Raw genomic sequence first — 56,877 nt, forward strand, 5'->3', positions numbered from 1 at the left:
GCTACATGTATGGCCGCGCGACGGCCGTCTCGAAAGGCGATTTCGCCACCTATGTATTTGCCGCCCGCGCGCTCGAAGCGCTGGGCATTCCACTCAAAGGCCAGCTCGAGCTGCACTTCACGTACGACGAGGAGTTCGGCGGCTTGCTGGGGCCGGGCTGGCTGCTGGAACAGCAACTGACGAAGCCCGATTTCGTCATTGCCGCCGGTTTCAGCTACGGCATCGTCACGGCGCACAACGCCTGCCTGCAACTGGAAATCACCGTGCACGGCAAGGCTGGCCATGGTTCCATGCCGGAGACGGGCCATGACGCGCTGCAGGCGGCCAACAAGATACTCAACGCCATCTACGGCCAGTTGCCGGAGCTGAAAAAGATCAAATCCAAAGTGGCCGGCATCGACTCGCCCACCATGCTGGTGGGGCGCATCGACGGCGGCACGAATACCAATGTGGTGCCGGGCAAGGTCGTCATGAAGATGGACCGCCGCATGATTCCCGAAGAAGATCCTGTGGCGGTGGAAGCGCAGGTGCGCGCGCTGATCGAAGACGCCGTGCGGGGCGAGCCTGGCATCCGCATCGAGATCCGCCGCCTGCTGCTGTCGCACGCGCTGCGGCCCTTGCCCGGTTCCGAACAACTGGTCGACAGCCTGCAAAAGAATGCGCAAGCCATCCTCGGCGAGACGATTCCCGCCGTCGGCACGCCCCTGTATGCGGACGCGCGCCTGTATGGCGAGCGGGGCATCCCCGCCGTGCTGTATGGCGCCGGGCCGCGCACGGTGCCCGAATCGAACGCGAAGAAGGCTGACGAGCGCCTGGCGCTCGATGATTTGCGCAAGGCCAGCAAGATCGTCGCCCTGACCCTGCTGGACTTCCTGGGCCAGAAATAAGGCAGCGCGCTTTGGCTTACAATGGGGCGACCACACATTCTGTGAAGAAGTGCCCCCATTGATTGAAGAGCCAAATTGAATACCCGTTTTCTCGAAGCGTTTGTCTGGGCAGCGCGGCTGGGCAGTTTTCGCACGGCCGCCGACAAGCTGCACATCACGCAGGCGGCCATCTCCAACCGCATCGCTTCGCTGGAGCAGGATTTCGGTACGCGCCTGTTCGACCGCGACGCGCGTGAAATCCGCCTGACCTTTGCCGGGCGCAACCTGCTCGTGTATGCCGAACGCATGCTGGAACTGTGCCGCGACATGTATGCGGCCAATTCCTCGCCCGCGCAGATCACGGGCGAAGTGCGCATCGGCGTCATCGAAACCATCGTGCATACGTGGCTGATCCCGTTCCTGCAGCGCGTGCAGGAGCGCTATCCGGGCATCGAGATTCAACTGACGTCCGAATCGACGCGCCGCCTGCACGAACAGCTGCAGCAGGGCGAACTCGATATCGCGCTGCAGACGGACATGCTGACGGGCGACCATATCCGCAGCACGGGCAGCGGCGCCATCGCCATGGGCTGGGCCGGCAGGGCCGCCGACTGGCCCGATACGGGCGCGCCATTCACGGTGGCGCAACTGGCGCAGCACCCCATCATCACCATGAACCGCGGTTCGCAGCCGCATTCCGCCTTGAAGGCGCTGTGCCAGGACGAGGGTGTGCAGCTGGGAAGGGTCCACTGCGTCAGTTCGATCTCCGCCATCGTGCGCCTGGTCAAAGCGGGATTCGGCATCGCCGTGCTGCCGCTGGCGCCCCTGCGCGAGGAGATCGAACAGGGCCACATCGCCCTGATTCCCTGCACCAGCAGCCTGGCGCCGCAGCGCATCGTCATCAGCTACAGCGAAGACATCACGACGGAAGCGATCCAGCTGGTGGCCATGCTGGCGTGCGAGGAGGCGGCCAGGTTCACTTTGGCGCTGGGTGAGGAATATGGGGCAGGGTGATGTCGGCTTACGCTGGCGCTAAGCCGACCTACAATGCCGTGGTCGAGGTGAGTCGCGTAGGTCGGATGAGCGCCCAGGCGCGTAATCCGGCAACATTGTTGGTTCCACCCACAAGAAAAACTTATCAGTCGCGTTCAGAATAACCCGTTTGCCAAGTGACGGCGCGCCACCTATTCTGGGTTGGCACACCATCCATCACGCAGAACGGAACCATCATGACGACGTCCCCCACCTTGCCAGGCATCCTGTTTGTCTGGACCAGCGCCGACCCGGAACACGAGCTCGATTTCAACCGCTGGTACGACCGCGAGCACGTGGAAGAGCGCGTGCGCATTCCCGGCTTCGTCAGCGGCACGCGCTACCAGAGCGTGCGCGGTTCGCGCAAATACCTGGGCCTGTACCGCACCGATTCGCTGGGCGCCTTCCAGACCCCCGACTATTTCAAGGCATTCGGCCAGCAGACCCCATGGTCGGTGACGAATCTGCAGCGCATGGTCGATCCGATGCGCCGCGTCTGCGCCATCGAGGCGGAAACGGGCATGGGCACGGGCGCCTGGCTGGCCGTGCTGCGCCTGGGCGCGCCCGCCATCGGCCAGGATGCTGCAGCCGTGGCCAGCATGGCAGCGCTGGGCGCGCAGCTTTTGCAGATCGATGGCGTCATTGCCACGCGCTTGCTCACACCTGACGCGAATCTGTCCGGTCCCCTGCCGGCGGAGCAGAAGGAGGGCCGCGTGCTCGACCCGATCTTCCTGATCGACGCGTCCTCCGAAAGCGCCGCCTCGGCGGCGGCCGATGCCGCCAGCGCGGCACTGGGCCTGGACGCTGAGCAGGCAGCCATCCTGCAACTGTCCTGGCAGTTGCGCGAGGCCGACCTGCACGCTGCCTGACACGGCCGCGCGCATCTTGCCGGCACTGATAACACGAGACACGGGCCACGGCGCAGGGCGAAGCATCCTGCGCCGGGCCTGCAATAAAACTGACGAGAGAGGTAGGCAATGACCACATATACAACGGCAAACGCTGCGCATCCGGCGGCCCAGGCGCCGGGCGACAAGCCGAAAACGGGCCGCCTGGCCACGGCCAGCATGGTCGGCACGACCCTGGAATGGTATGACTTCACCGTCTACAACACCATGGCCGCGCTGATCTTCAATCACCTGTTCTTTCCCTCGTTCGATCCGCTGACGGGCACCATCCTGGCCTTTTCCACGTATGCCGTCGGCTATATCTCGCGTCCCATCGGCGGCGTGATCTTCGGCCACCTGGGCGACAAGCTGGGACGCCGCTGGGTGCTGGTGGTGACCCTGATGCTGATGGGCGTGACGACGGGCCTGATGGGCCTCTTGCCGACTTACGCGACGGCCGGCATCTGGAGTCCCATCCTGCTGGTGGCGCTGCGCTTCGTGCAGGGCATCGCTTTGGGCGGCGAATGGGCCGGCGCCGTGCTGATCTCCGTCGAACACGGGGCAGCGGACAAGCGGGGCCGCAACGCCTCGTGGACGCAGGTGGGACCGTCGTTCGGCACCTTGCTGGCGACCGGTTGCATCGGCCTGATCACCTACCTGCTGCCGCATGAAGCATTCATGGACTGGGGCTGGCGCATGCCGTTCATCGCCAGCCTGCTGCTGGTGGCCTTCGGCATGTGGATACGCAGCGGCATCGAGGAAACCCCGCTGTTCAAGGAACTCGACCAGCAGGATGCGAAGGTGGAAGCGCCGATCGGCGACGTGCTGCGCATCTACTGGCGCCGTCTGCTGATCGCCGGCGGCGTGCGCATCGGTTCGGACGTGCTGTATGCGCTGGTGGTGGTGTTCACGCTCACGTATGTGACGACCGTGCTGCACCTGTCGTCGACGCTGGCACTGACCGCCATCATGATCGGCACGGCTTGCAATGCGCTGGCGGTGCCCGTGTTTGGCGCGCTGTCGGACAAGATCGGCCGCCGTCCCGTGTATGCGCTGGGCGCCATCCTGGGTCTCGTGTGGGCGTTTGCCTTCTTTACCTTGCTCGATACTGCCAGCCCGGCTGCCATCGTCACGGCTGTCGTCGTGGGCCTGGTCATCCACGCCATCATGTACGGCCCGCAGGCCGCCTTCGTCATCGAGCAATTCCCCACCAAGGTGCGCTATGCGGGTTCCTCGCTGGCCTACACCCTGGCCGGCGTCATCGGCGGCGGCTTCGCCCCGCTCGTCATCGCCAGCCTGTACCGCTCGTACAACAGCAGCATGGCCGTCTCGCTGTATGTGGCGGCGGCCTTGCTGATCACCGGCGCCGCCGTTTTTGCTGCACGCGAAACGGGCCGCGGCCCCCTTGAGGAATAAAATCATGACGACATTGAGTTTTCAACTGGCCGGCCACGGCCCCGTCACCTTCGATATCGATCAGTTGATCATCGCCGGCTGGACGGGCCGCGACATGGCGATGGTGGAACACCATATCGCCGAACTGGAAGCCATCGGCGTGGCGCGCCCGAAAAGCGTGCCAACGTTTTACCGGGTTTCGGCAGCACTGCTCTCGAGCGACGCCGCCATCGAAGTGCCGGGCCTGGACTCGTCCGGCGAGGCGGAATTCGTGCTGTTCTCCACGGAATACGGCCTGCTGGTGGGGATCGGTTCCGACCATACGGACCGCAAGGTGGAAAGCTATGGCGTGACGGTGTCGAAGCAGATGTGCGGCAAGCCCGTGGGCGATACCTTGTGGCGCTATGCCGACGTGGCCGGCCACTGGGACAAGCTGCAGATGCGCTCCTGGCGCGAGCGCGCCGGCGTGCCGGCCCTGTACCAGGATGGTCCCGTGACACGCATGCTGTCGCCGGAAGATTTGATTTTGCGCTACACGGGGCAAGCGACCCTGCCAGTGGGCAGCGCCATGTTCTGCGGCACGCAGCCCATCATCGGTGAAATGGGCCACGGCGACGCCTTCGAGCTGGAGCTGTATGATCCAGCCTTGCAGCGCCGCTTGCAGCACCGCTATGCCGTGCAAACCCTGCCCGTGGAAGGATAAGAGAATGACCCAGTTGACCAAGACTATCCGCGAACTGGCGGCCGACCTGGCCGCCGGACGCATCACCAGCGTGGAACTGACGCAGCGCATGCTGGCGCGCGCCGAGGCGCACCGGGTGCAGGGCGGCCATGCGTATGTCAGCCTCGATGGCGAACAGGCCCTGGCCGAGGCGCGGGCCAGCGACGCGGCGCGCGCGGCCGGTATCGTTGCCTCGCCCCTGGCCGGCGTGCCCATCTCGATCAAGGACCTGTTCGACGTCGAGGGGCAAACCAGCAGCGCCGCTTCGCTGGCGCTGGCCGACGCCCCGCCCGCCGTGGCCGATGCGGGCGCCGTGGCGCGCCTGCGTCGGGCTGGCGCCGTCCTGCTGGGCCGCACCAACATGAGCGAATTCGCGTTTTCCGGCCTGGGCTTGAATCCCCATTACGGCACGCCGCGCAATCCGCTGGACCATGAACGTGTGGCGGGCGGCTCCACTGCGGGCGGCGCCGTCACGGTGGCGTTGGCAATGGCGGCCGGCGCGCTGGGCACGGACACGGGCGGCTCGATCCGCATCCCTTCCGCCTTTTGCGGTTTGACGGGTTTCAAGCCGACGGCCGCTTCCGTGTCGCTGGCGGGCACGGTGCCTTTGTCGCGCTCTCTCGACTCGGCAGGGCCCATTGCCCGCAGCGTCGATTGCTGCGCCATTCTGTACGCTGCGCTGTCGGGCCATGACATCGGCGTGCAGGCGCCAGCGCTGAGAGGCTTGCGCTTCGGCTTTACCCTTGACTATGTCGGTACGCACGTGGAGCCGCAGGTGCAGCGGGCTTTCGACGCCGCGCTGGACAAGCTGCGGCAAGCCGGCGCCCTGGTGGAACAGTTCGATTTCCCCGAGTTGCTGGAACTGCCGGAGATCAATGGCGGCGGCGGCCTGGTGGCGGCGGAAGCCTGGCATTGGCACCGCGCGCTGCTCGCGGAAAAAGGCGCGCAATACGACCAGCGCGTGGCGGCGCGCATTCGCCGCGGCCAGCAGCAGGGCGCGGCCGATTACATCGATTTGCTCGATGCGCGCGCGCGCCTGATCGCCATCGCCCGGCGGCGCCTGGCGCCATTCGACGCCTGGCTGATGCCCAGCGTGGCGATTCTGGCGCCGCAGCTTGCGCCCCTGGAAGCGGATGATGCCACTTTCTTTGCCACGAATGGCCTGGTGCTGCGCAACGCCAGCGTGATCAACTTTCTCGATGGCTGCGCGCTATCGCTGCCGTGCCATGCCGAGGGCGAACTGCCCGTGGGGCTGGGCATTTGCTGCCTGGCCGGCGCGGATGAAAGAGTGCTGCAAATTGGCCGTGCGGTCGAGATGTTGTTGGATGTGCAACAATAAATAGTGCTGAGGTGCAGGAAAATGCCAACTCTGTCATGATGGCTGGCATTGACATGGAATAGTCGCGCTTCGGGCGCTGGCAAACTTCACACTGTGCACCGATACGACCTGATTAGCTGTCATGACTGTGGCGTGCTGTACCGCAAACGTCCGCTGCGTCCCCGCGAAAAGGCGCGCTGCATCCGTTGCCGCTCGGTGCTATACCGGGGCGCTCACGCGCGGGGGGCATCGGCGGAATTGAGCAAGGTGGTGGCGCTGACCCTGGGCGCCGCCTTTGTCTTCCTGATCGCCCAGTTTTTTCCCATCGTCGAACTCGACGTCAATGGCCTGACGTCCAGCGCCACCTTGCTCGGTTCCATCCGCGTGCTGTGGTCCGAGCAGATGCATATCGTGGCGACGATGGTCTTCCTGTTTACCATACTCTTTCCCGCCATCGAACTCGGTTCGCTGCTGTATGTGGCGCTGGGCTTGCGCGGCGGCGTCAAGGTGCCCGGTTTTAACCGCGTGCTGCGTGCCGTGCAGACGGCGCGCGAATGGGGCATGACGGAAGTGCTGATGATCGGCATCCTGATCACCGTCGTCAAGATGACCAGCCTGGCCACGGTGCTGCCGCAACCGGGGCTGTTCGCGTTTGGCGCGCTGACCCTGATGCTGGCCATCGTCGTCTCGTTCGACCCCAAGGCCCTGTGGAACCTGGGCGACGACCTGACCCGGCAAGCGCTGCCCGGCATCCGCTACAAGGCCTTCGCGCCCGGCGAGAAGGTCGTGCCCTGCCATGCCTGCGGCCTGGTGGCGCCGCCCCTGGGCAAGGGCAAGCACATGGCGTGCGTGCGCTGTGGCACGGCCCTGCACGTGCGCAAACCGGACAGCATCAACCGCACCTGGGCCTTGCTGATCGCCGCCATGATCCTCTACATTCCCGCCAACCTGCTGCCCGTGATGGTGACGTATTCCCTGTTTGGCGCACAAAACGATACCATCATGAGCGGCGTTGTGCTGTTCTGGACCAGCGGCTCGAAAGGCCTGGCCATCATCATTTTCATCGCCAGCGTGGTCGTGCCCATGCTCAAGCTGGGCGTGCTGGCGCTGCTGGCGTTCACCGCGCAGCGGCGTTCGCGTTGGCGCCCGCGTCAGCGCACCATTTTGTATCGCATGGTCGAATTCATCGGCCGCTGGTCCATGCTCGACATCTTTGTCGTCACCCTGACGGTGGCGCTGGTGCGCTTCAAGTCGCTGGCCGTGATCACGGCCGGACCCGGCGCGCTGGCCTTTGGCGCCGTGGTGGTGCTGACCATGCTGGCGGCGATGCAGTTCGACCCGCGCCTGATCTGGGACCCCGTCGACGGGCAGGTGCCTGGCGAGGAAGAACCCGTGGTGGTGGCAAATACCGGAAACAATACAGTGATTGGAGAACAGCATGTCTGACAAAGAAGCGGGCGGCCTTGCCGAAACGGGTGGCCGTCCATTGCCGGAACCCGATGTGGAACAGGGCAGCCGCTGGCTGCCGTCGCTGGTATGGCTCATTCCGCTGCTGGCCGCCCTGATAGGCGCCGGCCTGGCCGCCAAGTCCATCCTTGACCAGGGGCCCACGGTGACGGTCAGCTTCAAGAGCGCCGAAGGCCTGGAGCCGGGCAAGACCAAGGTCAAATACAAGGATGTCGATATCGGCCAGGTGCGCGCCATCACCCTGGGCGACGACTTGAGCAATGTCCTCGTGACGATCGACATGAGCAAGGAGGCGCGCCGTTTCGCCACTGCCGATTCGCGCTTCTGGGTGGTGCGCCCGCAGATCGGCGCCAGCGGCGTGACGGGCCTGGGTACCTTGCTGTCGGGCGCCTACATCGGCGTCGACACGGGCAAGTCGGAAGCCAAAAAGGAGAATTTCATCGGCATGGAGAGTCCGCCCGCCGTGGCCGGTGACCAGAAGGGCAAGCTGTACACCCTGCACGCGGAAAGTCTCGGTTCCGTCGACGTGGGTTCGCCCCTGTTCTTCCACCGCCTGCGCGTGGGCAAGGTGGTCAGCTTTGCGCTGGACAAGGATGGCAACGGCATTACCATGTCGGTCTTCGTGAACGCGCCATACGACCAGTTCGTCGGCAAGAATGCGCGCTGGTGGCATGCCAGCGGCGTCGATGTGCGCTTGGATTCCAACGGCTTCAAGTTGAACACGCAGTCGCTGGCCGCCATGCTGGTGGGCGGCATCGCCTTCGAGGCGGAAAATGGCCGCAAGCCCGAGGAGCCGGCGCCGGCCAATACCAATTTCCGCTTGGCGGCCGACGAGGCCAGTGCCATGCGCGAGCCCGATGGCCAGGCCATTACCACCGTGTTCTATTTCGACCAGTCGCTGCGCGGCTTGCAGCCTGGCGCCACGGTGGATTTCCGCGGCATCGTACTGGGCGAGGTGCGTTCGGTCGGCATCGAGTTCGATCCCGTGAAGAAGAACTTCCGCATGCCGGTCACCGTCAATCTGTACCCGGCCCGCCTGGGCATGCGCTTCAAGGCCGCCGTCGACGATGAGGAAGGCTCGGCCGGCCACCAGCTGCTCGAACGCATGGTCAGCCGTGGCTTGCGCGCCCAGCTACGCACGGGCAACCTGCTCACCAGCCAGCTGTACATCGCGCTGGACTTCTTCCCGAAAGCGCCGAAGGTGGCGCTCGACCCGAACAAGTATCCGCTGGAAGTGCCGACCGTGCCCAATACCCTCGATGAACTGCAGACGCAGATCGCCAGCATTGCCCGCAAGCTCGATCAGGTGCCTTATGCTGAGATCGGCAATAACCTGAACGCCACCATCAAGCAGGCCAATACCCTGTTCAGGCAGCTCGATGGCCAGGTGGTGCCGGAAATGCGCGATACCCTGACGGCGGCGAAACAGACCTTCGGCACCGCGGAACAGGTGCTGCAAAAGGATTCGCCACTGCAGTCGGACGTGCGCCAGGCCTTGCAGCAACTGACGCAAACCCTGCAATCGCTGAACGCGCTGTCGGATTACCTGGAACGTCATCCCGAGTCCCTGATCCGCGGTAAAAAAGGAGATGAAAAAAAATGATGAAACCGATTTTTTCCGCGCTGCTGGCGGCCAGCCTGCTGGGCGCCTGCTCCACGCCCCAGCCCGAGCATTTCTATACGCTCAGCGGCGGCGCCGATGCGCAGCCGGCCAAACCCGTCAAATACTATGTCGAGGTGCTGGCCGTCAGCGTGCCGCAGCAGGTGAGCCGCAACCAGTTTGTCGTGACGGGGCCATCGGGGCGCATCGAACTGCTGGAGCAGCAGCGCTGGGCCGGGCCGCTGGCCGGCGAGATCGGCCAGGCCCTGTCGACGGCCGTGACGAACGACCTGGGCGCCATCGATGTATTCCGCACGCCGTATCCGGACAACCTGCCCGTGTACCGTATCAGCACCAATGTGCAGCGTTTCGAGTCCGTGATGGGCCAGTATGCGCTGATCGATGCCGTGTGGAGCGTACGCCAGCTGGCCAGCAGCAAGGTGGTCACTTGCCGCACGATAGCCAATGAAAAGGTGGGCGCCGGCTACGATGAACTGGTGCTCGGTCACCGCCGCGCCGTGAACCGTATCGCCGCCGATACGGCGAGCGTGGTGCGCGCTTTTGACAACGGCAACGCCGCCTGCCCGGCCTCCTGAGCCGCTTTCCGCTACCCAGTCCCGGCGGCCGCTGGTAAAATGCGGCCATGGGAATGACCTTGTTCACGCGCCGCTTTGCCGCCTGGATCGCCTGTTTCGCGATCCTGCTGGCGGCGCTCGCGCCGTCGATTTCCCAGGCTGTCGCCAACGCCAAGCAGGAGTCCGGCTCCGGCTGGGCGGAAATCTGTTCGGTGGCCGGCATCCGTTTCGTCCAGGTCGACAATGACGGTGCCGCCGATGAAAAATCCGGCGGCAAGGCCATGCAGATGGAGCATTGCGCCTTCTGTTCCACGCACGCGGGTTCCGTCGGCCTGCCGCCCGCCAGTACCGTGCTGCCGCTGCTTGTGGCCAGCGGCACGGCCATTTTCCCGGCCCTGTACTACCAGTCCCCGTCACCGCTGTTCATCTGGTCCACCGCGCAGTCGCGCGCGCCGCCCGCTCTCGTCTAGGTTTTTGCATTTTCAATGCTGGCGCTGCCCACCTTGCGGTGTGACGCGCCGCATCCGCACACTTATACGAGAATCACATGAACAAGAAATTATTGGTGCTGGCCGTCGCCATCACCCTCGCTTACCCCTGCGCGCAGGCGCAGCAACTTGACCAAACCGACCACGCCATCGACACCGTCGTCGTTTCCGGTTCGCGCGCGCAATCGTGGCTGTCCGAGACGCCGCAGGCCATCGGTGCCGTCAATGCCAAAATGCTGGAACGCGACAAGCCCAAGACCATGGGCGATATCCTCAACCGCATCGCCGGCGTGTACTGGAATGACCTGGGCAACGAGCAGCACAGCATGAGCATCCGCCAGCCCATCGGCACGAATGCCGTCTACCAGTACCTCGAAGACGGCATTCCCATCCGCCCGCTGGGCGTCTTCAACCATAACTCGCTCAACGAGATGAACATGGCGGGCGCCAGCGGCGTGGAAGTGGTGAAGGGCGCCGCCTCGTCGCTGTACGGCAGCAATGCCGTCGGCGGCGCCGTCAATTTCCTCACGGCCGGCGCCAGCGCGACACCCACGGCAAGCGTGGGCGTGCGGCGCGATAACGTGGGCGGCTACACCCGCTACGACACTTCCGCCAGCGATACCTGGGGGCCGCTGGGACTGCGCTTTTCCCATTACAGCTCGCGCCGTTCGCGCGATAACTGGCAGGAGTACAGCTATGGCGACAAGGATTCGTTCTCGCTGCGCGCCGACTATGCGCTCAGTTCCACCTCGCAGCTGCGCGCCACCATCGTCCACACGGATCTCGATGCGGCCATGACGGGCAGCCTGTTCGAAAACGATTACCGCAGCAATCCCGGCAAGAGTTTGAATACGTTTACCTACCGCAAGGACAAGACCACACGCATGAACCTGGCGTGGGAAGGCGCGACGACAGCCAATGGCACGAGCACCGTCACCGTGTTTACGCGCAAGAACGACCATGGGCAGATTCCCGCGTATTCCATAGGCAGTTGCGCGGGCATGCTGTGCAAGGGCGTCATCAACAACAACCACGTCGATTCGCTGGGACTGGACGTGAAACACCAGCAGGAATTCGCGTGGCTGCGTTCGCGCCTGATCGCCGGTGTGTACGTGGACAAGAGCGACAATCCTTTTGTCAGCGACAATCTGTCCATCGTGCGCGATGCCGCCACGGGCCGCTACCTGCGCTACTCCCTGGCCAATGCCAGCAATCCGCAGGGCGTGCGCGACTACCAGACGGATATCCTCAACACGGCCGTCTTCGCGCAATGGGAATTTTCTCCGCTGGTGGGCACGCGCGTGGTGCTGGGTGGCCGTTCGGACGCCATCCGCTACGACTACCATAACAAGCTGGCGCCCGGCGGCAGCGTCAATTACGGCGCGCCCGACGAGTCGCGCAGTTTTTCGCATGTGAGCCCGAAACTGGGCGCCACCTACGCCATCGGCCATGCGGGCAGTGCGTATGCAAACGTCAGCCAGGGCTTCACGCCGCCGGAAGTGAGCCAGTTGTATGGCAAGACGGGCATCGCCAACTTGCAGCCGTCCGTCTACAACAACTATGAACTGGGCCTGCGCTGGGCCTTTTTGCAGGGCCGTTTGAAACTCGATACGGCCCTGTACCGGCTCGATGGGCGCGACACGATCGTCAGCTACACGCTCTCGCCGGGCAACAGTGAAAACCGCAATGCGGGGCGCACGCGCAGCGAAGGGCTGGAGCTGGGCCTGAATTACGACAGCGGCCCGTTCGACGCGCGCTTCGCCACGGCCATCGCGCGCCACCGCTACCTGCGCTACCAGCTCTCCAGTACTCTCGATTACAGCGGCCGCGCCATGCCGCAGGCGCCGCGCGACATCACCTCGTTCGAGATCGGCTACAAGCCCGTGGCCGGCGCGCGTATCGCACTTGAAGCCGTGCACCAGGGCCGCTACTGGATGAACAATGCCAACACGGTAGAGTACAAGGGCCACGCCTTGCTGAACCTGCGTGCCAGCTATCAGGTCGCGCGCGGGCTGGAAGCGTGGGCGCAGGTGCGCAACCTGGCCGATAAACGCTATGCCGATTCGGCCAGCAGCAGCTATGCGGGAGTGGGCAGCTATGCGCCGAACAGCCAGAACCAGTACACGCCCGGTGCGCCGCGCAGCGTGATGCTGGGCCTGTCCTATACCTATAACGCACTGTGAGGATGGCCATGGATGATTTCACCTTTCTCATCGCGCGGCGCAAAAGCCTGTACTGGCGCATCCACTTCTGGGCCGCGCTGATCGCCTCGCCGTTTGCCCTGATGGCCACCCTGACGGGCATTTTGTACGTGTTCACGCCGCAGATCGAGGCAAGGCTGTACCAGCACCTGGACCATGTGGCGCCGCAAGCGTCCATGCTGCCGCTGGACGCCGCCGTGGAGGCTGCGGAGCGGGCTGCGCCTCGAGGCTGGGCGGTGCAGCACGTGGTGCCGCCGTTTCAATTGGACGATGCGGTGCAGGTGGCGTTCGCGCCGCCCGGCGGCGCGCAGGATGAACATGCGGGCCATGGCGGACATGCCGCGTCGCTCACGCCCGCCAGGCCGAAGTTCGGCCTGCCCGCGCAAGCCATCGTCGTGTATGTGAATCCCTATGACGCGCGCGTGATGGGCAGCCTGGCCAGCAGCGAGCGCTTCGGCAACTGGGCGAAAAAGCTGCATTCGCGTCTGCTGCAGAACGATGGCTGGCGCTGGATGATCGAGCTGGCGGCCAGCTGGCTGATGGTGATGCTGGTGACGGGCGTGGTGCTGTGGTGGCCGCGCGGCGCGCAATCGGGCTTGCCGAAGCGGGGCGTGCGGGGCCGCAATGGCTGGCGCCAGTGGCATGCTTTCCTGGGCGTGGCGCTCGGCATCGTCAGCGTCGTGATCCTGACGACGGGCCTGACGTGGAGCCAGCAGGCGGGCGGGCGCATCCGCGCGTTGCGCGACGTCAGCGGCCAGGCGCCGCCGCCCGTGCCACGTGATTTGCACTCGCGCGAGGAGGGCGCTCCGCTCGACTGGCAGGATGCGTGGCAGGTAGCGCGCAGCCACGCGCCCGCCATCGCCGTGCAGCTGACGGCGCCGGCCAGCCAGGATGATGTGTGGCGCGCCACCATGGCTGACCGCAGCCAGCCCACCTTGCGCTTCGACCTGCAATTCGATGCCTACAGCGGCAAGCCCCTGTATTACGCGGGATGGGAGGCGCAGACGGCGTTCGGCAAGGCCACCGCCATCGGCATTCCGTTCCACCGCGGCGAATTCGGCTGGTGGAACCAGGCCGTGCTGCTGCTATTCGGCGCCAGCGTGCTGTTCTCGCTGGTGTCGGGCTGGGTGATGTTTTTCAAACGGCGCTTGCCTGGCTCGCTGGGTTTACCCAGGCTGCTGCCGGGCGCCTGGACTTCGCCTTCCGCGCTGGCCTGGCTGGCGGCAGCCGCCATGTGCGCGCTGATGCCGCTGCTGCTCGTTTCCGGCGGCATGCTGTTGCTGCTGGAGCTGTTCCTGGCACGGGCTAGCCGCCGACGATGGGCTGCGCGATGATCCAGAGACTGAGCAAAGTGTAGGCGATCATCAGGGCCAGCATCGGATACTGGCTGCGCAGGGCCGCGCGGCGACTGGCGTACAGGCGCAGCGCGCAGACATGGGCCAGCCAGACGGCCGCCACGTGGCCTGCGACGATGGCGAACAGGGACACGTACCACACCACCTTGGCGTCGACGATGCCAAGGCGGATGAAGTACAGCTTCGTGCCGAACAGGTCCCAGTCAAGGCCCAGCGGGTCTGACGCCAGCGGAATCAGGTACTGGCCCGCCATCGCCAGGAAAGACAGGTAGTGGGCGAAATGGTAGGCGATGGCGATCGGCACCAGGGTCAGCACGAAGTGGCCGGCCACGCGCAGCAAGGGTATGGCCGGCTGGCCATCGCTGGCGCCGCAGCGGGCGATCAGCGCGCAAAACAGCAGGAACACCAGCAGGAACAGGGCCGGCATCAGCAGCAGGGCGGCCGTGGTGATCCATGCCAGCGCACCTGGCGCCACGGCGAGGACGGCGTCGACGATGTCGTACCACGTTTGCGTTTCCATCATGCCGTCGAAGCTGACGGAGGCCAGCATGAGAATCACCAGCACGAGGCAGGCAGGGCGCACGGGTTCCACTGCCAGCAAGCCCGCCGCATACGGGCGCACGTAGCAGGCGCCGTCGCGGAATGTCACGGGCGCGAAGCGCGCCAGCAGACCGAAGACGACGTTGAAAACTTCCGCATGGCGCAGCCAGGCGGCGCGGCCGAACAGCGCCATGCCTGCCCACGTGCAGGCAGAATACAGCAGCATGGTCCAGGCCAGGCTGGCCGGCTGCTCGCTGCCTTCCCAGTTCAGCTCCATCCAGATAAAGCCGAAGAACAGGGCCGCCGCCGGCCAGCTGTCGAGCCAGCGCGGCCACGCCAGCGGTGCGCGCCAGCGGGGGAACAGATGCTGTGCCGCGCGCGCCACGCTGTCGAGCGGATTGACCAGCGCCCACAAGTCGCCCAGCAGCGCCGACACGTAGGCCATGCCGACCCACCAGATGGCCCACACCATGGCGGGCGCGATATTTTTCACGGGGTTTTGCACGCCCACCAGTCCCGCCACAATCACCAGGATATACAACGCCAGCACCAGCAGGCGCAGTGCGAAAGCGATGGCGCGCGCGCCAGGAACCTGCCGCAGGACGAGGCGTGCATAGTCGCCCTGGCAGGTCGCTGTGCCATCCCGGCGCCACAGTGCCAGGAAGGCAAACGACAGCGCCACCGTCAGTCCCGCACCCAGCAAATATAGCCAGAGCGGCAAGGGCAGGTCGTAGCGCTGGCCAAAGCCGTGCGCATGGGCGATGCCTGGCGCGGCCAGCAGGACGAAAGCGATGGCGCGCCGCATCATCGCGGCAGCACTTCCAGGTACATCAGGGGCGCCTCGCGGTGATGCTTGTGCTGCTTGCCCTTGCCCTCCGTTTGCGCGCCATAGCCGTGCGCGGAAACAGGGAAGCGTCCCGGCACCGTGGCGTCGATGCGCATGGCTTTTGTCTCGCCCGGCTTGACCTCCAGCAGCTGATCGTAGCCATGCAAGTGGATACTGACTATTTCGTCGGTACTCCAATCCACGGTGATCCGGGTGTCCTGCCGGACCCGTATCGTCGGTGGCTTCGCGGCGATTTTGCGCTGCGCGATGGCCAGCGCCACATGCTGTTCCTGTTGCTGCGGTTTTGCCGCAGAGCCGCTCTGCGACTGGCTTTGCGCCGATATGCACAGCAGGAAAATGGCCAGGCCCAGGCTGGCAAGCGGAGGGTGGAATGAGTATTTTTTCATGCTTAAATTTTAGGAAATATTTCCAGCATTGGCCATCTGAAAAAAAACGCCAGTTTGAAAAAGTGCGGCCGTAGAATGATCGGCGCGGATCCGACGACACTTGGAAAAGGCGGGGAATATGATGAAAAAAGCGATGTTTGCATTGGCCGTGACATGCATGGCGGTGTTGCCTGCGTCGGCCGAAATCCTGGCCATGGTCAATTACGAGAGCAAGACGCCCGAGTCATTGAAATCGCTGAAAAGCCCTGTCGCGCCGCCGTCGCGCAAGGAGGGCATCGCCATCATCGATGTCGATCCCGAGTCGAAAAACTTCGGCAAGATCGTGCGCGACATCGCCCTGCCGCCGGACTTGGTGGCGCACCATATCTTCTACAACCACGACATGAGCAAGGCTTACATCACGGCGCTGGGCAAGACGCAGCTGCGCGTGATGGACATGCGCCACAAGGACTTTCCCATCAAGGTGATCGAGGTGCCGACTTGCCAGGTGGGCGAGGACATCGTCTTTTCGGATGACCACAAGCGCTGGTATCTGAGCTGCATGGGATCGCAGGCCATGCTGGAAGGCGACGCCGTGCACGACAAGCCGGGGCGCACCGTCATGCTGCCGGCGCCATATCCGCATGGCCTGGCCGTCCACGATGGCATCGACCGCACCCTGCTGACGAGCACCATCCGCCCCACGGACCTGGGCGACGCGGGTGAAGTGATCAGCGTGCTGGAAACGAGCACGGGCAAGGTGCTGGGCACGCACAAGCTGTCGAAAAAGCCGTCGCCGTCTGGCGAAGCGCCGGTGGAAGTGCTGTTCGTCCCGGGCAGCAAACCGCCTGTCGCCTACGTCGCCAATATGTACGGCGGCACCGTGTGGACCGCCACGTGGAATCCGGCAACCAGGGATTTCGACACGGCCCAGGTGCATGACTTTGCCGAACAAAAGGCGGGCGTGCCGCTGGAGCTGTATTTCAACAAGGGCGCGACGCGGCTGTACCTGACGACGGCCAAGCCGGGCCACCTGCATATCTTCGACCTGACGGGCGGCATCGGCAAGCCCCGGCTATTGAAATCGATCCCTGCCGCCGAAGGCGCGCATCACGTGGCGTTCACCAGGGATGGCCGCTATGCCTTCGTGCAGAACGCGCTGCTCAACCTGCCGGGCATGAGCGATGGCAGCATCACCGTCATCGACATGAAAAAGGAGGTGGTGGCGGGTAGTGTCGACACCCTGAAAAACAAGGGCCTCAATCCGAACAGCATCGTGCTGCTGCCGAAGTGGAATGACTTCATGGGGCATTGAAAGATGCATTCCGCTAGAATGAAAGGGCGCGGCCAGGCTCGTTGCCACAGGCCGCACCTTTGCAATGGCTGAACATGATATTCCTCGACTTTCCCGCCTTGTCCGCGCTGGCCACCGCTTCGGCCACGATTACCAAAAAATGCAGCTGCTGCGCCGTCCCGCTGGACGCCTGGCAGCGCCTGCCTACCTCGCTGGAGCTGGACCGCTTTGAAGAAATCGGCACCCTGCGCGAAGATCCGTACGAGGAACCGACGTTTGCCGAATACCACCCGCACGGCACGCGCTACGACAGCATCGATGCACCCATCGCCCCGCGCTACTATCCCGCGAACCTGAGCCAGGTGGCCCGCTGCCTGAACTGCGGCCGTTACTACCTGCGCTACAACGAGGCGGGCGGCTACTTCACGGAACTGCGCATCCGCGCGCTGCGCCCGGAATTGCTGGCCGACGCGGCGTAGTCACTGCTACAGGCTTTCCTTGACGTGCGCGATGCCGTGTTCATCGTAGATCGAGTACACGGCGGCGAGGATGTTTTCCAGTTCAGGCGAGCGGTCCATATGCCGCATGCTGAATAAAATCGGCGAGAACGCATGCTTGTCGTCCAGCTTGCGGTACACGACGTTCCGGTGATGCATGGCTTGTACGCTTTCCGGCACGATGGAAATGCCCTGGCCGGCCGCCACCAGTCCCATGGAAATCTGCAGCTCGCGCACTTCCGTGACGGGGCCGGGGGTGACATTGCCTTCGCTGAACATGGCCAGCACCTGGTCGGCAAAGCTGGGGCGGGGCGCTTTCGGATACACGAGCAGGGTTTCGTGGATCAGGTCAGTGAGGCGCAATCCGCCTTCCCCCTTGGCCAGCCGGTGGCCGGGCGGCAGGGCCACCACCAGCCGCTCCTCGCGCAGCAGGATGCGGCGGATGCTGGGGTCTTCGCTTTTCAGGCGCCCGAAACCCACGTCGATGCGGCCTTCCTTCAGGGCCTTGAGCTGCTGCACCGTCGTCATTTCATGCAGGGTCACGTCGACCTCGGGATGGCGCTCGCAAAAGCGGTGCACGATGTCTGGCAATTCCCCATACAGGGTAGAGGCGACAAAGCCGATCGACAGGGTGCGTTCCAGTTTGCCGACACGCTGCGTCATTGCCTGCAGGTCGCGCACCTGGTCGAGCAGGGGCCGCGCATGGGCGAGGAAAAACTCGCCCGCTTCCGTCAGGCGCAAGGGACGCGAACCCTTTTCGATCAGCGCCACGCCCAGGATTTCTTCCAGCTGCTGCATCTGCCGGCTCAGCGGCGGCTGCGCGATGTGCAAGCGCGCGGCGGCCCGCGTGAAGTTTCTTTCTTCCGCGACCGCAACGAAGTAGCGCAAGTGCCGTAATTCCATCTTCATACCTTTCAGGTATAGGTTTGATACCAACTCGGTGTTGGACGTGGGGAGATTCGGGGAATATGGTGTCACCACTCCACAGAATTATACGGAATAAATATGATTCAAAATATCGAGACCTACCTGGTCGATGTGCCAACCATTCGTCCGCACCGGATGTCTGTCGCCACCATGAATACGCAAACCCTGGTGCTGGTGCGGCTGCGCTGCGCTGACGGCATCACGGGCTGGGGCGAAGCGACCACCATCGGCGGCTTGAGCTACGGCGGCGAAAGCCCGGAAAGCATCAAGACGAATATCGATACCTATATCGCGCCGCTGCTGGTCGGCATGGAAGCGAGCGAAGTGGCCAAGGCCATGGCCAGGGTGCGCAAGGTCATACAGGGCAACCGCTTCGCCAAGTGCGCGATCGAGACGGCGCTGCTCGATGCGCAGGCGCGCCGCCTGAATGTGCCGCTGTCGGAATTGCTGGGCGGCCGCGTGCGCGATGCACTGCCTGTGGCCTGGGTGCTGGCCAGCGGCGACACCGCGCGCGATATCGCCGAAGGGGAAAAAATGCTGGACTTGCGCCGGCACCGCATCTTCAAGCTGAAGATCGGCATGCGCGACGTGATGGATGACGTGGCCCACGTGCTGGAGATCAAGCGGGCGCTGGGCGAACGGGCCAGCGTGCGCGTCGATGTCAACCAGGCATGGAGCGAGACGGACGCCGTGCGCGGCATCGCCGCACTGGAAGCGGGCGGCATCGACCTGATCGAGCAGCCGGTGAAAGCCGGCAACCGCGCCGCGCTGGCGCGCCTGACGCGGCGCTTCGATGTGGCCATTATGGCCGACGAAGCCTTGCACGGTCCCGCCGATGCGCTGGCGCTGGCCCAGGCCGATGCGGCCGACGTGTATGCGGTGAAAATCACCCAGTCGGGCGGCTTGCTGCCCGCGCTGGAAGTGGCCACCGTGGCGCGCCTGGCTGGCGTGGGACTGTACGGCGGCACCATGCTCGAAGGCGGCGTCGGCACCGCCGCCACGGCCCACGTGTGCTCCACGTTCGCGGAACTGGCCTGGGGCACGGAGCTGTTCGGGCCACTGCTGCTGACGCAGGAAGTCCTGCGCGAGCCGCTCGTGTACCGTGACTTCATGCTGCAAGTGCCGACGGGACCGGGCCTGGGTGTCGAGATCGATATGGACAAGCTACGCGCCATGCAGCGCGCCTGAGGACGCCTAACAAAACCTACTGCGCGTCGTGATTTACGGTCTGCGATGCTCACTGTACCTTCGTACAGTTGCGCTTCTCGACCGCAACTCTCTTCCGCTCGCTACGGTTTTGTTAGGCGTTGTAAGTGCCTATAAAAATCTTAAGGAGAAACCATGTTATTCCATGTACGCATGAACGTGAACCTGCCATTGAGCATGCCCGCCGAGCAGGCGGCGCAGCTCAAGCAGACGGAAAAGGCACTGGCGCAGCGCCTGCAGCACGAAGGCAAGTGGCGTCACCTGTGGCGCATTGCCGGCCAGTACGCCAACATCAGCGTCTTCGACGTGGACAGCGTGGAGGAGCTGCACAACTTGCTCACCTCCTTGCCGCTGTTTCCCTACATGCAGATCGACGTGATGCCGCTGTGCCGCCATCCCTCGTCGGTGCGCGACGACGATTCTTGAGGAGACATGCGATGACGGATACAGGCAACGACACTGCCGGGAAAATGTGCGAGGTGGACGGTATCGGCCTGCATTACCGCACGGATGGCGAGCGCGGCAAGCCCTGCCTCGTCCTGTCGAATTCCCTCGGCACGGACCTGTCCATGTGGAATGCGCAAGCGGCCGCGCTGGCAGGCGATTTTTTTGTCGTGCGCTACGACACGCGCGGCCATGGCCAGTCGGCCAGCGGCAGCGCGCCGTTCGGCATCGGGCGGCTGGGACTGGACGTGGTGGCACTGCTCGACCACCTCGATATCCCCAGCGCCGCCTTCTGCGGCATTTCCATGGGTGGCTTGACGGGCCAGTGGCTGGGCATTCACCAGCCGCAGCGCCTGACGAAGCTCGTGCTGGCAAATACGGCGGCGCGCATCGGCGGTGCCGCGCCGTGGCAGCTGCGGGCGGAGCAAGTGCGCCGCGACGGCATGGCCGCGGTGGCCGAGGGCGCCGCCGCGCGCTGGTTCACGCCGCAGTTCATCGCGCGCGAAGCGGACACGGTGGCGCGCCTGGTCGGCACCTTGCGCGATCAGGATGCCGGCGGCTACGCGGCCTGCTGCGACATGCTGGCCCAGGCGGACTTGCACGCCTGCGTCGGCACGATCGCCGTGCCCACCCTGATCATCGCCGGCGAGCACGATCCCGTGACCACCGTCGACGACGGGCGCTGGCTGCAGCAGCAGATCGCGGGCGCTCGCCTGGCAAGCCTGCCCGCCTCGCATATCTCGAACATCGAGGCGGCTGACTTGTTTACGGCGCAGTTGCGCACTTTTTTAGTGTGAGGCTTGCTGTACCGTATCGGTACGGCAGGAATGTGGTTTTCCTCTGAGCACCGCCGCCGGCTGGTCCGGCATGCGGCAGGGGAAGCTTTCTTGAAAAATAATAATAAGAAAAGCAGACTTGGAGTAGACGGATGGAAAACAGATTGATCATTATCGCGGCGGTCACGGTGGGCTATTTCGCCCTCATGTCGTACATTACGTATAGCGTGCGCAAGCATGCCAACAGCGCCGAGGGCATGACGGCGGGCGGGCGCAACTATCCCGCCTACCTGATCGGCGCGCTCTTGTTGTCGGAATTTATTGGCAGCTCCGTCAGCATCGGCACGGCCCAGAAGGGTTATGAACTGGGTATTTCCGCCGCCTGGAATCTGGTGGCGCTGTCGCTGGGCTTCTTGCTGCTGGCCATCGTGCTGGTGAAAAAATACAAGGAAAGCGGGCAGTCGACGATTTCCGGCATCCTGGCGCAAACCTACGGCGAACCCGTGCGCTATGCGGCGTCCATCCTCACCATCGTTGCGCTGAGCATCGTTGCCGTGGCCCTGTACGCGAGTGGCGGCGCCGTGCTGGCAGCCGTGCTGCATATCAACAAGACCGTGGCCATCTTGCTGGTGGGCGCCATTACCGTGATCTATGTCAGCCTGGGCGGCATGCGCTCGGTGGTGTACACCAATTTTGCCCACTCCATCGTCAAGTACCTGGGCGTGATCCTGGCGCTGGCGTATGCACTGGAAGCAACAGGCGGCATCGGCGCGCTGCAGGCGCAACTGCCGGCCAAGATGTTCAACTGGGTCGAGATCGGCTGGGGCCAGATCATCGCCTGGATGATCGGCGGCATCGGTTCCATCTTCGCCACGCAATACGTGATCCAGGCCCTGGTCAGCACGGACAATCCGGCCGTGGCCAAGCGCGCCTGTTACTACGTATCGTCGCTGATGATCCCGTTCGGCCTGATGGCGGCCCTGATCGGCATGTGCAGCGCCGTGCTGTATCCGGGCATGAAGTCGATCGACGCCTTCCCGACCCTGATCGCCCACATGCCGGCGTTTTCCGCCAGTATCATGATCGTCGGCCTGGCCGGCGCCCTGTTCGGCGGCATTTCCGCCACCACCCTGGCATCGGCCACCCTGGCCATGAAGGATTTTTATGATCCCTGGTACAACAAGGCGAAGAACGACGCGAAATCGCTGATGTTCCTGCGCATCGCCATCGTCGTGGCCGGCTTGCTGCCGCTGGTGCTGGCGCTGTATGCGGAAAAACTGCTGATGATCGCCTTCCTGGGCAAGGCCCTGCGCGCCACCCTGGCCGTGCTGGTGCTGATGGCCTTCTATGCGCCGAAGTTCGGCACGCCGCGCGGCGCCTTCGTTGGCGTGATCGTCTCCGTGATCGCCACCATCGGCTGGTTCCTGGCGGGCAATCCGTACGGTGTCGACAGTTCCTACCTGGCGCTGGCTGGCCCGCTGCTGACCATGGGCATCAGCCATCTGTTCAAGCCGGCGCAAGCGTTGGCGAAACCGGCATCGTCGTCGCGGCTGTAGCTTACCCCAACCCTCACACCAGTCCCGTCATGTAATAGATGGCAATGACGAGGAACACGGCCACCGTCTTGATGACGGTGATGCCGAAAATGTCGCGGTAGGACTGGCGGTGCGTGAGGCCCGTGACGGCCAGCAGGGTGATCACGGCGCCATTGTGCGGCAAGGTATCCATGCCGCCGCTGGCCATGGCCACCACGCGGTGCATGACTTCGAGCGGAATGTGCGCCTGCTGCGCGGCCTGGATAAAACTGTCCGACATGGCGGCCAGCGCGATGCTCATGCCGCCCGAAGCCGATCCCGTAATGCCGGCCAGGGTCGTCACGGAGACCGCTGCGTTGACGAGCGGATCGGGCACGCTGCGCAAGGTGTTGCTGACGGCAAGAAAACCGGGCAGGGCCGCGATGACGCCGCCAAAGCCATATTCGGATGCCGTATTCATGGCCGCCAGCAGGGCGCCGCCCACGGCCGCCTTGGTGCCTTCGGCAAAGGCGGCGCGGATACGCCCGAAGGCCGTCACGCACACGAGCAAGATGCCCAGCAATAAGGCACCTTCCACGGCCCAGATACCGGTCACGGACGCTATCGACGTCGACACGGGTGCATGCAAGCCGGGCAGGGCCTCGGCGGTGAGTACGTAACTGTCGCCATACCAGTGGGGAATCAGCTTGGTCAGCGCAAAGTTGGCCACGCCCACCAGCACCAAAGGCGCCACCGACAGCAGCGGATGGGGCAAGTCGCCACCGCCGGTCTTGGCCTGTTCCGCTTCCACTCCATAACCCTCGCCCGTCGCCATGACGGACCGGCGGCGCCATTCCAGGAAGGCCAGTCCCATGATCACCGTCAGCACGGCACCGATGGTGCCCAGCCATGGCGCGGCCCAGCCGGTCGTATTGAAAAAGGTGCTGGGGATGATGTTCTGGATTTGCGGCGTGCCGGGCAAGGTATCCATGGTGAAGGAAAATGCGCCCAGGGCGATGGCGCCCGGCATCAGCCGCTTGGGGATATTGCTCTGGCGGTACAGCTCGGCCGCGAACGGGTACACGGCAAATACCACCACGAACAGCGACACGCCGCCGTACGTCAGGGCCGCGCACACGGCAACGATGACGGCATTCGCGCGCGAACTGCCGATATAGCGGATGGCGGCCACGACGATCGACTGTGAAAAGCCGGACAGCTCGATCAGCTTGCCGAACACGGCACCGAGCAAAAAGACGGGGAAATACAGCTTGATAAAGCCCACCATCTTTTCCATGAAGATGCCGCTGAAGACAGCCGGCACGGCGGACGGATCGGTGAGCAGCACGGCACCCAGCGCGGCGACCGGCGCAAACAGGATCACGCTGTAGCCACGGTAGGCGGCCAGCATCAGGAAGGCCAGTGCGGCCAGAACTATCAGGAAAGACATCGGTCAGGCCCTTGCGCGAGAAGTGATCAAGATATTAATAATGCAGTTAATATCATACTTCCCGGCAACCTGCCAACGCGCAGGTCAAGGTGACGGTAGTTCACGTCAGCCTAGTGAGGAAAAAGCTGGTCGGGGTGAGAGGATTCGAACCTCCGGCCTCTGCGTCCCGAACGCAGCGCTCTACCAGGCTGAGCCACACCCCGCATACTGGTATTACAGCAGATGGCGGCACGGCTTTCAAGCGGCTGCATCAAGGTCTATTCTTTTCCTGCTGCGCCTTCCTGATGTCCGCTTCGCTCACTTTTTTCGCTGGCGCATTCGTCGCCGGCGAAGTCGGGGCCTTGCGGGTGGCGTTGGCTTGCGCCATGACGGCGGCGCAGTCCGTGTCGGGGGCCTTGTCGACACTGACCAGCGGCAGCAGGGCGGCCAGCGGCGTGACGACGGTAGCCAGTGCCACGGCGGCGCCGGCTTTCAACGCCAGCGGGCCTTTCTGCGGGCCCACGTCCGGGTTCTTGAACGTGCCTTTCGCATACAGCGGCGTGCGCAGGGTGATGATGCGGGCACCCTTGGTACGGGGGCGCACGTCGAGGTCCAGGGTTTCGCTTGCCAGGTTGACGTTGCCCGTGACATTCACGACGGCGCTGTCCGTGTCGAGCACGAAGCGGCGCACGTTGGCCTGGCCATTCGTGACGGCGAAGTCGCTGGCCAGGCAGTTCAGGTGGACTTGCTTGTCGCCAAAGATTTTCACGAAGACGGCGTTGGCCAGGTTCAGGCCAGCCAGTTCCAGCATGAACTGGCTGACGGAGCCTTCGCTGACGGTGGCCGCCAGCTCGCCATTCGCGCTGGCCAGCATGGCCGAGACGGAATTGCCGTGGCCCGTCAGCGCCGCATCGCCATACACTTCGCCGAAGCTCGCTTGCATCGATTGCAGCTTGGGAAACAGTTCGCGAATTTTGAGGTGGCGCGCCACCACCTTGGCTTGCGCGGCGATGGTCTTTTGACGGCCATCGAGCGTGATGTTCGAGGTGATGTCGCCGCCGGCCATGCCGAAGTTGAGCGGCGTCAGACTCAGCACCTTGTCTTTCATGTGGATGTTGGCGACGACATTGTTGAGCGGGATATCGTGCGTGCGCACCAGTTTCTTGCCCGTGAATTTCACGTCGGCGTCGAGCGCATTCCATTTGGCTGTATTGAACTGTTCCACGGGCAAGGCTTTGTTGTCGGGCTGCACAGGCGCCTTGCCGCGCGCCTGTTTCTGCGCATTGCTGTCGGCGCCGATGGTGGGACCCAGGTCTTCCAGGCGCAATTGTTGCGACGTCACTTCGCCGCGCAGCAAGGGACGCGGCTGGCGCGGCAAGTACTGCAGGGTACCGGCCAGGTCGCTCTGGCCCACCGTGCCCTTGAAGTCTTGATAGGTCCAGTTCCAGATGGCGCCGTCCTTCTTGCCCAGCAGGCGGCCTTTGGTGGCGTAGTCCGGGGTTTCCGGCAGCAGCACACCCGTCAGCGGATACAGGTCGGCCATGCTGGCGCCGGCCAGGCTCAGCTGCAAATCGATACCCGACAGCGAGCGCGGATCCGTCAAGGTGCCATCGATGCTGGCCTTGTTCTTGCCCAGCACGGCATGCGCCTGCACGGGATAGACTGTGTTGTTATCGGTCAAGGACAGCACGGCACCGGCCTTGCCGCCGCCCGTCACGGGCGCCTTGCGGTAGCTGCCGCCCAGGGTGAATTCGATGCCGTATTTCTGTACGGGCGCGCTGCCTGGCGCGTCGCCCGGCGTGGCGTCGGGTGCTGTCGAGCTGACCTTGGCGCGCAGGTCCAGCGCGATGCCCTCGTCGAGGTAGCGGATGGCGCCGTCGCCGAAGGCCATGCGCTGGATTTCCACGTCCCATGCCGAAGGGCCGTTATCCTTCAAGGTCCAGCTGTTGCTGCCGTCGGCGCGCCGCTGCAGGGCAATATTGGGAGAGTCGAGCGCCAGGTCCGTCAGCACCAGCCTGTGCTGCAGCAGGGGCAGCGGATGGATGGCCACGTCGATGCGTTTCGCACTGGCCAGTTGCGGGCCGGCCGTCGCCCAGTCCGGGTTGCTCATGCGCACGTCCTGCGCACTGATGATGGGACGCGGCACGTAGCGGCGCCAGCCCGGCTCCGTTTTCAGCCCTTGCTTCCATTGCACCTGCAAATCGCCGCCGATGACGAAAGTGCGGCCCGTGCTTTCCGACACCTTTTCGTTGATGTAGGGGCGGGCGCGGTTCCAGTCGAAGGTCAGCACGAAGATGACCACGATGGCGATCAGGGCCAGCAGGGCGGCCAGGCTCCAGCCGAAGATTTTCAGGGGTGTCGAGCGTGTCATGGGGATGCCAATCGCAGTGATTTTTTCATCAAGATAGACCGATTGATCATGACAGTCGGTACGCTGGGTTACGTACGCATCGTGATTACTGGCATTGATTCCATAATTCGAGTATTATTGAATTATGGAAAACAACAATACTATCGCAACGCAGGCTGCGCCGCTGACAAGCACGGCCGCCATCGCTGCCCTGGCTGCGCTGGCACAGGAATCGCGGCTGGCCGTGTTCCGCCTGCTGGTGCAAGCGGGGCCGCAAGGCATGGCCGCGACGAAAATCGCCGAAGCGCTGGCGATCGCCCCCTCGTCGCTGTCGTTTCACTTGAAGGAATTGGCGCACGCCAATCTGGTCACGGCAAGCAAGGCGGGTCGTTCCATCATCTATGCGGCCAACTATGCGGGCATGAATGGCTTGCTGGCCTTTTTGACCGAGAACTGCTGTGCTGGCGCCCCTTGTTGCGTCACTGAATCTCATTTACTCAAGGACATCACGACATGACGATCACGATCTATCACAACACGGCGTGCGGCACCTCGCGCAATACCCTGGCCATGATCCGCAACACGGGTGTCGAGCCCGTCATCATCGATTACGTCAAGCATCCGCCTTCGCGCGAGGAATTGCTCGACCTGATCGCCCGCGCCGGCCTGACCGTGCGCGCCGTCATGCGCGACAAGGGCGCCCTGTACGACGAGCTGGGCCTGGCCAATCCGGACTTGCCGGACGCGGCCCTGCTGGACGCCATGCAAGCCCATCCTATCTTGATCAACCGCCCCATCGTCGTCACGGAACTGGGTGTGCGCCTGTGCCGGCCGTCGGAAAAAGTGCTGGACATCCTGCCGCTGCCGCTGCCGCAGCAAGGGGCCTTCGTCAAGGAAGACGGCCAGGCCGTGGTCGGCGCCGACGGCAAGCCGGTGGCCTGAATGAATGATTTGCCGAATATCAGCGCCGCGCACCTGGACGTGCCGGACCTGGACAAGCTGGCGCCGGCCAGCGTGTCCACCCATGCGCCGCGCATCCTGCTGCTGTATGGCTCCTTGCGCGAGCGCTCGTACAGCAAGCTGCTGACCCTGGAAGCGGAGCGCATCCTGCGCCACTTTGGCGCCGACACGCGCGTGTTCGATCCGCATGGCTTGCCCATGGTCGACAGCGTGTCACCCGAGCATCCGAAGGTGCAGGAATTGCGCGCGCTGTCGCTATGGTCGGAAGGGCAAGTGTGGTGCAGCCCGGAACGCCATGGCGCCGTCACGGGCGTGTTCAAGTCGCAGATCGACTGGCTGCCGCTGGAAACGGGCAGCGTGCGGCCCACGCAGGGCCGGACCCTGGCCGTGATGCAAGTGTCGGGCGGTTCGCAATCGTTCAATGCCGTCAACGGCTTGCGCGTGCTGGGACGCTGGATGCGCATGGTGACGATACCGAACCAGTCTTCGGTTGCCAAGGCGTATCAGGAATTCGACGATGACGGCCGCATGAAGCCATCGCCGTATTACGAGCGCCTGGTCGACGTGATGGAGGAGCTGTACAAATTCACCCTGCTGGTGCGCGACCGCCGCGATTACCTGGGCAGCCGCTACAGCGAGCGGCTGGAAGCGGCGCCGGCCATCGTCCAGGCATTGGCGGGCGCGGCGATGGAGCATGAGCGCAGCAAATAAGCGGCACATAAAGAAAACGGCGCCAGTGGCGCCGTTTTGTATTGCATGGGATGAAACGCGATCAGTGATTGCGGTCCACGGCAAACGAGCACAGCTGCAGCATGGATTGCTTGTAGACGCTGTCCGGCCAGCCGGCGATGGCATCGGCGGCGCGCTGGCCGGCGATTTCCGCCTGCTTGCGCGTGTAGTCGAGGGCGCCGCTGCTGGTGATGGCCGTCAGGACAGCGTCGAAATGCTGTTCGTCGCCTTGTTCGATGCAGCTGCGCACCAGTTCGCGTTGCTCTGGCGTACCGTTTTCCATCAGCCAGATCAGTGGCATGGTCGGTTTGCCTTCGCGCAAGTCGTCGCCCACGTTCTTGCCGATTTCGGCGGCGTCGCCTGCATAGTCGAGCACGTCGTCGATCAGCTGGAAGGCCGTGCCCAGCGAGCGGCCGTATTCGGCTGCCGCTTCGATATCGTCTTCGCTGGCGCCGGCGATCAGGGCGCCCAGTTGCGCCGACGCTTCGAACAGCTTGGCTGTCTTCGAGCGGATGACGTTCAGATAGCTTTCCTGTGTCACGTCCGGATCGTGCATGTTCAGCAACTGCAGCACTTCGCCTTCGGCGATCACGTTGGTGGCGTCGGACAGGATTTGCATGACGCGCATATTATTCAGCGATACCATCAGCTGGAACGAGCGCGAGTGCAGGAAGTCGCCCACCAGCACCGAAGCGGCATTGCCGAACAGGGCATTGGCCGTCTGGCGTCCGCGGCGCATCGACGATTCATCGACGACGTCGTCGTGCAACAGGGTGGCGGTGTGGATGAATTCGACCACGGCGGCCAGTTCATGGTGCGCCGTGCCGCGATAGGCGTGGGCATTGGCCACCAGCAAGATCAGCACGGGACGGATGCGTTTGCCGCCTGCGCTGATGATGTATTCAGCGATCTGGTTGATCAGAATCACATCGGAGTGCAACTTTTGGCGGATCACCGTATTGACTGCGTCCATATCGGCGGCAATCGTTTGCACGATGGTGTTTTGGTTAACGTGTTTGTTAGCGTCAGACAAGGCGAACCTGCATTAGATTGTGGGTGCCGCGATTATACGACAAGGCTTGCGCGTGCGTGACGTTTGCCTATGACTGTAGAGCAATTGATTGACCTTGTTGGCACTGGCGCGCGTTTTGCTGTCCGCCTGGCGCAAGCCTGACATGATGGTCAGGTTGTCGACATACCACGATCGTCAAGCTTTGTGAATACTTTTTGACGCAATTTCTCAGTCCGTGTATAATCGCTGGTTCCCCCTGTTGTGCACGGCTTGCTTTTCATGGCAGTGGGACAAATTCTTTCAACATTTGATGAGGTTTCAAATCATGTACGCGGTCATAAAAACCGGTGGCAAACAATACAAAGTTGTCGCTGGCGAAAAACTTAAAGTAGAACAGATACCGGCAGACATTGGTTCCGAAATCACCATCGATCAAGTTCTCGCAGTAGGCGCGGGCGACAGCATCAAGTTTGGTGCTCCATTGGTCGAAGGTGCAACGGTACTGGTTACGGTTGTGGCGCATGGTCGCCATGATAAGGTCAAAATTTTCAAGATGCGTCGTCGTAAGCATTACCAAAAGCATCAAGGCCATCGCCAGAATTTTACCGAAATCCAAATCGTTTCGATCAACGGCTAATCGCCGCTGTTTGAATTAATCAGCTATCAAGGAGTCTTAAATGGCACATAAAAAAGGCGGCGGCACAACGCGAAACGGCCGTGATTCAGAATCAAAACGTCTGGGCGTTAAAGTCTACGGCGGCCAAGCTATCAATGCTGGCGGCATCATCATTCGTCAACGCGGCACCCCAGTGCGCGCCGGCGAAGGCGTAGGCATGGGCAAGGACCACACGTTGTTCGCGCTGATCGCGGGCAAAGTGAAGTTCGTTGTCAAAGGTGCTGGCTCGAAGCAATTCGTGACCGTTGTACCTAACGCAGCAGTACCAGCGTAATTCGTCGCGGAGCGCCAGTTCGCTCCGCAATGATCGCATGATGTAAGGCGCAAGCCTTCAATCGAAAGGCTCTGCCCAAGGTAGAGCCTTTTTAGTTTTATGGCGGCAAAATTATGAAGTTTATCGACGAAGCAAAAATCGAAGTCATCGCGGGCGATGGCGGCAACGGCTGCGCCTCTTTCTGCCGTGAAAAATTCCGGCCTTTTGGCGGTCCCGATGGCGGCGATGGCGGCAAGGGCGGCACCATCTGGGCAGTCGCCGACCGCAATATCAACACGCTCGTCGATTTCCGCTTCTCCAAAATGCACAAGGCTCGCAATGGCGAGCCTGGCCGTGGCGCAGATTGCTATGGCAAGGGCGCCGATGACATCCACCTGCGCATGCCGGTCGGCACCTTGATCATCGACAACGCGAGCGGCGAAATTCTGGCCGATCTGACCGAGCACGGCCAGACCGAAATGCTGGCCAAGGGCGGCGAAGGCGGCTGGGGCAATATCCACTTCAAGTCCTCGACCAACCGCGCACCGCGCCAAAAAGGCGAGGGCAAGGAAGGCGAACGCCGCGAACTGCGCCTGGAACTGAAAGTCCTGGCTGACGTGGGCCTGCTGGGCATGCCGAACGCCGGCAAGTCGACCTTCATTTCGGCCGTCTCGAACGCGCGTCCGAAAATTGCCGATTATCCATTTACCACCCTGCACCCGAACCTGGGCGTGGTGCGCGTGTCGCACGAGAAGAGCTTTGTGATCGCCGACATTCCCGGCTTGATCGAAGGCGCTTCCGAAGGCGCGGGCCTGGGCCATCAATTCCTGCGCCACTTGCAGCGCACGGGTCTGCTGTTGCACATCGTCGACCTGGCGCCGTTTGAAACCAACGTCGATCCTGTCAAGGAAGCCAAGGCGCTGGTCAAGGAATTGAAAAAGTACGACGAGTCGCTGGTCGATAAGCCGCGCTGGCTGGTGTTGAACAAGCTCGACATGGTGCCGGAAGAAGAGCGCAAGAAGATCGTCAAGGACTTCCTCAAGCGTTTCGCCTGGAAAGGTCCCGTCTTCGAGATCTCCGCGCTGAACCATCAGGGTTGCCCGGAACTGGTGAATGCGATTTACCAGCATCTGGAAGAGAAGAAACACAGCGAAAGCCGTGCCGAAGAAACGCAGATGACCGAAGAAGCACGCGGTATCTCGTCGATCGACCCGGATGATCCGCGTTTCAAGATCCTCGACTAAGGCTTTACCCTGATGTCGGTACAGACGGCCGCTGTCGCGCCAGCGCGCAAGCAAGCGTGGCAGCGCCGTGTATTGCATCTGATCGCGTATGCTTACGGGCTGAGCGCGGTCGCCTGCCTGTTGTTCGCCGATGAAATGGCGGCCGGCATGGGCATCTTCCTCAATGGCGTCAACGGCTACAGCCAGTTCTACGCTACTCATGTCGGTGTCTGGGGCGCTACCGCGCTCCTGGCGCTGTTCGCGGCACGGCAGGGCGAACCGCCTGTCCTCGGCGATATCACTGCAATGTTGGTCCTGGCGCAGCCCGCCGGCCGTTTATTCGCGGCCATCAGCTTCGGCTTGCCCCAGGGTTTTGTGTTGTTCATGTGCGCAATGGAGCTGACAGCGGGGCTGGCCTTGCTGCTGCTGCGTCCTGCGCGCTGACGTCTATTAAGTGAAGAGCGCCGCCCCATGGATTCCGTGATTCAAAAAGCTACCCGCATCATCATCAAAGTCGGTTCTTCGCTGGTCACCAACGATGGCCGCGGACTCGATCATGCCGCCATCGCGCGCTGGGCCGCGCAGATTTCCGGCTTGCGCGCCCTGGGCAAGGAAGTCGTGCTGGTGAGCTCCGGCGCCATCGCCGAAGGCATGCTGCGCCTCGGTTTCGAGCAGCGCCCCACCGATATCCACGAATTGCAGGCTTGCGCCGCCGTCGGCCAGATGGGCCTGGCGCAAATCTATGAAAGCAGCTTCCGCGCCCACAGCCTCGGCACGGCGCAAGTGCTGCTCACGCACGCCGACCTGGCCGACCGCGAACGCTACCTGAATGCCCGTTCCACCCTGACGACCCTGCTGCGCCTGGGCGTGGTGCCGATCATCAATGAAAACGACACCGTCGTCACCGATGAAATCAAGTTCGGCGACAACGACACGCTGGGCGCCCTGGTGGCCAACCTGATCGAAGCCGATGCGCTGGTCATCCTGACGGACCAGCACGGCCTGTTCTCGGCCGACCCGCGCAAGGACCCGGACGCTTACCTGATCACGCAAGGCATCGCCGGCGATCCGGCCCTGGAAGCGATGGCCGGCGGTGCCGGCAGCAGCCTGGGGCGTGGCGGCATGCTGACGAAAATTCTTGCCGCCAAGCGCGCCGCCAAGTCCGGCGCCCATACCATCATCGCCTGGGGCCGCGACAGCGACGTGCTCAGCCGCCTGGCCCAGGGCGAAGCGATCGGCACGGAGTTGCGGGCGCAAACAGGGCAATTGACGGCGCGCAAGCAGTGGATGGCCGATCATCTGCATACGGCCGGCGCCGTCGTGCTCGATGCGGGCGCGGTGCAAAAGCTGCGCCAGGAAGGCAAGTCCTTGCTGCCGATCGGCGTGACGGGCGTGAATGGCGAATTCGGCCGCGGCGCCGTGATCACCTGCGTCGATGCCGATGGTGCGCCCGTGGCGCGCGGCCTGTCCAACTACACGAGCGGCGAAGCGCGCCGCATCATGCGCAAGCCTTCCACCGAGATCGAGTCCATCCTCGGCTATATGGAAGGCCATGAGCTGATCCATCGCGATAATATGGTCTTGTTGTAAGCTCCCGCTTGCTGCGAATCAAAAAACGGCCCTTGCGGGCCGTTTTTTTTGCTCTATACCACGGCCGGCATCGGCGACTTGTCCTTGTAATCGCACAGGTCGGCAATCATGCAGTTCCAGCATTGGGGCTTGCGCGCCGTGCACCTGTAGCGGCCGTGCAAGATCAGCCAGTGGTGGGCGTCGTGCAGGAATTCCTTGGGGATGAATTTCAGCAGTTTTTGCTCGACGATATCGACATTCTTGCCCGGCGCGATGCCGGTGCGGTTCGAGACGCGGAAGATATGCGTGTCCACGGCCATGGTCGGTTCGCCAAACGCCGTGTTCATGACCACATTCGCCGTCTTGCGGCCCACGCCGGGCAAGGCTTCCAGCGAGACGCGGTCGCGCGGCACTTCGCCGCCGTGCTGCTCCAGCAGGATCTGGCAGGTGGCGATGACGTTCTTCGCCTTGGTGCGGAACAGGCCGATGGTGCGGATGTAGCTGGCCAGCTCGTCCACGCCCAGGGCCAGTATCGTGGCCGGCGTATTGGCGACCGGATACAGCAAGCGGGTCGCCTTGTTGACGGACACGTCCGTCGCCTGCGCCGACAGCAGCACGGCGATCAGCAGCTCGAACGGCGTCGTGTAGTCGAGTTCCGTTTTCGGGGAAGGGTTGGCGGCGCGAAAGCGCGTAAAGATTTCCAGGCGTTTGGCGGCGTTCATGCGTCTTTTTTCGGGGTGATGGGGGCTGGCTGGGCGGTGTCCGTGCTAGCGGCAGCGGCCTTGGCGCGCGCGCGCTCCATGGCGGCGGCGATGATGGCGCGCTTGCGTTCCTTTTCGGCCTGTTCGTCTGGCGTGACGGGTACTTCCTGCGTCACTTCGCGCATCTTGGCGACGGCCTTGGCGGCCAGGCGTGCTTCATTTTCCTCTGTTTCGCGGCGCAAACGCTGCGTGCGGAAATCGTGGCGCGCGCGCGCGTCGTCCGCCTCGGCCTGGCTCCAGGCATCCCAGCCCGTGGCGTCGCCGCTGACCGGGTACATGACGATGCAGTCGACGGGGCAGGGCGCCACGCACAGGTCGCAGCCGGTGCACAGATCGGTGACCACCGTATGCATCTGCTTGGCGGCGCCGACGATGGCGTCGACGGGACAGGCCTGGATGCACAGGGTACAGCCGATACACAGCGATTCGTCGATATAGGCGACAGATCGTGGACGTTCGAGACCGTTGACGGGATTGAGCGGAATGACTTTTTTGCCCAGCAAGCCGGCCAGGCGCACGATGCCCTGCGCGCCGCCCGGCGGGCACTGGTTGATGTCGGCGCTGCCTGCGGCAATCGCTTCCGCATACGGGCGGCAGCCGTTGTAGCCGCATTTGGTGCATTGCGTTTGCGGCAGCAAGTCTTCGATCTGGTCTGCAAGTGGGGGAGAGGCGGGATGCGGCACGGTCATCTTCAATACGGTAAAACGTCATTATCGGCCATCTGGCGCGCGCACAAGTAAAAACCTGGCTCGTGAGAGGGAATAGCTGGCGCATGGCAGGCCTGTTGCAGGCACGCCGCAATCGTATTTTATTTCCCCTGGGAATGTCAAAGTGCAAATAAACAACTTTGCAATTTCTTTTTTTTATGGGAGCATGATTTTTATCAAGCCTGTAATCAAAAAAAGCCGACCGCCAGTCCTGTTGCCGCGCCTGCATTGCAAGGTGCGCCAGGCCATAGGAGCCAAACATGCGTTTCCTCCGGACAGTTGGTTTGCCCTTCTGTTTATTCATGCACGCTACACTTGCCCTTGCACACGGGCAGGCTGGCTCCCCCATGGCGGCGCCGGGCGCTGCCAGCTCGCGCATCGTCCGCTTCGCCGCCGAAGACTGGCCGCCCTTTATTTCCCGCAGCCTGCCTGCCGACGGCATGTCCGGGGCGATGGTCAGCGCCATCTTCGAACGCATGGGCTATGTCGTCAAATATGAGTATTTCCCGTGGAAGCGTGCCATGCAGTTTGGCCTGGCCAGTTCCCGCTATGCCGGGTTTCTGGCTGTCTGGCGTACGCCCGAACGGGAAAAACTGTGCCACTTTTCTGTTCCGGTTGGCAATACGCAAGGCGTGCTGGCCTACCTGAAGGAGGATGGCGTGCCCGGTACCGCCCTGGCCGACCTGGGCAAGCTGCGTATCGGCACCGTGGCCGGTTATTCGAATGGCGAGCAGTTCGACGGCATGGTGGCGCGCGGCGAGTTGAAGACGGAAGAGGGCTTGAACGATGCGACGAATCTGAAGAAACTGCTCATCAAGCGTTACCGCGTGATCGTCATCGAGCGTCATGTCCTGCAGCACTTGCTGATGGGACGCAACTTCAGCAAGGCCGAGCGGGAGCGCATCGCCATCATCGATACCGTCTTCAAGGAGCGTCCCGTGCATGTGTGCTTCCAGCGCGACGCGGAAGGGGCGGCGCGGCAAAAGCGCTTCAACGAGGCGGCGCGCGACATCGATACGGCCCGGCTGGAACGCGATTACTGGAAGCGGCTCGACCAGAGCCTGGCGACCGCCCCGGCCAGTCCCTGACACGGCGCGCCGCTGTTGCACGTTGCCAAAACGAAATATCTAAATACGAAACCATTCGTTCTTGTTTGTTTGTCCATCCTTTAGTCTGCAACCACTGTGTTGACGACTTTAAAAGGATGTTTCTGTATGCTGGAATTGATTCACAAGCAAGACCCCATCCCGCGCCTGCGGCAACTGGCGTACGCCGTCTCGGTGGCAGTGCTCGTGCTGGGGGCGCCTGGCGTGGTCCACGCGCAGGCCGCGGCGCCGTTTGACACCGTCATTGTCACGGGGGCGCGCGGCACGGGCCGCACGGTGGCCAACAGCGCCGCACCGATCGACGTGATCAGCGCGCAGCAATTGCAGGCCACGGGCAAATTGAACTTGCTCGATGCGCTGGATACGGCCTTGCCGTCATTTAACTTGCCGGCCCGCGTGCAGCCTGACCTGGGCAGCATCGTGCGCGCCGGGCAGCTGCGCAACCTCGATCCCTCGCATACTCTGGTGCTGGTCAATGGCAAGCGCCGGCATACGACGGCCATCGTCAATGAGGATGGCTTTCCGGGTTCCGTCGCCACCGACCTGGCCCTGATCCCCACGGGGGCGATTGCCCGCGTGGAAATCCTGCGCGACGGTGCTTCCGCCATCTACGGTTCGGACGCCATCGCCGGCGTCATCAACATCATCCTGAAGTCGGATGACAAGGGCAGTTTCAGCACGCAACTCGGTTCCACCTACGAGGGCGACGGCACGAATGGTTCAGTGCGCATCGATGGCGGCACGCGCCTGGGCGAACACGGCTTTGCCCACTTCGGCGCCGAAGTCCAGCGCCAGGGCATCGCCGTGCGCAATTTTGGATTGAATCCCGCCTATCTGTCGTATCCGGCCGTGCGCAACAGCGATGGCCAGCTGGTGAAATTGGGACCGAACAACAGCTTGCCGGCCGGCGCTTCGCCGAACCCGGCCGAAGCAAACCGCAACAGCAATCCATGGCGCAATACGGGCGTGCCGCAAAGCACGACCGCTTCGCTCAGCGCCAACCTCGGCTATGACGTGTCGAACGAGGTGCAACTGTATGGTTTCGGTACCTATGCGCACCGCAATGCCCGCTCGGCGCAGAATTTCCGCCTGCCCAATACCATTTTTAATAACAACAAAGGCTTGCTGGCCGTGTACCCGGATGGTTTTACGCCGTATGAAACGACGAGCGAAAACGATGTTGCGCTGACGGGCGGCATCAAGGGCGAGACGGCAGGCTGGAGCTGGGATATCAGCAGCACTTACGGACGCGACGATATCGATGTGGGTGTGGAAAACTCGGCCAATTACTCGCTGCCCTATCCGGGAGGCAAGACCGATTTTACGATCGGTAATCAGCGCTACAGCCGCTCGACCACGAATGCCGACGTGCGCCGCGCCGTGCCGCTGGGCTTGAGCGAGCCGGCGGACCTCAGTGCCGGTCTCGAGTATTCGCATGAAACGCAGCAGCGCAGCCCGGGAGAACCTGCCTCTTACCGGGGCAGCGGCTCGTCGGCGCTGGCCGGCTATCTGCCCGTCGATGCCTCGGACACGGCGCGCCACAGCCATGCGGCGTATATCGGCCTGGGCGCGAAACTGACGCCGCAATGGCTGCTCGACACGGCTCTGCGCGCCGAGAAATATTCCGATTTCGGCAGCAAGACGACGGGCCGCTTGTCCACCCGTTATGACGTGACGTCCACGGTCGCCGTGCGCGCTACCGTCAGCAACGGTTTCCATGCACCTAGCCTGGTGACGCAATCGTATTCGAACACGTCCGACCATGCGGGCGTGCCGTACACCCTGGCGCAGCCCAATTCCGCTGCCGCACGGGCCCTGGGTGCGCAAGCTTTAAAACCGGAAAAATCGACGAATCTGTCGGCCGGGCTGACCTTCAATCCCACGCCCACCCTGCGCCTGGCTGTCGACGCGTATCAAATCAAGGTCAGCGACCGCCTGGGCGTGTCGTCGAACATCGGCATCGACCGCAGCTCGGGCGTGGCGCTCGACGGCAGCGGCCGGCCGCTGACGGGGGCGCAAGCGAGCGTCATTGAAAACCTGCTGCGCTCGGCGAGGCTGACGGTAGGCAATGGCCTGGTGGCGCATTACTTTGCCAACGTGGGCGACACGCGCACGCGCGGCATCGACTTGACGGCCGAGGATGTCCTGCGCGTGGCTGATGGCAAGCTGCGCTGGACGGCGGCCGCGAATATCAATCATACGAGTCTGGTTGGCAAGGCGGAACTGCCGGCGGTGCTGCAAGGCTTGCCGAACATCGGCACCTTGAGCAAGTCGGCCGAGTACGACTTGCTGTACCGGGCGCCGCGCGACAAGGAGATCGTCACCCTGGCGTATGAAAAAGCCGGCTGGACATTCAACCTGCGCGAAACGCGCTACGGCAAGCTCAAGCGCCTGAACGCCATCACGGGCGGCGACTACCAGCTGAAGGCCGCCTTCGTGACGGATGTCAGCGTCGGCTACGACATCAGCAAGCGCATCAATGTGACGGTGGGCGCCAACAATGTCTTCGACCAGAAGCCCAGCCAGGTGCCGCGCGCAGCGCGCAGCGCCGCGAATCTGGCGCAGTACACGGGCGCCTACGACAATTCGGGACCATTGGGCGTATTGGGCGGTTACTACTACGCCCGCGCCACTGTTCACTTTTGATCTGCCTTCTCTATCTCCGTACTTATCATCAAGAACAGGAATTGACATGTCTGACAACACTCAACACGCGGCCATCGACCTGGAATGGGCCAATCTCCTCTCGCCGCAGCGTCGCACGGTCTTGCGCGGTGGCGGTCTGGTGGCGGCATTGGCCGCTTCCGGCTTGGCGGGCACCGCCCTGGCGCAGGATGGCGCAGTAAAACGCGCCAAACCTGCACCGGGCAAGAGCCCGTGGGGCGATCATACGGACAAGGCGCCCACGCCGCGCCCCGTCAGCGTGCGGCCCGGCGAGGAAACCTTGCCGTCGACACCGCGCGCCTACACGGATATCGAGAGCTATCACGCGCATATCTATTTTGACGAAGACAGTTACCAGAAAGCGGCGCTGATACGCAAGTGGGCGGCCGAGCGTTTCCAGATCGAGCTGGGCGACTGGAACCTGGAGCCGCGCGGCCCGCACGTGACGCCGTCGTTTTATTTTGGCTTTACCAATGATCTGCTGCCCGTGATCGTGCCGTGGCTGCAGCTGAACAGCCTGGGCCTGACGATACTGATCCACCCGAATACGGAAGATCCGCGCGCCGATCACCTGTATTACGCGCTGTGGGTAAACCGCTCGCAGCCTGTGAATGGCTATGCGATGAAGAAGCCGGGACCGGGCGAGCCGAGAGTCGAGCAGATATTTGTCAATACGCGTCCGACGGTGAAAATCGAGCGCGCATGAAAAAAAGCCACACCAGTGTGAACTGGGGTGGCTTTTTGATGGATATGCCGTGTATTAGCCGTGTTTTTGGATGAATTCGCCGATTTTCGGGCAAATGATCTCGCGCCAGCGGCGGCCCGAGAAGATGCCGTAATGGCCGCATTTCGGCGCCACGAAGTCTTGTTGCATCTCGGCAGGGATGCCGGAACACAAGTCATGCGCCGCCTGCGTCTGGCCGGCGCCGGAAATGTCGTCCAGTTCGCCTTCCACGGTGAACAGCGCCACATTCGTGATGTCTTGCGGACGCACCAGCTGGCCGCCCACTTTCCAGGTGCCCATCGGCAGGCTGAATTCCTGGAAAACCGTTTTAATGGTTTCCAGGTAGTACTCGGCCGGCATGTCCAGTACGGCGTTATACTCGTTGTAGAACTGGCGGTGGCCTTCCGCCGGCTCGTCGTCGCCCGTCACCAGGTGCATGTAGAACTCGCGGTGGCTTTGCGCGTGGCGGCCCGGGTTCATGGCGATGAAGCCGGCATGCTGCAGGAAGCCCGGATACACCTTGCGGCCAAAGCCCGGATAGTTCGGCGGCACCGCGTAGATCACGGTGTTTTCAAACCATGAGAATTTCTTTTCCGTCGCCAGGTTGTTCACTTGCGTGGGCGAGCGGCGCGGGTCGATCGGGCCGCCCATCATCGTCATGGTTTTCGGCATGTGCGGATCTTTGGCTGTCGCCATCAGCGAGATGGCGGCCAGCACGGGCACGGTCGGTTGACAGACGGAAATAACGTGCAAGTCAGGCGCCAGCAGGCGGATGAATTCCTGCACATAATAAATGTAGTCGTCCAGGTGGAACGGGCCTTCCGTCAGCGGTACCATGCGCGCGTCCGTCCAGTCGGTGATGTAGACATCGTGCTCGGCCAGCAAGCCGCGCACGGTATCGCGCAGCAGGGTCGAGTGGTGACCGGACAGGGGGGCAACCAGCAAAACTTTGGGCTGTTGCAAGCCAGTGGCTTCTTTTTTGAAGTGAATCAGGCGGCAAAACGGTTTTGTCACGACAACGTGTTCGCGGATGTCGACGCTCTCGCCTTGGACGAGAACGGATTGGATGTCGAATTGTGGTTTTTCGTAGTCTTTGCCAAGGCGGTACATCAGCTCGTAGCCGGCTGCGATGCGTTGCGAAAACGGGGTGTGGGCCAGTGGAGAAACCGGGTTGGTAAATAACTTGGAGGACATGTCTGCCCATTGCATCACCGGAGTGAGGAAAGAGCGTTGCAGTTCGTGCAGTTGGTAAAGCATATAGAGTCCTTGTTTAATTCCAAGCGCCAATATCGGCTCAAATATCATAATCCAATTCTACGATATTTGTTGAGGACAAAATGTGCTTTACCGCGCACAGGTCCACAGTTTGCGCTTTGGTGTGACAGGGCGCCACACTTGCGTGGATAGAGCTGCAACGATGCTTTAAAAGCAAAAAAAGCAGCGTTTCCGCTGCTTTTCGTCTGTTTTTTCGCCGCCCCGCCCCTGCGGAGAAGAGTCTCTCCGCCAGAACGGCCGCGGCAAGTGCCGTGCGCTTAGCGCACCAGCATGTCGAGCTTGTCCTTGACGTCCTTGAATTGCTCGGCTTCCGGCAAGGCAGCCTTCGTCTTGGTGATCGAAGGCCAGTTACGGGCCAGATCGACGTTGATCTTGATGAAGGCTTGCTGGTCGCCCGGCACGTCTTCTTCCGCGAAAATCGCGTTCACCGGGCACTCTGCCACGCAGACTGCGCAGTCAATACATTCGTCCGGATCGATTGCCAGGAAGTTCGGGCCTTCCCGGAAACAATCTACCGGGCAGACATCGACGCAGTCGGTATAGCGACAGGCGATGCAGGATTCGGTGACAACGTGGGTCATAACAGTCCTATCAATTTGGGGGAGGTGCTGTAGCGCCTGCAGGAAACTCGGCGGCGCATACTAAAGCAAAGCATTGTATTTTAAGGCAATTCGCTATTTCTCACAAATCCCGCTTATATACAATACATATAAGCAAATTCATTTTTTGACAGTGCCGTTGCCGCGCAGAGCGGGTAATTCAGCGACTATCCGGGACGTTGCCATAAAGAACGCGGCAAGAAAGCGACAGTCACCCGATGCGGCAGGGTGCAGGGTGGGCGATGTGCTGGCTTGCCGTGTGGTGTTTTTGTTTTACTCAAATCAAGACCGGCACAAAATAAGCGCCGGAACAATCAGGCCAAGTGCCGGAACATTCAGGCGCTGGCGCGTATCTGCGTCAGTAACTGTTGCCAACGTGCATTTTCAGCACTGCCATCCTCGGCAAATGTGATGGTGCGGCGCGCGGTGGGTGCGTCAACGGTGATCTGCCATTGGGGGATATCGGCACCCACCTGCTCGCTCGTCGCCTGCGAGTGCGTGAAAAAGCCGCTGCTGGCCAATGCCGCTTCCAGTCCGGGGCCGGCCGGATGGGCTTGCGTATCGATGTCGTACTGTTCGCTCAGGCCGGCAAAGCCGCCGCTGCTGCGGGCTGAAATTTTCATGCTGCTCCTTCTGGTGGGCTGTGGTGGGGACGTGGTGCGGCATGTCATCGCCTGCTGCCGACTATTGACTGGCTTGCGGCGTATGGCATTTATCGGGGCGCGTAGCTGCGGCACCAGGCCGCCAGCGCTTCGCGCTCCGCTTCCAGCAAGTGGTCCGATTCGCTGTATTCCGCATGGTTCATGGTACCGCAGCAGGCGCGCCTGTCTTGCACGGCACCCTCGTCATCGACGATGCCTGCGGCAAAGGTCATTTGCCCATCTTCCGTCATGGCATTGTTCTTGAGCACTTCGCGCACGGTAAAGCTGTTGCGGATGAAGTCCAGGTAGGCGGTATAGCCGTCGGCCTGCGCCAGGGTCAGCATCTGGCCGGCCACGTCGGCATACGTGGCCGCATGGTCGGGAGACGCCACCAGGGCGCGCAAGACCAGGCTGCGCAGGTAGTCGCCGCAGCGGTGCAGCACGGCAGCGTCGTCTTCCAGCTGGGGCTGGCGTTCATGGGCAAAGATGTCGGCCAGGATGTCGTAGATGGCGCCTGTAAACACTTGCGAGATGGCGTGCACTTCCGTGCCTGCCTCCGACAATTTGATGTCATTGTCGGCATTGCGCAAACCGTTAGGCCGGCCCAGCGCCAGACCGAATTGTTCCGCCAGGTCGGCCAGGAAGGTTTTGTCGTGCAGATCGGACTTGGTTTGCGCGATCACGGCTTCGACCTGGTCCAGCTGCGACAGGGCCAGGAAGATGGCCGTCAGATCGCCGAACGATTCGTGCAAGCCGCCCGTCTGCGGCGGATTATTGTTGAGCAGCCAATTCGGTTTGAGGCCATCGAGGATGGCATGCCCAGTTTCATGCGAGACGATGTCGAGCGAACGGCAGGTATAGACGCGCTCGGTGGCGCCGCTGGGAATGAAATCGCCGAACTTGAGGGCCTTGTCGCTGCGGCTGTAGTACGCATTCATGACATTGGGCAAGCCGTGCGGAAACACGCGCAGCGGGGCCGTATTGCTGGCGCTATTCCATTGCCAGGGCAGGGGCGAGGCCGTGCCGTTGCTGGCCAGCGCGCGCTGGTACATGGTGAGCGTCATGCGCACGATGGCAAACGTGTGCACGGCGTCGAACTGGTCGGTATTGGGCGAGACGATGAAGTCGCCAAAGGCGTTCGGGCTGACCTGGGCGATGCCCGGCTCGCCAAAGGTGATGCGTGCATCGCGCGGGCCTTGCAGGGTCAGGCCCGCGAGGAAGGTCTTGCGCGTGCCCAGCTCGCTCACGGACGGGTCCTGCTTCCAGATCAGCACGCGCGAACCGACCGGCACGGCTTCGAGCTTGCGGGTGGTGGGGTCGAGCACGCGGGGCGGACCCGGCTGCAAGGTCAGCTGTGCATTCTTGCGGTGCTGGCGGTAGGGCGCCGATGGGGTGGGGACATAGCCGACGGGCAGGGACACGCATTTGGTCAGCACGGCTTCGACCGGCACGATGACTTTCTGGTCCATGGTAGCTCTCCAAGACACTCGCAACTGGAACTGAGATAGTCGGCCCGCTTCGGTGGTTTCGGTTTGATGCGGCGCAAGTGCGGCGCAGGAAAGCGCGGTTTTTTCCGCGTGCCGGCGCCACCGATGGCCGCGGCTGCCGCATGGCGGCTGGTATGATGCTGGCCGTATTGCTCCCGTTTTTATAATAAAAGGATCGTTTGATGGCGGATATAAATATAGTTCAGCAACATAAGCTGACAGCAGAAAAGGCGCGCCAAGCGGCGCAGCAAGTGGCCGACAAGCTGGCCCAGGAATATGACCTGGCGTGCGCCTGGGATGGCGACGTGCTGCGTTTCGAGCGCAGCGGCGTCGACGGATCGCTGACCCTGGAAAAAGAGCAGGCGCAACTGCAAATCAAGCTGGGTTTCATGCTGAGCGCCTTCGCCTCCACGATTGAAGGCAAGATTGCCGAGAAGATGCGCAAGGTATTTACCGAGCCGGCTTGACGGCTTTGCACCGCTTGTCTGGCGCCCGGTTTGGTGCTAGGGAGCGTGTCGCAGCGATGGGCGAAAAGACGATGAAAACAAGTCTCTTTTCGCCTTTTTTACGTCTGACTGTACGCTGGCGAACATTGCTAGCACATTTCTATTTGGAAAGCCATTGGACTTTGGTGGCTTTTTGCGTTATACTTGAGTCATATTTACAACAGCTACACCGCGTTTCACCTTCTGCTTCGCAGTACTCCCCACTCGCTGAGTGGTGAATAATTCTTCGGGTTTTACACCCGCATCCAGTTAAAAGTAGCTTGGTCGATTTTTTTTTCGGTCAAATACATTTGGTGCCATGTATTTGCATGGCGCTAGCGTTGTTAAAAGTCCTGAACCACAGCCTCTTTTAGCACGCACACGGCACCCCGGCACCGGCCTTGGCCATCCGCTGGTCACACGCGTGTCACCCCCTGTTTCCTGTCGCTCCCGTGCGCTTTTTGCGCCGTGGCGTAGCCGACGCAACAGGGTTTGCTGATTCCCGCCGCAAGCTAGCAGCTTGCTGGGTTTCATTCCATTCGTCAAATCGAGGGAGAACCACATCGTGGCAAAACAAATCATTATCGACCATGTGTTCAAAGTGTTCGGCGACAAGCCAGAAGAAGCACTTGAACTCGTCCACCAAGGCGCCAGCAAGCAGGATATCCTGGCCAAGACGGACTGCACCATCGGCGTTTTCGACGCCACCTTTACCATTGAAGCGGGCGAGATCTTCGTCATCATGGGCCTGTCCGGTTCGGGCAAGTCGACCCTGGTGCGCATGCTGAACCGCCTGATCGAGCCGACCGCCGGCCGCATCCTGATCGACGGCAACGACATCAATACCTTGCCGGACGCCCAGCTGCGCGCCCTGCGCCGCAAGGACATCAGCATGGTGTTCCAGTCGTTCGCGCTGCTGCCGCAAATTACCGTGCTCGACAACACTGCCTTCGGCATGGAACTGGCCGGCATGCCAAAAGCTGAGCGCCATGCGCTGGCCCAGCAAGCGCTGGAGCAAGTGGGCCTGGACGGCTACGGCGCCAGCTATCCCGACGAATTGTCGGGCGGCATGCAGCAGCGCGTGGGCCTGGCCCGTGCATTGGCTTGCGATCCATCGATTTTGCTGATGGATGAAGCATTTTCCGCGCTCGATCCGATTATTCGTACGGAAATGCAATCGGAACTGCTGCGCTTGCAGCAAATCAAGCGCCGCACCATCGTCTTCATTTCGCATGACCTCGACGAAGCCATGCGCATCGGCGACCGCGTCGCCATCATGAAAGACGGCCACGTGGTGCAAGTGGGCACGCCGGAAGAGATTTTGCGCAAGCCTGCCAATGATTACGTGCGCAATTTCGTGCGCGGCGTGGATGCGGCGGCCGTGTTCAAGGCCAGCGATATCGCCCGCAAGAGCCAGATCGTCGTGTCCGAGTCGCCGAGCCGCGGCTCGCGCGCCGCGCTGTCGATGCTGGAAGAGCAGGATCGCGCGTTTGCCTATGTCGTCAATCCGCAGCGCAAGTTCCTCGGCGTCGTCTCGGCCGATTCGCTGCGCAGTGCGCTCGACGGCCATGTGGGACCGCTGGGCCTGGCGCATGCCTATCTGCCCGACGTGCAGACCATCAATGCAGATGAGCCAGTCGCCGGCCTGTTCGGCCAGGTGGCGCAACTGCCTTACGCCGTCCCTGTGGTGGCCAATGACGGCAGCTTCCGCGGCGCCATCAGCAAGACGACCTTGCTGAAGTTCCTCGACCGCGACACGCCAGCCATAGCCGAACAACAACAGAAAGGACAAGCATGAACCCAAGCACCGTTTCCACAGTAGAACCTGTTGTTGAACAGGCCGCCCAAATCAATCCCTGGGCGCTGACGCCGCCCACCGACGCCAGCACCGCCTGGCTGGACGCCGCCGCGCCTGCCGTGCAGCCGGAACATGCGAGCGGCTTTCACCTGACACAGATCTTCGACGGCTCGCTGCCGCTGGAAAGCTGGATCAACCAGGGCCTGGGCTGGGTCGTCGCGCATTTCCGTCCCTTCTTCCAGGCCGTGCGCGCACCGATCGACAGCGTGCTGTCCGGCGTGGAAGGCGTGCTGCTGGCGGCCCCGTCGCTGACGGTGATCGCCATCATCGGCTTGCTGGCGTGGCAATTTACCAGCCGTACCCTGGCCATCGGCACCGTGCTGGCGCTGCTGGTGGTGTCGATGCTGGGCATCTGGCCGGAAGCCATGACCACCCTGTCGCTGGTATTGACGTCGCTGGCTTTCTGTCTGGCCATCGGCTTGCCGCTGGGTATTTTCCTTGCCAGCAGCGACCGCGCGCAGAATATCCTGCGTCCCCTGCTGGACGCCATGCAGACGACGCCTGCCTTCGTCTACCTGGTGCCCGTGGTGATGCTGTTTGGTATCGGTAATGCGCCAGGCGTGATCGTGACGATCATCTTTGCCCTGCCGCCGCTGGTGCGTTTGACCAACCTCGGTATCCGCCAGGTGCGTCCCGACCTGATCGAAGCGGCCCGCGCCTATGGCGCCTCGCCGTGGCAGCTGCTGACCCGCGTGCAATTTCCGCTGGCCATGCCGTCCATCATGGCCGGTATCAACCAGTCGCTGATGCTGTCGCTGTCGATGGTCGTGATCGCCTCGATGATCGCCGTGGGTGGCCTGGGCCAGATGGTATTGCGCGGCATTGGCCGCCTGGACATGGGCCTGGCAACCGTGGGTGGCCTGGGCATCGTGCTGCTGGCCATCACCCTGGACCGATTGACGCAAGCGATGGGCCAGCCACGCCGTGGCGTGCGCCATTGGTACCAGACGGGTCCTGCCGGTTTCGTGCTGCGCCTGGTGCGCGGCAACACGGACAAAAATAATGTTGAACAGCAAGCAACGCTGGCCAACGCACAATAAGAAAGGATTTACATGCATCAAATCGCACATTTTAAAGAGACGCAAAAATCGCAACGCAAGTTCCAGCTGTTTTCCGCCCTGGCGATCGCCGCCCTGGCCCTGACCACCAGCCTGGCCATGGCGCAGACGCCGGCCGTGGCCGCCGATGTGCTGCCCGGCAAGGGCGTCAAGGTGCAGCCGCTGCAAAGCTCGATCGCGGAAGAAACCTTCCAGACCATGCTGGTCGACAAGGCCCTGGAAAAGCTGGGCTACGAAGTGCAGCCGATCAAGGAAGTGGAGTATCCGACCGCGCATATCGCCATCGCCAACGGCGACGCCACCTTCATGGCCGTGCACTGGGATCCGATGCACAAGGATTTCTATAACAATGCGGGCGGCGACGCCAAGCTGTTGCGCACGGGCCAATACGCCGGTCCTGCCGCACAAGGTTATCTGATCGACAAGGCGACGGCCGAGAAGTACAACATCACGAATATCGACCAGTTGCGCGACCCCACCCTGGCCAAGCTGTTCGACCACGATGGCGACGGCAAGGCCGACTTGACGGGCTGCAACCCCGGCTGGGGCTGCGAAGCGCTGATCGAGAACCACATGGATGCGTATAAATTGCGCGAGACGGTGACGCACGTGCAGGGCAGCTATGCGGCCCTGATCGCCGATACCCTGGGCCGCTACAAGCGTGGCGAGTCCATCCTGTATTACACGTGGACGCCGTACTGGGTCAGTGGCGTGCTGGTGCCGGGCAAGGACGTGGTCTGGCTGAAAGTGCCATTCTCGGCCAATCCGGACAAGGTGAATACCCGCCTCGACGATGGCAGCGACTACGGTTTTGCCGTCAACACGGCGCGTATCGTGTCGAACAAGGCCTGGGCGGAGAAAAATCCCGCCGCGGCCAAGCTGTTCGAAGTGATGCAATTGCCCGTGGCGGACATCAATGCGCAGAACGAGCGCATGCGCCGCGGCGAAAACACGCAGGCCGATATCGCCCGCCATACGGCTGGCTGGATCAAGTTCCACCAGCAAAAATTTGATGGCTGGATCGCGCAAGCGCTGGCGGCGGCAAAGAAGTAAGTTTCAGCGCTACCCGGCATTGAAAGAAGTGGCTACCGATTCGGTAGCCACTTTTGCGTTAACGGCCTGTTTTGGTGGTTTTTGGTGAGTTTTTAGGCCCTTTCTGCCAGTTTCAGGTGCAAAATGGGGAAAGGCTTGCCGAACGGGTCGCATTCCGAGCGATTTTCCACGATAAAGCCCAGGTGGCGGTAAAAACCGTGCGCTTGCGCGTTGTGCTCGTTGACGTCGACGGCTGTGGCTCCCAGGGCCGCGATGGCGTGACGGACCAGGGTGCGGCCGGCGCCGCTGCCCCGGTGATCCGGATGGACGAACAGCATCTCGATCTTGGCGTGCTCGACGCACAGGAAGGCCTGAGCGACGCCGTCATCGGCGCGCAGCACGTGCAGCAGGCGTGCGGCCGTCACCCTGGCCAGCTCATCGCGGACGAAGGGCATCAGGAAGGCGATATCGCTATCGGCGAGGAAATCATGGGTGGCGCGGACGGACAGGTGCCAGACGTCGAACAAACGGGGCAGGTCGGCGGCATGCGCCAGGGAAACTGGGGAAAGCGGGGATGGTGTCATGCAGAAATTATACTGCCCCGGCAGGCGTCGGGGCAGGGATACATCAGTCCTTCAAGTCTTCGATCAGATCGATGTATTGCTGTTGCGCCTCTTCCTTCGAGGTGCCGGCCAGGGCCGCCCAGGCGTCGAACTTGGCGCGGTTGACGAAGTCGGTCATGCCAGGACGCTCGCCCGTGGCGTCGCCGCTCGAGGCTTGCTTGAACAAGGCATAGATTTTCAACAAGGTCATATTGTCCGGACGCTCGGACAGGGTCTTGGAATCGAGCTGCGCTTGTTCGAATTGCTCTTGTAAACTCATGATGGCTCCTGTGTGCTGATGGAATCGCTGGAAAAGTGCGGCAGGCCCGGCGGAGTGGCCACCGTGCGTGCTGCAGTGCCTGACATCATAGTGAAAAAAGCGTGCCGTGCATTAGAGGACACACTCAAAACAAAAACGCCGCCGCTGCGTGAACAGGGGCGGCGCCTGGTACAGTCGCTTGCGCGCTGCGGAGTCTGTTCTTATACGCCCAGCAGTTCGACGTCGAAAATCAGGGTGGCGTTCGGTGGAATCACGCCGCCGGCGCCGCGTGCGCCATAGCCCAGTGCCGCAGGGATGATCAGCTGGCGCTTGCCGCCCACTTTCATGCCTTGCACGCCTTCGTCCCAGCCTTGAATGACGCGGCCGGCGCCCAGCGGGAATTCGAATGGGTCGTTGCGGTCCTTGCTCGAGTCAAATTTCGCGCCGGCGCTGCCGTCGTCGTTTTGCAGCCAGCCCGTGTAATGCACGACAACATTGTTGCCAGCTTGCGCTTCAGCGCCTTCGCCAACGGTGGTATCGATGTATTGCAGGCCGGAAGCGGTAGTGGTGGTGGTCATGATAATCCTTGTGTAGGCGATGAAAGCTTCAGATTGTAGAGCAATGAGTTGCAAAGCGCCATTCCAGGCCCGGCGCAGGGAAAAACCAGAAATTACGACGATGTGTGGCTGCCGGTCGCATTTAAGGGGGGATTTAACACAATAAATACAGTGTTCCACGTAAAATGCATGTTTTGTATTTAACAGTGATTTTTGCCATGTTCCGCAGTCTATGCCGCCTTGTTTTTTCCTCGCTGTGCCTGGTTTCCGCAATATCGACGGCGCAAGCCGAAGTGGTGGTGGTGCTCAATTCCCGTGATGCTACGGTGCAACTGCTGGACCAGAAAACCTATGCTCCCCTGTCTACCTTTGCCGTCGGCAAGGAACCGCACCATCTGATGGAAACGCCGGATGGCAAGTCGCTGATCGTCGCCAGTTCCGTCGGCAACGAGCTGATTTTCCTCGACCCTGTCTCGGGCCAGATCCAGCGCCGCATCAGCAATATCCTCGATCCTTACCAGATCGGCTTTTCGCCGGACCAGAAGTGGTTCATTTCGAATTCGCTGCGCCTGGACCGCATCGACCTGTACCGCTACGACGGCAAGAACCTGACCCTGGCCAAGCGCATCCCGCTGCCGAAGTTGCCCAGCCACATGGCGTTCACGGCTGACAGCACCATGGCTTTCATCACGCAGCAGGGCAGCAACCAAGTCAGCGCCATCGATCTGGCCACGCAAACCGTGAAATGGACCATGCCCGTCGGCCCGGCGCCAGCCGGCATCACCATGACGCCCGATGGCAAGCATTTGCTGGTCGGCATCATGGGCAGCGATTACGTGGAAGTGATCGACTGGCGCACGCAAAAGACCGTCAAGCGCATCAAGGCGGGCGCCGGCACGCATAATTTCCGTGCGCTGGGGGATAACCGCATGACGTTCGTCTCGAACCGCGTGTCGAACACGATCAACATCATCGACCAGAAAACCCTGGAAAACGTGGGCACCATCAATGTGCCGGGCGGCCCGGACTGCATGGAAATCACGCCCGATGGCAAGACCATGTGGGTGACCCTGCGCTGGATCAAGAAAGTGGCCGTGATCGACCTGACGACGCGCAAGGTCATCAAGACCATACCGGTGGGCCGCTCGCCCCATGGCGTGTATTTCGCCACCCACTCGCCGCGCATGTGATGGCGGGTGTGCTGATGAAACGTCTGATTCCCGCGTGCCACGTGCCCGCCATGCTGTTGTGCGCCAGCGCCATGCTGTCGCCCGCGCAGGCCGCCGTATCTGTTGTCCCAGCTGCATCTCCAGCGCCGGCCGCCTGCAAGGGCACCATCTACATGACCTTCGACACGGGCAGCCAGTCGCAAGCGCAACTGATCGCCGACGTGCTGAATCAACGCCATGTGAAGGCAACCTTCTTCCTCGCCAATGAAAAGACCACGCGCGGCGATTATTCGCTCGATGCCTCGTGGGCGCCGTACTGGAAAGCCCGCGTGGCTGAAGGCCATGCGTTTGGTACGCATACGTTTGACCATGTGTACTGGAAGAAGGATCTGGCCAACGGTTTGATCCAGGTCAAGCCTCAGTTTGGAAAGGATGGCGGCAAGCTGGCGTCGTTCACGGATAAACAGTTCTGCGAGGAATTGCGCCGCGTCGATACGCGCTTCCAGGAATTGACCGGGCACAAGCTCGACCCATTCTGGCGTGCGCCGGGCGGTTACACGTCGCCGCGCACCCTGGCCGCCGGCAGCGCCTGCGGCTACCAGCATGCGGGCTGGGCGCCGGCGGGGTATTCCGGCGATGAGTTGCCCAGCGATAAGTATCCGAACGCCATGTTGCTGAAAAAAGCGCTGGCGAACTTGCGCAGCGGCGATATTTTCATTTCGCATATGGGCATCTGGTCGCGCAAGGATGCGTGGGCACCCGCCAACCTGGACGCCTTGATTTCCGGCTTGCAAGACAAAGGGTTCTGCTTTGCTACCCTGCGCGAGCATCCTGCCTACGCGCAGAAGAAGGGCCAGCCATGATCGCCGCCGACATCCTCGGCCACGTCACTCCCGTCATCGACGCCGTCGTCGATGCCTTTGGCGTGGCGCAAGGCTGGCTGTTCCAGACCATCGTGAATCCCCTCGTGTATCACCTGGGCTTTGGCGAATTCACGGAAGAAGCGTTCGAGGGCACGGAGTGGCTGCTGATCGGCCTGTGCGAACTGGTGCTGCTGTTTCTCGTGCTGCGCCCGCTTGAAGCCTTGATCCCCGCGCAAAAGATCACCGATCCGCGCGCCCGCTGGAACGATTTCATCTACACCGTGCTGCACCGCATCGGCCTGTTTTCTGTCGTGGTCTTTTTCACGCTCGATCCGCTGATGGATGCATTGGCGGGCGCCTTGCGTTTCGACAATATTCATCCCCTGAACCTGGAATCGCTGTTGCCCGGCATCAGTCCCTTGCTCAGTTTTATCATTTATTTTGTGATACTGGACTTCGTCGACTATTGCTACCACCGGGCCTCGCACCATTTCGGCTGGTGGTGGGGCTTGCACAGCCTGCATCACAGCCAGCAAAACATGAACTTGTGGAGCGATGACCGCAACCATCTGCTCGATGACTTCCTGCGCGACGTGGTGATGGCGCTGGTGGCGCTCGGTATCGGCGTGCCGCCAGGCCAGTATGTGCTGCTGGTGTCGATTTCGCGCATTCTGCAAAGCTTGCAGCATGCAAATGTGAGGATACACTTCGGCCGTATCGGCGAGCGGCTGCTGATCTCGCCCCGTTTTCACCGCACGCATCACGCGATCGGCGTGGGGCACGAGTCGAAAGGCAAGGGCAGCATGGGCGGTTGCAACTTCGGCGTGGTCTTGCCGATTTGGGATATGCTGCTGGGCACCGCGAATTTCTCGGCCGGCTATGCGCGCACGGGCGTGCGCGACCAGCTGGCCCGTATCGATAGCAAGGGCATGGGCCGGCCGGGGCGCAGCTATGGCCACGGCTTCTGGCAACAGCAATGGCTGGGCCTGCGCCGCATGGTGGAATTTGCAAGAATCAAACGAAAAGGACGCCGTTGATGCGTAATGTGTTGAATTCGTATGGCCGTGCTTTCCTGTCGCAATTGCATGGCAGGATATTGCTGCTGAGCGTGGCGCCGTTCATCCTGTCGCTGATCTTGTGGGGCGGACTGCTGTATGTGGGCTTGCAGCCGCTGATCGACAGCCTGCATGCGCTGTTTACGCAGTACGATTTCTTCCGCACCAGCGGGCAGGTGCTGTCCACCTTTGGCCTGGGCGTGCTGAAGGCCGTGATCGTGCCCCTGATCGCCATGTTCATGCTGCTGCCGCTGATGATCCTGACGGCGCTGATCTTCATGGGCCTGTTCGCCATGCCGGCCATCGGCCGCCATATCGGCGGTCGGCACTTTCCTGAGCTGGAAAAGAAACATGGTGGCAGCCTGCTGGGCAGCGTGGGGACGTCCCTGGCCACCTTTTTGCTGTTCATCATCGCTTGGGTCATCATGCTGCCCCTGTACGCGTTTCCGCCGGCCGCGCTGGCGGGGCAAGCCGTGCTGTGGGGCTGGCTGACCTACCGCGTGATGGCGTATGACGCCATGGCCGACTACGCCAGCGCGGAAGAGCGCCACGCCATCATGCGCACGCAGCGCTGGCCCCTGCTGGCCATCGGCATGGTGTCCGGCGCGGCCGGCGCCGTGCCGGGCCTGCTGTGGATGGGCGGCGTGATGTCGGTGGTGTTCTTCCCCTTCCTGGCGGCGTTCGCCATCTGGCTGTACGTACTGATCTTTATCTTCACGGGCCTGTGGTTCCAGTATTACTGCCTGGAAGCATTGTCGCGTTTGCGGGGCGTACGCGGCATGACCGACGTGGCGCCGGCGGACGCCTGAGTATTTTTATCGAATTCTACGAGGGAGCTTCATGGCTATCGGATTGATCATCATCGGCGACGAAATCCTGTCGGGCAAGCGCACGGACCAGCATTTCCCGAAAGTAGTGAGCATGCTCAAGGCACGGGGCTTGCAGCTGAGCTGGGCGGAATACGTGGGCGACGAGCCGGCGCGCCTGGTTGCCTTGCTCAAGCGCAGCTTTGCCAGCGGCGACATCGTCTTCAGCTTTGGCGGCATCGGCGCCACGCCGGATGACCATACGCGCCAGGCAGCGGCCGATGCGCTGGGCTTGCCGCTGGTGCTGCATCCGCAGGGCAAGGTCAATATCCAGCAGCGCATCACGGAAATGGGCCTAGAGGCGGGCGTGCCGGCCGATCTGAACTCGCCGGAAAACCTGCACCGCCTGAAAATGGCGGAATTTGTCGAAGGCGCCGAGCTGATTCCGAATCCGTACAACAAGATTGCCGGCTTTGCCATACGCGAACATTATTTCGTGCCGGGCTTTCCCGTCATGTCCTGGCCCATGATCGAATGGGTGCTCAACACGCATTATGCGCACCTGTTCAACCAGGTGCCGCACGCGGAACACGCCCTGCTCGTGTATGAAACGGCCGAATCCCTGCTGACGCCGCTGATGGTGCGCCTGGAAACAGATTTTCCGCTGATTAAGGTGTTCAGCCTGCCCAGCGTGGGCGATGCGCAGACGCGCCGGCATATCGAACTGGGTGTCAAGGGCGAGCCCGCGCAGGCAGAGGCCGCCTTCGCGCAGATGTGCGCCGCGCTCGATACCTTGCAAGCGGAATACACCACCATCTGACATGCAGCCAGCCCGGCGCCGGCGGCTTTTTCGTCGGCGTCCAGCCCGCCTTGCATCTATGTACGCAAGCGTACATTCCAAGACGTTGTTTTTTTGCGAAAATCTTCAATGAAGCAAGATTTTTGTGTGCGCTCGTCAGTCGTTCCCATGCCGATGTGGTGGAATGGTGAACAGGAGCCTGGCGTGTCAAACGCGGGGTTGCCTGCCTGTGCAGTAGCGTGTTTTTTTGATTCACCGGTATGGACATCATGTTAAGCAAGCTTTGTCGTGACCGGCCCTGGCCGGCCCTGGTCTTATCCCGCGCGGAGCGGTATCGCTACCGCATTTCCCGCGCCGTCCAAACCCAACCTTACCCCAGCATCCCATGAAAGACACAGGCGTCAATCTGGCCGCGCAAGAGCGGCCCCCCTCTGATCCACTCTCCGACACGGGCGCCGAGGCGCCGCCGCCGGCGCGCCCGCCGAAGAAGCGCCGTTCGCGCATCTGGCCCATCTTTGCCATCATCGTGCTGGCGCTGATCGCCGGCGCGGCGTGGTTCGTCATGCGCGAAGTGCGCACCTCGGCCCTGCAGGCGGAGTTTTTCACGCGCCTGGACCGCCAGCTGGCGTTCAAGGTCGAGCCTGGCCCGGCACCGGCGGGCGCCATCCGCTATCCGCAGCACGGGCCGTATGACGAGCGGCTCGGCTATGCCAGCTTGCCGGATTTTATTAGCAAGCTCAATGCGCGCGACTATGAAGTGACGGCGCAGGCGCGCATGTCGCCGAAAATGGTGCAACTGGTCGACCGGGGCATCTTTGCCACGTATCACGAGAAAAACCGCGCCGGACTGACCATCCTCGATTGCCGCGCCGCGCCCCTGTTCGCGGCCAGCTATCCCGAGCGCATGTTCGACGGCTTCGCCGAAGCGCCGCCCGCGCTCGTGCAAAGCCTGCTGTTCATCGAAAACCGCGAATTGCTCGACCCGGGCACGCCCGAGCGCAATCCCGCCGTGGAATGGGACCGCCTGAGCAAGGCTGTCCTCGACAAGGCGCTGAACCTGTTCGGCGGCCACCGCAGTGGCGGCGGCAGCACTCTGGCTACCCAAATTGAAAAATACCGGCATTCGGAAGACGGCCGCACCAGTTCCATGCAGGACAAGTTGCTGCAGATGATTTCGGCCAGCCTGCGCTCGTACCAGGATGGCGAAAACACCATGGAAGCGCGGCGCAAGATCGTCGTCAATTACCTCAATACCGTGCCGCTGTCGGCAAAGAGCGGTTTTGGCGAAGTCAACGGCATTGGCGACGGCATGTGGGTCTGGTATGGCAGGCCATTTGCCGAAGTGAAGACTTTGCTCAAGGGTAATATGGACCAGCCGGGCAGCGCGCTGGCCTACAAGCAGGCGCTGAGCCTCTTGATCGCGCAGCGCCGTCCATCACATTACCTGGTGGCCGGCGGCGCCGACCTGGAAGAATTGACCAACAGCCATCTGCGCCTGCTGGCGCAAGCGGGCGTGATTTCACCGCAGCTGCGCAATGCGGCCATCGCCGAGAAGCTGCGTCCGTCGACGGCGTCCGGCGTGCAATCGGAAGCATCGACCTCGTTCGTCACGCGCAAGGCCTCGAATGCCGTGCGCAATCACCTGGCCAGCATGCTGGGCGACCCGCGCTTGTACAACCTCGACCGCCTCGACCTGAAAGTGGTCAGCACGCTCGACGCGCAGGCGCAAAACGCCGTCACCAAGGTCTTGCGCGAATTGCGCGATCCGGAGGTGGCGAAAGCTGCCGGCCTGACGGGCAAGGGCATGCTGGGCAATGGCGACCCGGCCAACGTGGTCTACAGCTTTACCCTGCTGCAAAAGGGCGATCAAGCCAACTTGCTGCGCGTGCAGACGGATAACTACGACCAGCCGCTCGACATCAACGAAGGCGCCAAGCTGGACCTCGGTTCCACGGCCAAGCTGCGCACCCTGGTCACCTACCTGGACATCATCGACCAGTTGCACCAGCGCTACAGCGGCATGGGCGCCGCCGAGCTGAATAAGATCGCCGTCGATCCCAAGGACATGCTGTCGCAGTGGGCGATTGCCTATCTGAAACCGTTGGCACTCGGCGAGGCGCGCAACCTGCCGGCCATGCTGGCGGCCGCCATGGAACGCAAATATTCGGGCAACCCGGGCGAAGGCTTCTTCACGGGCGGCGGCTTGCACCATTTCGGCAACTTCTCCAAGCTCGACGACAGCCGCATCATGACCTTGCAGCAGGCGCTGCGCCAGTCGACCAACCTGGTGTTCGTGCGCCTGATGCGCGACGTGGCCCGCTATTACATGTTTTCGCGTCCCGATTCCTCGGCCTCGCTGCTGGCGGATGCGGATGATCCGCGCCGGGCCCAGTACCTGAGCCGTTTTGCCGACAAGGAAGGGCGTGAATTTCTGCACCGCTTCTATCAGAAATACCGCGGCAAGAGCGTTGACGAGCAGGAAAAGATTTTGTTGGCCAGCATCCGCCCGACCCCCGTGCGCCTGGCGAATATCTTCCGCACCGTGAATCCGAAGGGGACCGTGGCGGAATTCGGCGATTTCCTCAATGCCAACTTGACGTCGCAAAACGAAGTACCGCCCGAGCGCGTCGCCAAGATGTACCAGCAGTACGCGATGGAAAACTGGTCGCTGGCCGACCGTGGCTACCTGGCCAATGTGCATCCGCTGGAACTGTGGATGGTGGCGTATCTGCGCCAGCACGAAGGTTCCACCCTGTCGCAGATGGTGGCGGCCAGCGAGAAGGAACGCCAGGAAGTCTATAAATGGCTGTTCAATACGCACCGCAAGCATGCGCAGGACCGCCGCATCGCCAACTTGCTGGAAGTGGAAGGGTTCCTGGAAATCCACCGCCAGTGGAAGAAGATGGGCTATCCATTCGACTCGCTCGTGCCGTCATACGCGACGACCCTGGGTGCATCGGCCGACCGTCCCGCCGCACTGGCCGAGTTGATGGGCATCATCATCAACGATGGCGTGCGTAAACCGAGCGTGCGCATCGATTCCATGCATTTCGCCGCCAATACGCCATACGACACCATGGTCAAGCGTGGCAGCAAGGTGGAAGCGGAGCAAGTGCTGTCGCCGGACGTGGCCAAGGCAGTGGCCAAGGCCATCCGCGAAGTGGTGTCGGACGGTACGGCGAAACGGGCGAAGACGGCGTTTGTCGGCGCCGACGGCGTGCCGATCCCCATGGGCGGCAAGACGGGTACGGGCGACCAGCGCTTCGACGTGTACGGCGCCGGTGGCCGCCTGATCGAGTCGCGCTATGTGAACCGCTCGGCGACATTTGTGTTCAATATCGGCGAGCGATTCTATGGCAGCATGACGGCGTATGTGCGCGGACCGGAATCGAAGAACTATGACTTCACCAGCGCCTTGCCCGTGCAACTGCTGGTGTCCCTGGCGCCGAGTTTGATGCCGTTGATCGAGGCGCCCGCGCCGGCCGAGGGCGTGGCCAAGCAGTGCACGAATTAAAAGTATCTGGCTTGTGTGAACGCCGGCCCGCAAGGCCGGCGTTTTTTTTGGGGAGTGGAATTGGACAAGACGCAGCAGATTTTTCAGCAATACCACCGATTTGACGATGGCTCACTGGTGTCGATGGAACAGATGTACCAGTCCCAAGGCGTGCAGGCCGTACGCATCGTCTTGTACGCAAGAAATCATGGGCTGGAAGGCAATGTCTGGCGCAAAGTCGCCATCACGGTGGGAGAAGTGCGGGAAGTACTGGTCAGGACGCCGGGCAACTTCATCAACCGCATCTGCTGCGGCGTGAAGTTGCTGCGCTTTGGCGACGTCTGGTGCGTCGATATCGACG

55 protein-coding genes and 1 tRNA gene (2 of these 56 cut by a window edge) are annotated in these 56,877 nt (G+C 62.3%); 40 read left to right on the forward strand and 16 right to left on the reverse strand.

Going from position 1 to position 56,877, the window contains the following annotated elements; translation table 11 throughout:
• From LSO07_RS06205 to LSO07_RS06260, 12 genes are all read left to right on the forward strand, one after another.
• Positions 1–887, forward strand: partial view of a M20/M25/M40 family metallo-hydrolase gene (locus LSO07_RS06205; protein WP_151092858.1) — the 3' portion only. Its footprint begins 349 nt before the window's first position; the window shows 887 of its 1,236 coding nt (coding positions 350–1,236); the start codon falls outside the window, past its left edge; it ends in the stop codon at positions 885–887.
• Positions 888–962: 75 nt separating this feature from the next.
• Positions 963–1,880 carry a LysR family transcriptional regulator gene (locus LSO07_RS06210; protein WP_034782414.1) on the forward strand — a complete coding sequence of 306 codons (918 nt, stop codon included), beginning with the start codon at positions 963–965 and terminating at the stop codon, positions 1,878–1,880.
• A 215-nt stretch (positions 1,881–2,095) separates the two neighbouring features.
• Entirely contained in the window at positions 2,096–2,767 is a 672-nt protein-coding gene (locus LSO07_RS06215) for a DUF4286 family protein (RefSeq protein ID WP_151092860.1), read from the forward strand.
• A 108-nt stretch (positions 2,768–2,875) separates the two neighbouring features.
• Positions 2,876–4,201 carry an MFS transporter gene (locus tag LSO07_RS06220; protein ID WP_151092862.1) on the forward strand — a complete coding sequence of 442 codons (1,326 nt, stop codon included), beginning with the start codon at positions 2,876–2,878 and terminating at the stop codon, positions 4,199–4,201.
• Between the two features lie 4 nt (positions 4,202–4,205).
• Positions 4,206–4,883 carry a DUF2848 domain-containing protein gene (locus LSO07_RS06225; protein WP_151092864.1) on the forward strand — a complete coding sequence of 226 codons (678 nt, stop codon included), beginning with the start codon at positions 4,206–4,208 and terminating at the stop codon, positions 4,881–4,883.
• Positions 4,884–4,887: 4 nt separating this feature from the next.
• Positions 4,888–6,240: an amidase gene (locus tag LSO07_RS06230; protein ID WP_151092866.1), complete on the forward strand. Its 1,353-nt coding sequence runs from the start codon at positions 4,888–4,890 to the stop codon at positions 6,238–6,240.
• Between the two features lie 132 nt (positions 6,241–6,372).
• Positions 6,373–7,665, forward strand: a complete 1,293-nt coding sequence (locus LSO07_RS06235) for a paraquat-inducible protein A (protein ID WP_404811479.1) — start codon at positions 6,373–6,375, stop codon at positions 7,663–7,665.
• A complete protein-coding gene (locus LSO07_RS06240; protein ID WP_034782421.1) occupies positions 7,658–9,289 on the forward strand; it encodes a PqiB family protein in 1,632 nt (543 codons plus the stop codon). Before LSO07_RS06235 ends, LSO07_RS06240 begins: the two co-directional genes overlap by 8 nt.
• Positions 9,286–9,882 (forward strand): PqiC family protein, encoded by a 597-nt coding sequence (locus tag LSO07_RS06245; protein ID WP_225317193.1) that lies wholly within the window; start codon positions 9,286–9,288, stop codon positions 9,880–9,882. Before LSO07_RS06240 ends, LSO07_RS06245 begins: the two co-directional genes overlap by 4 nt.
• Positions 9,883–9,929: 47 nt before the next feature.
• Entirely contained in the window at positions 9,930–10,331 is a 402-nt protein-coding gene (locus LSO07_RS06250; RefSeq protein WP_225317194.1) for a DUF2946 domain-containing protein, read from the forward strand.
• Positions 10,332–10,408: 77 nt separating this feature from the next.
• Complete coding sequence (locus LSO07_RS06255) at positions 10,409–12,532, forward strand: TonB-dependent receptor family protein (RefSeq protein WP_225317195.1); 2,124 nt, start codon at positions 10,409–10,411, stop codon at positions 12,530–12,532.
• 8 nt (positions 12,533–12,540) lie between these two features.
• Positions 12,541–13,884, forward strand: a complete 1,344-nt coding sequence (locus LSO07_RS06260) for a PepSY-associated TM helix domain-containing protein (protein ID WP_151092870.1) — start codon at positions 12,541–12,543, stop codon at positions 13,882–13,884.
• Here LSO07_RS06260 and LSO07_RS06265 read toward each other — a convergent pair.
• Both LSO07_RS06265 and LSO07_RS06270 read right to left on the reverse strand, forming a co-directional pair.
• Positions 13,856–15,253, reverse strand: coding sequence for a hypothetical protein (locus tag LSO07_RS06265; RefSeq protein WP_151092873.1), 1,398 nt, complete (start codon positions 15,251–15,253; stop codon positions 13,856–13,858). The two genes, LSO07_RS06260 and LSO07_RS06265, sit on opposite strands and share 29 nt — an antisense overlap.
• Positions 15,250–15,678 carry a hypothetical protein gene (locus LSO07_RS06270; RefSeq protein WP_151092875.1) on the reverse strand — a complete coding sequence of 143 codons (429 nt, stop codon included), beginning with the start codon at positions 15,676–15,678 and terminating at the stop codon, positions 15,250–15,252. Before LSO07_RS06270 ends, LSO07_RS06265 begins: the two co-directional genes overlap by 4 nt.
• A 157-nt stretch (positions 15,679–15,835) precedes the next feature.
• On the opposite strand from LSO07_RS06270, the gene LSO07_RS06275 reads away from it, so the two are divergent.
• Positions 15,836–16,972: a YncE family protein gene (locus tag LSO07_RS06275; RefSeq protein ID WP_208672453.1), complete on the forward strand. Its 1,137-nt coding sequence runs from the start codon at positions 15,836–15,838 to the stop codon at positions 16,970–16,972.
• Between the two features lie 74 nt (positions 16,973–17,046).
• Entirely contained in the window at positions 17,047–17,430 is a 384-nt protein-coding gene (locus LSO07_RS06280; RefSeq protein ID WP_070281055.1) for a hypothetical protein, read from the forward strand.
• Between the two features lie 6 nt (positions 17,431–17,436).
• Here LSO07_RS06280 and LSO07_RS06285 read toward each other — a convergent pair whose 3' ends face one another.
• On the reverse strand, positions 17,437–18,351 hold the full coding sequence (locus LSO07_RS06285) for a LysR family transcriptional regulator (RefSeq protein WP_151092879.1): 915 nt from the start codon (positions 18,349–18,351) through the stop codon (positions 17,437–17,439).
• Positions 18,352–18,453: 102 nt separating this feature from the next.
• On the opposite strand from LSO07_RS06285, the gene LSO07_RS06290 reads away from it, so the two are divergent.
• From LSO07_RS06290 to LSO07_RS06305, 4 genes are all read left to right on the forward strand, one after another.
• Positions 18,454–19,563, forward strand: a complete 1,110-nt coding sequence (locus LSO07_RS06290) for a muconate/chloromuconate family cycloisomerase (protein ID WP_034782428.1) — start codon at positions 18,454–18,456, stop codon at positions 19,561–19,563.
• A gap of 153 nt (positions 19,564–19,716) precedes the next feature.
• A complete protein-coding gene (catC, locus tag LSO07_RS06295) occupies positions 19,717–20,007 on the forward strand; it encodes a muconolactone Delta-isomerase (RefSeq protein ID WP_034782430.1) in 291 nt (96 codons plus the stop codon).
• A gap of 11 nt (positions 20,008–20,018) precedes the next feature.
• Positions 20,019–20,822 carry a 3-oxoadipate enol-lactonase gene (gene pcaD / locus LSO07_RS06300; protein ID WP_225317196.1) on the forward strand — a complete coding sequence of 268 codons (804 nt, stop codon included), beginning with the start codon at positions 20,019–20,021 and terminating at the stop codon, positions 20,820–20,822.
• A 131-nt stretch (positions 20,823–20,953) separates the two neighbouring features.
• On the forward strand, positions 20,954–22,357 hold the full coding sequence (locus tag LSO07_RS06305) for a sodium:solute symporter family protein (protein WP_034782432.1): 1,404 nt from the start codon (positions 20,954–20,956) through the stop codon (positions 22,355–22,357).
• A gap of 13 nt (positions 22,358–22,370) precedes the next feature.
• Here LSO07_RS06305 and LSO07_RS06310 read toward each other — a convergent pair whose 3' ends face one another.
• From LSO07_RS06310 to LSO07_RS06320, 3 genes are all read right to left on the reverse strand, one after another.
• Positions 22,371–23,765, reverse strand: coding sequence for a GntP family permease (locus LSO07_RS06310; RefSeq protein ID WP_151092881.1), 1,395 nt, complete (start codon positions 23,763–23,765; stop codon positions 22,371–22,373).
• 126 nt (positions 23,766–23,891) lie between these two features.
• Positions 23,892–23,968: transfer RNA gene (locus tag LSO07_RS06315), tRNA-Pro, on the reverse strand.
• 47 nt (positions 23,969–24,015) lie between these two features.
• Positions 24,016–26,115: an AsmA family protein gene (locus LSO07_RS06320; RefSeq protein WP_151092883.1), complete on the reverse strand. Its 2,100-nt coding sequence runs from the start codon at positions 26,113–26,115 to the stop codon at positions 24,016–24,018.
• Between the two features lie 124 nt (positions 26,116–26,239).
• On the opposite strand from LSO07_RS06320, the gene LSO07_RS06325 reads away from it, so the two are divergent.
• From LSO07_RS06325 to arsH, 3 genes are read left to right on the forward strand one after another with little or no spacing between them, the layout of a single operon-like run.
• A complete protein-coding gene (locus LSO07_RS06325) occupies positions 26,240–26,611 on the forward strand; it encodes an ArsR/SmtB family transcription factor (RefSeq protein WP_175445080.1) in 372 nt (123 codons plus the stop codon).
• Complete coding sequence (arsC, locus tag LSO07_RS06330; RefSeq protein WP_151092885.1) at positions 26,608–27,036, forward strand: arsenate reductase (glutaredoxin); 429 nt, start codon at positions 26,608–26,610, stop codon at positions 27,034–27,036. The genes LSO07_RS06325 and arsC overlap by 4 nt, the downstream gene beginning before the upstream one ends.
• Complete coding sequence (gene arsH, locus LSO07_RS06335) at positions 27,037–27,765, forward strand: arsenical resistance protein ArsH (RefSeq protein ID WP_070280931.1); 729 nt, start codon at positions 27,037–27,039, stop codon at positions 27,763–27,765.
• Between the two features lie 61 nt (positions 27,766–27,826).
• Here arsH and ispB read toward each other — a convergent pair whose 3' ends face one another.
• Positions 27,827–28,756, reverse strand: coding sequence for an octaprenyl diphosphate synthase (ispB, locus tag LSO07_RS06340; RefSeq protein ID WP_230492036.1), 930 nt, complete (start codon positions 28,754–28,756; stop codon positions 27,827–27,829).
• 364 nt (positions 28,757–29,120) lie between these two features.
• Here ispB and rplU point away from each other — a divergent pair, with 364 nt between their 5' ends.
• The 5 genes from rplU to proB all read left to right on the forward strand — a co-directional run bounded on the left by rplU (position 29,121) and on the right by proB (position 32,537).
• Positions 29,121–29,432 carry a 50S ribosomal protein L21 gene (gene rplU, locus LSO07_RS06345; RefSeq protein ID WP_034754730.1) on the forward strand — a complete coding sequence of 104 codons (312 nt, stop codon included), beginning with the start codon at positions 29,121–29,123 and terminating at the stop codon, positions 29,430–29,432.
• 40 nt (positions 29,433–29,472) lie between these two features.
• Positions 29,473–29,745, forward strand: coding sequence for a 50S ribosomal protein L27 (gene rpmA, locus LSO07_RS06350; RefSeq protein WP_010395157.1), 273 nt, complete (start codon positions 29,473–29,475; stop codon positions 29,743–29,745).
• Between the two features lie 113 nt (positions 29,746–29,858).
• Positions 29,859–30,968 (forward strand): GTPase ObgE, encoded by a 1,110-nt coding sequence (gene obgE / locus LSO07_RS06355; protein WP_034754647.1) that lies wholly within the window; start codon positions 29,859–29,861, stop codon positions 30,966–30,968.
• Positions 30,969–30,980: 12 nt separating this feature from the next.
• Entirely contained in the window at positions 30,981–31,391 is a 411-nt protein-coding gene (locus LSO07_RS06360; protein ID WP_034782445.1) for a hypothetical protein, read from the forward strand.
• A gap of 27 nt (positions 31,392–31,418) precedes the next feature.
• Positions 31,419–32,537 (forward strand): glutamate 5-kinase, encoded by a 1,119-nt coding sequence (gene proB, locus LSO07_RS06365; RefSeq protein WP_034782447.1) that lies wholly within the window; start codon positions 31,419–31,421, stop codon positions 32,535–32,537.
• Positions 32,538–32,590: 53 nt separating this feature from the next.
• Here the strand turns inward: proB and nth are convergent, their stop codons facing one another.
• Entirely contained in the window at positions 32,591–33,238 is a 648-nt protein-coding gene (nth, locus tag LSO07_RS06370; protein ID WP_151092886.1) for an endonuclease III, read from the reverse strand.
• Entirely contained in the window at positions 33,235–33,966 is a 732-nt protein-coding gene (gene rsxB / locus LSO07_RS06375) for an electron transport complex subunit RsxB (protein ID WP_151092888.1), read from the reverse strand. Before rsxB ends, nth begins: the two co-directional genes overlap by 4 nt.
• A 320-nt stretch (positions 33,967–34,286) precedes the next feature.
• Here rsxB and LSO07_RS06380 point away from each other — a divergent pair, with 320 nt between their 5' ends.
• The 3 genes from LSO07_RS06380 to LSO07_RS06390 all read left to right on the forward strand — a co-directional run bounded on the left by LSO07_RS06380 (position 34,287) and on the right by LSO07_RS06390 (position 38,460).
• On the forward strand, positions 34,287–35,072 hold the full coding sequence (locus tag LSO07_RS06380) for a substrate-binding periplasmic protein (RefSeq protein WP_231772999.1): 786 nt from the start codon (positions 34,287–34,289) through the stop codon (positions 35,070–35,072).
• A 126-nt stretch (positions 35,073–35,198) separates the two neighbouring features.
• Complete coding sequence (locus LSO07_RS06385) at positions 35,199–37,736, forward strand: TonB-dependent receptor plug domain-containing protein (RefSeq protein WP_151092890.1); 2,538 nt, start codon at positions 35,199–35,201, stop codon at positions 37,734–37,736.
• A 46-nt stretch (positions 37,737–37,782) separates the two neighbouring features.
• Positions 37,783–38,460 carry a DOPA 4,5-dioxygenase family protein gene (locus LSO07_RS06390; protein WP_151092892.1) on the forward strand — a complete coding sequence of 226 codons (678 nt, stop codon included), beginning with the start codon at positions 37,783–37,785 and terminating at the stop codon, positions 38,458–38,460.
• 54 nt (positions 38,461–38,514) lie between these two features.
• On the opposite strand, the gene LSO07_RS06395 is transcribed toward LSO07_RS06390, so the two are convergent.
• The 4 genes from LSO07_RS06395 to LSO07_RS06410 form a co-directional block, all read right to left on the reverse strand.
• Positions 38,515–39,735 carry a polyhydroxyalkanoate depolymerase gene (locus tag LSO07_RS06395; protein ID WP_070260064.1) on the reverse strand — a complete coding sequence of 407 codons (1,221 nt, stop codon included), beginning with the start codon at positions 39,733–39,735 and terminating at the stop codon, positions 38,515–38,517.
• Between the two features lie 275 nt (positions 39,736–40,010).
• The gene (fdxA, locus tag LSO07_RS06400; RefSeq protein WP_034782458.1) at positions 40,011–40,334 is read right to left on the reverse strand and encodes a ferredoxin FdxA; all 324 of its coding nucleotides are present in this window, start codon (positions 40,332–40,334) and stop codon (positions 40,011–40,013) included.
• 353 nt (positions 40,335–40,687) lie between these two features.
• A complete protein-coding gene (locus tag LSO07_RS06405; protein WP_151092894.1) occupies positions 40,688–40,975 on the reverse strand; it encodes a protealysin inhibitor emfourin in 288 nt (95 codons plus the stop codon).
• Positions 40,976–41,064: 89 nt separating this feature from the next.
• On the reverse strand, positions 41,065–42,462 hold the full coding sequence (locus tag LSO07_RS06410; RefSeq protein WP_034782461.1) for a hypothetical protein: 1,398 nt from the start codon (positions 42,460–42,462) through the stop codon (positions 41,065–41,067).
• 200 nt (positions 42,463–42,662) lie between these two features.
• On the opposite strand from LSO07_RS06410, the gene LSO07_RS06415 reads away from it, so the two are divergent.
• The 4 genes from LSO07_RS06415 to proX all read left to right on the forward strand — a co-directional run bounded on the left by LSO07_RS06415 (position 42,663) and on the right by proX (position 46,934).
• Positions 42,663–42,947 (forward strand): polyhydroxyalkanoic acid system family protein, encoded by a 285-nt coding sequence (locus LSO07_RS06415; protein WP_070260060.1) that lies wholly within the window; start codon positions 42,663–42,665, stop codon positions 42,945–42,947.
• A gap of 583 nt (positions 42,948–43,530) precedes the next feature.
• Positions 43,531–44,763, forward strand: coding sequence for a glycine betaine/L-proline ABC transporter ATP-binding protein ProV (gene proV, locus LSO07_RS06420; protein WP_099379417.1), 1,233 nt, complete (start codon positions 43,531–43,533; stop codon positions 44,761–44,763).
• Complete coding sequence (gene proW, locus LSO07_RS06425; RefSeq protein ID WP_034782464.1) at positions 44,760–45,863, forward strand: glycine betaine/L-proline ABC transporter permease ProW; 1,104 nt, start codon at positions 44,760–44,762, stop codon at positions 45,861–45,863. Before proV ends, proW begins: the two co-directional genes overlap by 4 nt.
• A 12-nt stretch (positions 45,864–45,875) precedes the next feature.
• Complete coding sequence (gene proX / locus LSO07_RS06430) at positions 45,876–46,934, forward strand: glycine betaine/L-proline ABC transporter substrate-binding protein ProX (RefSeq protein WP_151092896.1); 1,059 nt, start codon at positions 45,876–45,878, stop codon at positions 46,932–46,934.
• A 92-nt stretch (positions 46,935–47,026) separates the two neighbouring features.
• Here proX and LSO07_RS06435 read toward each other — a convergent pair whose 3' ends face one another.
• The 3 genes from LSO07_RS06435 to LSO07_RS06445 form a co-directional block, all read right to left on the reverse strand.
• Positions 47,027–47,497, reverse strand: coding sequence for a GNAT family N-acetyltransferase (locus tag LSO07_RS06435; RefSeq protein WP_151092898.1), 471 nt, complete (start codon positions 47,495–47,497; stop codon positions 47,027–47,029).
• Positions 47,498–47,540: 43 nt separating this feature from the next.
• Entirely contained in the window at positions 47,541–47,795 is a 255-nt protein-coding gene (locus tag LSO07_RS06440; RefSeq protein WP_034782468.1) for an acyl-CoA-binding protein, read from the reverse strand.
• A gap of 200 nt (positions 47,796–47,995) precedes the next feature.
• Positions 47,996–48,352, reverse strand: coding sequence for an FKBP-type peptidyl-prolyl cis-trans isomerase (locus LSO07_RS06445; protein ID WP_034782471.1), 357 nt, complete (start codon positions 48,350–48,352; stop codon positions 47,996–47,998).
• A gap of 197 nt (positions 48,353–48,549) precedes the next feature.
• On the opposite strand from LSO07_RS06445, the gene LSO07_RS06450 reads away from it, so the two are divergent.
• The 7 genes from LSO07_RS06450 to LSO07_RS06480 all read left to right on the forward strand — a co-directional run.
• Positions 48,550–49,521 (forward strand): YVTN family beta-propeller repeat protein, encoded by a 972-nt coding sequence (locus tag LSO07_RS06450; RefSeq protein WP_070260058.1) that lies wholly within the window; start codon positions 48,550–48,552, stop codon positions 49,519–49,521.
• A gap of 14 nt (positions 49,522–49,535) precedes the next feature.
• Positions 49,536–50,363, forward strand: coding sequence for a polysaccharide deacetylase family protein (locus LSO07_RS06455; protein ID WP_151092900.1), 828 nt, complete (start codon positions 49,536–49,538; stop codon positions 50,361–50,363).
• The gene (locus tag LSO07_RS06460) at positions 50,360–51,400 is read left to right on the forward strand and encodes a sterol desaturase family protein (protein WP_092611839.1); all 1,041 of its coding nucleotides are present in this window, start codon (positions 50,360–50,362) and stop codon (positions 51,398–51,400) included. The genes LSO07_RS06455 and LSO07_RS06460 overlap by 4 nt, the downstream gene beginning before the upstream one ends.
• Complete coding sequence (locus tag LSO07_RS06465) at positions 51,400–52,227, forward strand: EI24 domain-containing protein (protein ID WP_070280952.1); 828 nt, start codon at positions 51,400–51,402, stop codon at positions 52,225–52,227. The genes LSO07_RS06460 and LSO07_RS06465 overlap by 1 nt, the downstream gene beginning before the upstream one ends.
• A gap of 31 nt (positions 52,228–52,258) precedes the next feature.
• Positions 52,259–53,044, forward strand: coding sequence for a competence/damage-inducible protein A (locus tag LSO07_RS06470; RefSeq protein ID WP_151092902.1), 786 nt, complete (start codon positions 52,259–52,261; stop codon positions 53,042–53,044).
• A 364-nt stretch (positions 53,045–53,408) separates the two neighbouring features.
• Complete coding sequence (locus LSO07_RS06475; RefSeq protein WP_034782477.1) at positions 53,409–56,537, forward strand: transglycosylase domain-containing protein; 3,129 nt, start codon at positions 53,409–53,411, stop codon at positions 56,535–56,537.
• A 60-nt stretch (positions 56,538–56,597) separates the two neighbouring features.
• On the forward strand, positions 56,598–56,877 hold the 5' portion of the coding sequence (locus tag LSO07_RS06480) for a hypothetical protein (protein ID WP_151092904.1). The gene runs 101 nt beyond the window's last position; the window shows 280 of its 381 coding nt (coding positions 1–280); its start codon is at positions 56,598–56,600; its stop codon lies beyond the right edge, outside the window.

This window comes from Janthinobacterium sp. PLB04 (assembly GCF_021165895.1).
In the GTDB taxonomy this organism is placed as follows: domain Bacteria; phylum Pseudomonadota; class Gammaproteobacteria; order Burkholderiales; family Burkholderiaceae_D; genus Janthinobacterium; species Janthinobacterium lividum.

Coding starts and splice junctions, on each gene's coding strand:
- LSO07_RS06215 (WP_151092860.1), top strand. CDS start 2,096: ATGACGACGTCCCCCACCTTGCCAGGCATCCTGTTTGTCTGGACCAGC.
- LSO07_RS06220 (WP_151092862.1), top strand. CDS start 2,876: ATGACCACATATACAACGGCAAACGCTGCGCATCCGGCGGCCCAGGCG.
- LSO07_RS06225 (WP_151092864.1), top strand. CDS start 4,206: ATGACGACATTGAGTTTTCAACTGGCCGGCCACGGCCCCGTCACCTTC.
- LSO07_RS06230 (WP_151092866.1), top strand. CDS start 4,888: ATGACCCAGTTGACCAAGACTATCCGCGAACTGGCGGCCGACCTGGCC.
- LSO07_RS06240 (WP_034782421.1), top strand. CDS start 7,658: ATGTCTGACAAAGAAGCGGGCGGCCTTGCCGAAACGGGTGGCCGTCCA.
- LSO07_RS06245 (WP_225317193.1), top strand. CDS start 9,286: ATGATGAAACCGATTTTTTCCGCGCTGCTGGCGGCCAGCCTGCTGGGC.
- LSO07_RS06250 (WP_225317194.1), top strand. CDS start 9,930: ATGGGAATGACCTTGTTCACGCGCCGCTTTGCCGCCTGGATCGCCTGT.
- LSO07_RS06255 (WP_225317195.1), top strand. CDS start 10,409: ATGAACAAGAAATTATTGGTGCTGGCCGTCGCCATCACCCTCGCTTAC.
- LSO07_RS06260 (WP_151092870.1), top strand. CDS start 12,541: ATGGATGATTTCACCTTTCTCATCGCGCGGCGCAAAAGCCTGTACTGG.
- LSO07_RS06265 (WP_151092873.1), bottom strand. CDS start 15,253: ATGATGCGGCGCGCCATCGCTTTCGTCCTGCTGGCCGCGCCAGGCATC.
- LSO07_RS06270 (WP_151092875.1), bottom strand. CDS start 15,678: ATGAAAAAATACTCATTCCACCCTCCGCTTGCCAGCCTGGGCCTGGCC.
- LSO07_RS06275 (WP_208672453.1), top strand. CDS start 15,836: ATGGCGGTGTTGCCTGCGTCGGCCGAAATCCTGGCCATGGTCAATTAC.
- LSO07_RS06280 (WP_070281055.1), top strand. CDS start 17,047: ATGATATTCCTCGACTTTCCCGCCTTGTCCGCGCTGGCCACCGCTTCG.
- LSO07_RS06285 (WP_151092879.1), bottom strand. CDS start 18,351: ATGGAATTACGGCACTTGCGCTACTTCGTTGCGGTCGCGGAAGAAAGA.
- LSO07_RS06290 (WP_034782428.1), top strand. CDS start 18,454: ATGATTCAAAATATCGAGACCTACCTGGTCGATGTGCCAACCATTCGT.
- catC (WP_034782430.1), top strand. CDS start 19,717: ATGTTATTCCATGTACGCATGAACGTGAACCTGCCATTGAGCATGCCC.
- pcaD (WP_225317196.1), top strand. CDS start 20,019: ATGACGGATACAGGCAACGACACTGCCGGGAAAATGTGCGAGGTGGAC.
- LSO07_RS06305 (WP_034782432.1), top strand. CDS start 20,954: ATGGAAAACAGATTGATCATTATCGCGGCGGTCACGGTGGGCTATTTC.
- LSO07_RS06310 (WP_151092881.1), bottom strand. CDS start 23,765: ATGTCTTTCCTGATAGTTCTGGCCGCACTGGCCTTCCTGATGCTGGCC.
- LSO07_RS06320 (WP_151092883.1), bottom strand. CDS start 26,115: ATGACACGCTCGACACCCCTGAAAATCTTCGGCTGGAGCCTGGCCGCC.
- LSO07_RS06325 (WP_175445080.1), top strand. CDS start 26,240: ATGGAAAACAACAATACTATCGCAACGCAGGCTGCGCCGCTGACAAGC.
- arsC (WP_151092885.1), top strand. CDS start 26,608: ATGACGATCACGATCTATCACAACACGGCGTGCGGCACCTCGCGCAAT.
- arsH (WP_070280931.1), top strand. CDS start 27,037: ATGAATGATTTGCCGAATATCAGCGCCGCGCACCTGGACGTGCCGGAC.
- ispB (WP_230492036.1), bottom strand. CDS start 28,756: ATGGACGCAGTCAATACGGTGATCCGCCAAAAGTTGCACTCCGATGTG.
- rplU (WP_034754730.1), top strand. CDS start 29,121: ATGTACGCGGTCATAAAAACCGGTGGCAAACAATACAAAGTTGTCGCT.
- rpmA (WP_010395157.1), top strand. CDS start 29,473: ATGGCACATAAAAAAGGCGGCGGCACAACGCGAAACGGCCGTGATTCA.
- obgE (WP_034754647.1), top strand. CDS start 29,859: ATGAAGTTTATCGACGAAGCAAAAATCGAAGTCATCGCGGGCGATGGC.
- LSO07_RS06360 (WP_034782445.1), top strand. CDS start 30,981: ATGTCGGTACAGACGGCCGCTGTCGCGCCAGCGCGCAAGCAAGCGTGG.
- proB (WP_034782447.1), top strand. CDS start 31,419: ATGGATTCCGTGATTCAAAAAGCTACCCGCATCATCATCAAAGTCGGT.
- nth (WP_151092886.1), bottom strand. CDS start 33,238: ATGAACGCCGCCAAACGCCTGGAAATCTTTACGCGCTTTCGCGCCGCC.
- rsxB (WP_151092888.1), bottom strand. CDS start 33,966: ATGACCGTGCCGCATCCCGCCTCTCCCCCACTTGCAGACCAGATCGAA.
- LSO07_RS06380 (WP_231772999.1), top strand. CDS start 34,287: ATGCACGCTACACTTGCCCTTGCACACGGGCAGGCTGGCTCCCCCATG.
- LSO07_RS06385 (WP_151092890.1), top strand. CDS start 35,199: ATGCTGGAATTGATTCACAAGCAAGACCCCATCCCGCGCCTGCGGCAA.
- LSO07_RS06390 (WP_151092892.1), top strand. CDS start 37,783: ATGTCTGACAACACTCAACACGCGGCCATCGACCTGGAATGGGCCAAT.
- LSO07_RS06395 (WP_070260064.1), bottom strand. CDS start 39,735: ATGCTTTACCAACTGCACGAACTGCAACGCTCTTTCCTCACTCCGGTG.
- fdxA (WP_034782458.1), bottom strand. CDS start 40,334: ATGACCCACGTTGTCACCGAATCCTGCATCGCCTGTCGCTATACCGAC.
- LSO07_RS06405 (WP_151092894.1), bottom strand. CDS start 40,975: ATGAAAATTTCAGCCCGCAGCAGCGGCGGCTTTGCCGGCCTGAGCGAA.
- LSO07_RS06410 (WP_034782461.1), bottom strand. CDS start 42,462: ATGGACCAGAAAGTCATCGTGCCGGTCGAAGCCGTGCTGACCAAATGC.
- LSO07_RS06415 (WP_070260060.1), top strand. CDS start 42,663: ATGGCGGATATAAATATAGTTCAGCAACATAAGCTGACAGCAGAAAAG.
- proW (WP_034782464.1), top strand. CDS start 44,760: ATGAACCCAAGCACCGTTTCCACAGTAGAACCTGTTGTTGAACAGGCC.
- proX (WP_151092896.1), top strand. CDS start 45,876: ATGCATCAAATCGCACATTTTAAAGAGACGCAAAAATCGCAACGCAAG.
- LSO07_RS06435 (WP_151092898.1), bottom strand. CDS start 47,497: ATGACACCATCCCCGCTTTCCCCAGTTTCCCTGGCGCATGCCGCCGAC.
- LSO07_RS06440 (WP_034782468.1), bottom strand. CDS start 47,795: ATGAGTTTACAAGAGCAATTCGAACAAGCGCAGCTCGATTCCAAGACC.
- LSO07_RS06445 (WP_034782471.1), bottom strand. CDS start 48,352: ATGACCACCACCACTACCGCTTCCGGCCTGCAATACATCGATACCACC.
- LSO07_RS06450 (WP_070260058.1), top strand. CDS start 48,550: ATGTTCCGCAGTCTATGCCGCCTTGTTTTTTCCTCGCTGTGCCTGGTT.
- LSO07_RS06455 (WP_151092900.1), top strand. CDS start 49,536: ATGAAACGTCTGATTCCCGCGTGCCACGTGCCCGCCATGCTGTTGTGC.
- LSO07_RS06460 (WP_092611839.1), top strand. CDS start 50,360: ATGATCGCCGCCGACATCCTCGGCCACGTCACTCCCGTCATCGACGCC.
- LSO07_RS06465 (WP_070280952.1), top strand. CDS start 51,400: ATGCGTAATGTGTTGAATTCGTATGGCCGTGCTTTCCTGTCGCAATTG.
- LSO07_RS06470 (WP_151092902.1), top strand. CDS start 52,259: ATGGCTATCGGATTGATCATCATCGGCGACGAAATCCTGTCGGGCAAG.
- LSO07_RS06475 (WP_034782477.1), top strand. CDS start 53,409: ATGAAAGACACAGGCGTCAATCTGGCCGCGCAAGAGCGGCCCCCCTCT.